Origin of the sequence: Glycocaulis abyssi, assembly GCF_041429775.1 — a bacterium.
Classification (GTDB): domain Bacteria; phylum Pseudomonadota; class Alphaproteobacteria; order Caulobacterales; family Maricaulaceae; genus Glycocaulis; species Glycocaulis abyssi.
On the sequence record NZ_CP163421.1, the window covers coordinates 168,473 to 223,398 of the forward strand.

At 63.5% G+C, this 54,926-nt stretch carries 58 protein-coding genes and 2 tRNA genes (2 of these 60 running past the window's edge); 28 read left to right on the forward strand and 32 right to left on the reverse strand.

Going from position 1 to position 54,926, the window contains the following annotated elements:
• Both AB6B38_RS00810 and der read left to right on the forward strand, forming a co-directional pair.
• On the forward strand, positions 1-1,051 hold the 3' portion of the coding sequence (locus AB6B38_RS00810; RefSeq protein WP_371393745.1) for a PQQ-binding-like beta-propeller repeat protein. It extends 365 nt beyond the left edge of the window; 1,051 of the gene's 1,416 nt are visible here — the last part of the coding sequence; its start codon lies off the left edge, out of view; it ends in the stop codon at positions 1,049-1,051.
• A gap of 23 nt (positions 1,052-1,074) precedes the next feature.
• A complete protein-coding gene (gene der, locus AB6B38_RS00815; protein ID WP_371393746.1) occupies positions 1,075-2,439 on the forward strand; it encodes a ribosome biogenesis GTPase Der in 1,365 nt (454 codons plus the stop codon).
• A gap of 439 nt (positions 2,440-2,878) precedes the next feature.
• Here der and AB6B38_RS00820 read toward each other — a convergent pair whose 3' ends face one another.
• Genes AB6B38_RS00820 through AB6B38_RS00855 form a run of 8 tightly spaced genes read right to left on the reverse strand, consistent with a single transcriptional unit; the run spans position 2,879 to position 11,170 of the window.
• Entirely contained in the window at positions 2,879-3,592 is a 714-nt protein-coding gene (locus tag AB6B38_RS00820; RefSeq protein ID WP_371393747.1) for an SDR family NAD(P)-dependent oxidoreductase, read from the reverse strand.
• Positions 3,589-5,067: an amidophosphoribosyltransferase gene (gene purF, locus AB6B38_RS00825; protein ID WP_371393748.1), complete on the reverse strand. Its 1,479-nt coding sequence runs from the start codon at positions 5,065-5,067 to the stop codon at positions 3,589-3,591. Before purF ends, AB6B38_RS00820 begins: the two co-directional genes overlap by 4 nt.
• 20 nt (positions 5,068-5,087) lie before the next feature.
• Positions 5,088-5,681, reverse strand: coding sequence for a CvpA family protein (locus AB6B38_RS00830; protein ID WP_371393749.1), 594 nt, complete (start codon positions 5,679-5,681; stop codon positions 5,088-5,090).
• Between the two features lie 10 nt (positions 5,682-5,691).
• Positions 5,692-7,062 (reverse strand): DNA repair protein RadA, encoded by a 1,371-nt coding sequence (gene radA / locus AB6B38_RS00835; RefSeq protein ID WP_371393750.1) that lies wholly within the window; start codon positions 7,060-7,062, stop codon positions 5,692-5,694.
• A 30-nt stretch (positions 7,063-7,092) separates the two neighbouring features.
• The gene (locus AB6B38_RS00840; protein WP_371393751.1) at positions 7,093-7,842 is read right to left on the reverse strand and encodes an ABC transporter ATP-binding protein; all 750 of its coding nucleotides are present in this window, start codon (positions 7,840-7,842) and stop codon (positions 7,093-7,095) included.
• Positions 7,843-7,849: 7 nt separating this feature from the next.
• Positions 7,850-8,623, reverse strand: coding sequence for an MlaE family ABC transporter permease (locus AB6B38_RS00845; RefSeq protein WP_371393752.1), 774 nt, complete (start codon positions 8,621-8,623; stop codon positions 7,850-7,852).
• Positions 8,620-9,711, reverse strand: a complete 1,092-nt coding sequence (alr, locus tag AB6B38_RS00850) for an alanine racemase (RefSeq protein ID WP_371393754.1) — start codon at positions 9,709-9,711, stop codon at positions 8,620-8,622. Before alr ends, AB6B38_RS00845 begins: the two co-directional genes overlap by 4 nt.
• Positions 9,677-11,170, reverse strand: coding sequence for a replicative DNA helicase (locus AB6B38_RS00855; protein ID WP_371393755.1), 1,494 nt, complete (start codon positions 11,168-11,170; stop codon positions 9,677-9,679). The genes alr and AB6B38_RS00855 overlap by 35 nt, the downstream gene beginning before the upstream one ends.
• Before the next feature lie 154 nt (positions 11,171-11,324).
• Between AB6B38_RS00855 and AB6B38_RS00860 the strand changes: the two genes are divergently transcribed.
• Genes AB6B38_RS00860 through AB6B38_RS00870 form a run of 3 tightly spaced genes read left to right on the forward strand, consistent with a single transcriptional unit; the run spans position 11,325 to position 12,564 of the window.
• Positions 11,325-11,876 (forward strand): RNA polymerase sigma factor, encoded by a 552-nt coding sequence (locus AB6B38_RS00860; RefSeq protein WP_371393756.1) that lies wholly within the window; start codon positions 11,325-11,327, stop codon positions 11,874-11,876.
• Entirely contained in the window at positions 11,873-12,259 is a 387-nt protein-coding gene (locus tag AB6B38_RS00865) for a DUF6768 family protein (protein ID WP_371393757.1), read from the forward strand. Before AB6B38_RS00860 ends, AB6B38_RS00865 begins: the two co-directional genes overlap by 4 nt.
• A complete protein-coding gene (locus tag AB6B38_RS00870) occupies positions 12,259-12,564 on the forward strand; it encodes a hypothetical protein (protein WP_371393759.1) in 306 nt (101 codons plus the stop codon). Before AB6B38_RS00865 ends, AB6B38_RS00870 begins: the two co-directional genes overlap by 1 nt.
• A gap of 24 nt (positions 12,565-12,588) precedes the next feature.
• On the opposite strand, the gene AB6B38_RS00875 is transcribed toward AB6B38_RS00870, so the two are convergent.
• The 8 genes from AB6B38_RS00875 to AB6B38_RS00910 form a co-directional block, all read right to left on the reverse strand.
• Positions 12,589-13,056, reverse strand: coding sequence for a GNAT family N-acetyltransferase (locus AB6B38_RS00875; RefSeq protein WP_371393760.1), 468 nt, complete (start codon positions 13,054-13,056; stop codon positions 12,589-12,591).
• A gap of 91 nt (positions 13,057-13,147) precedes the next feature.
• A complete protein-coding gene (gene rplI / locus AB6B38_RS00880) occupies positions 13,148-13,741 on the reverse strand; it encodes a 50S ribosomal protein L9 (protein WP_371393761.1) in 594 nt (197 codons plus the stop codon).
• An 11-nt stretch (positions 13,742-13,752) separates the two neighbouring features.
• Positions 13,753-14,010 carry a 30S ribosomal protein S18 gene (rpsR, locus tag AB6B38_RS00885; protein WP_127565753.1) on the reverse strand — a complete coding sequence of 86 codons (258 nt, stop codon included), beginning with the start codon at positions 14,008-14,010 and terminating at the stop codon, positions 13,753-13,755.
• 12 nt (positions 14,011-14,022) lie between these two features.
• Positions 14,023-14,373, reverse strand: coding sequence for a 30S ribosomal protein S6 (gene rpsF, locus AB6B38_RS00890; protein WP_371393762.1), 351 nt, complete (start codon positions 14,371-14,373; stop codon positions 14,023-14,025).
• A gap of 148 nt (positions 14,374-14,521) precedes the next feature.
• Positions 14,522-14,683: a hypothetical protein gene (locus AB6B38_RS00895; protein WP_371393764.1), complete on the reverse strand. Its 162-nt coding sequence runs from the start codon at positions 14,681-14,683 to the stop codon at positions 14,522-14,524.
• Positions 14,683-15,111, reverse strand: a complete 429-nt coding sequence (locus AB6B38_RS00900) for a hypothetical protein (RefSeq protein ID WP_371395053.1) — start codon at positions 15,109-15,111, stop codon at positions 14,683-14,685. Before AB6B38_RS00900 ends, AB6B38_RS00895 begins: the two co-directional genes overlap by 1 nt.
• A 36-nt stretch (positions 15,112-15,147) precedes the next feature.
• The gene (locus tag AB6B38_RS00905; RefSeq protein WP_371393765.1) at positions 15,148-15,486 is read right to left on the reverse strand and encodes a hypothetical protein; all 339 of its coding nucleotides are present in this window, start codon (positions 15,484-15,486) and stop codon (positions 15,148-15,150) included.
• 13 nt (positions 15,487-15,499) lie between these two features.
• On the reverse strand, positions 15,500-16,420 hold the full coding sequence (locus tag AB6B38_RS00910; protein WP_371393766.1) for an RHS repeat-associated core domain-containing protein: 921 nt from the start codon (positions 16,418-16,420) through the stop codon (positions 15,500-15,502).
• A 92-nt stretch (positions 16,421-16,512) separates the two neighbouring features.
• Between AB6B38_RS00910 and fabD the strand changes: the two genes are divergently transcribed.
• The 7 genes from fabD (at position 16,513) to gmk (ending at position 22,594) form a co-directional block, all read left to right on the forward strand.
• Positions 16,513-17,466 carry an ACP S-malonyltransferase gene (gene fabD, locus AB6B38_RS00915; protein WP_371393767.1) on the forward strand — a complete coding sequence of 318 codons (954 nt, stop codon included), beginning with the start codon at positions 16,513-16,515 and terminating at the stop codon, positions 17,464-17,466.
• 1 nt (position 17,467) lies between these two features.
• A complete protein-coding gene (gene fabG, locus AB6B38_RS00920; RefSeq protein ID WP_371393768.1) occupies positions 17,468-18,205 on the forward strand; it encodes a 3-oxoacyl-[acyl-carrier-protein] reductase in 738 nt (245 codons plus the stop codon).
• A gap of 196 nt (positions 18,206-18,401) precedes the next feature.
• On the forward strand, positions 18,402-18,638 hold the full coding sequence (locus AB6B38_RS00925; protein WP_371393769.1) for an acyl carrier protein: 237 nt from the start codon (positions 18,402-18,404) through the stop codon (positions 18,636-18,638).
• A 15-nt stretch (positions 18,639-18,653) separates the two neighbouring features.
• Positions 18,654-19,943 carry a beta-ketoacyl-ACP synthase II gene (fabF, locus tag AB6B38_RS00930; RefSeq protein WP_371393771.1) on the forward strand — a complete coding sequence of 430 codons (1,290 nt, stop codon included), beginning with the start codon at positions 18,654-18,656 and terminating at the stop codon, positions 19,941-19,943.
• A 25-nt stretch (positions 19,944-19,968) separates the two neighbouring features.
• On the forward strand, positions 19,969-21,039 hold the full coding sequence (mltG, locus tag AB6B38_RS00935) for an endolytic transglycosylase MltG (protein WP_371393772.1): 1,071 nt from the start codon (positions 19,969-19,971) through the stop codon (positions 21,037-21,039).
• Positions 21,040-21,930 carry a YicC/YloC family endoribonuclease gene (locus AB6B38_RS00940; RefSeq protein WP_371393773.1) on the forward strand — a complete coding sequence of 297 codons (891 nt, stop codon included), beginning with the start codon at positions 21,040-21,042 and terminating at the stop codon, positions 21,928-21,930. It abuts the gene before it with no gap.
• 4 nt (positions 21,931-21,934) lie between these two features.
• Positions 21,935-22,594 (forward strand): guanylate kinase, encoded by a 660-nt coding sequence (gene gmk, locus AB6B38_RS00945; protein WP_371393774.1) that lies wholly within the window; start codon positions 21,935-21,937, stop codon positions 22,592-22,594.
• Here gmk and rsmA read toward each other — a convergent pair.
• The 5 genes from rsmA to AB6B38_RS00970 form a co-directional block, all read right to left on the reverse strand.
• The gene (rsmA, locus tag AB6B38_RS00950) at positions 22,591-23,451 is read right to left on the reverse strand and encodes a 16S rRNA (adenine(1518)-N(6)/adenine(1519)-N(6))-dimethyltransferase RsmA (protein WP_371393775.1); all 861 of its coding nucleotides are present in this window, start codon (positions 23,449-23,451) and stop codon (positions 22,591-22,593) included. The genes gmk and rsmA overlap by 4 nt on opposite strands.
• Positions 23,448-24,434, reverse strand: a complete 987-nt coding sequence (pdxA, locus tag AB6B38_RS00955) for a 4-hydroxythreonine-4-phosphate dehydrogenase PdxA (RefSeq protein ID WP_371393776.1) — start codon at positions 24,432-24,434, stop codon at positions 23,448-23,450. Before pdxA ends, rsmA begins: the two co-directional genes overlap by 4 nt.
• A complete protein-coding gene (locus tag AB6B38_RS00960; protein ID WP_371393777.1) occupies positions 24,434-25,687 on the reverse strand; it encodes a peptidylprolyl isomerase in 1,254 nt (417 codons plus the stop codon). The genes pdxA and AB6B38_RS00960 overlap by 1 nt, the downstream gene beginning before the upstream one ends.
• A gap of 84 nt (positions 25,688-25,771) precedes the next feature.
• Positions 25,772-26,866, reverse strand: a complete 1,095-nt coding sequence (locus tag AB6B38_RS00965) for an LptF/LptG family permease (protein ID WP_371393779.1) — start codon at positions 26,864-26,866, stop codon at positions 25,772-25,774.
• On the reverse strand, positions 26,863-27,987 hold the full coding sequence (locus AB6B38_RS00970; protein ID WP_371393781.1) for an LptF/LptG family permease: 1,125 nt from the start codon (positions 27,985-27,987) through the stop codon (positions 26,863-26,865). Before AB6B38_RS00970 ends, AB6B38_RS00965 begins: the two co-directional genes overlap by 4 nt.
• A gap of 165 nt (positions 27,988-28,152) precedes the next feature.
• Between AB6B38_RS00970 and AB6B38_RS00975 the strand changes: the two genes are divergently transcribed.
• The 3 genes from AB6B38_RS00975 to AB6B38_RS00985 are packed head-to-tail and all read left to right on the forward strand — an operon-like array spanning position 28,153 to position 30,374.
• Positions 28,153-29,625 (forward strand): leucyl aminopeptidase, encoded by a 1,473-nt coding sequence (locus AB6B38_RS00975; RefSeq protein WP_371393783.1) that lies wholly within the window; start codon positions 28,153-28,155, stop codon positions 29,623-29,625.
• A gap of 12 nt (positions 29,626-29,637) precedes the next feature.
• Positions 29,638-30,087, forward strand: a complete 450-nt coding sequence (locus AB6B38_RS00980; RefSeq protein WP_371393784.1) for a DNA polymerase III subunit chi — start codon at positions 29,638-29,640, stop codon at positions 30,085-30,087.
• Positions 30,084-30,374, forward strand: coding sequence for an I78 family peptidase inhibitor (locus AB6B38_RS00985; protein ID WP_371393785.1), 291 nt, complete (start codon positions 30,084-30,086; stop codon positions 30,372-30,374). Before AB6B38_RS00980 ends, AB6B38_RS00985 begins: the two co-directional genes overlap by 4 nt.
• Before the next feature lie 4 nt (positions 30,375-30,378).
• On the opposite strand, the gene AB6B38_RS00990 is transcribed toward AB6B38_RS00985, so the two are convergent.
• Positions 30,379-32,265, reverse strand: a complete 1,887-nt coding sequence (locus AB6B38_RS00990) for an ABC-F family ATP-binding cassette domain-containing protein (RefSeq protein WP_371393786.1) — start codon at positions 32,263-32,265, stop codon at positions 30,379-30,381.
• A gap of 97 nt (positions 32,266-32,362) precedes the next feature.
• Here AB6B38_RS00990 and ndk point away from each other — a divergent pair, with 97 nt between their 5' ends.
• Together ndk and AB6B38_RS01000 are read left to right on the forward strand one after the other, a co-directional pair.
• Positions 32,363-32,785: a nucleoside-diphosphate kinase gene (gene ndk, locus AB6B38_RS00995; RefSeq protein WP_371393787.1), complete on the forward strand. Its 423-nt coding sequence runs from the start codon at positions 32,363-32,365 to the stop codon at positions 32,783-32,785.
• Positions 32,786-32,818: 33 nt separating this feature from the next.
• Entirely contained in the window at positions 32,819-33,655 is an 837-nt protein-coding gene (locus tag AB6B38_RS01000; protein WP_371393788.1) for a pepsin/retropepsin-like aspartic protease family protein, read from the forward strand.
• 38 nt (positions 33,656-33,693) lie between these two features.
• Here the strand turns inward: AB6B38_RS01000 and AB6B38_RS01005 are convergent, their stop codons facing one another.
• A complete protein-coding gene (locus AB6B38_RS01005) occupies positions 33,694-35,547 on the reverse strand; it encodes an ABC transporter ATP-binding protein (protein ID WP_371393789.1) in 1,854 nt (617 codons plus the stop codon).
• 112 nt (positions 35,548-35,659) lie between these two features.
• Between AB6B38_RS01005 and soxR the strand changes: the two genes are divergently transcribed.
• A complete protein-coding gene (gene soxR, locus AB6B38_RS01010) occupies positions 35,660-36,118 on the forward strand; it encodes a redox-sensitive transcriptional activator SoxR (RefSeq protein ID WP_371393791.1) in 459 nt (152 codons plus the stop codon).
• A 208-nt stretch (positions 36,119-36,326) separates the two neighbouring features.
• On the opposite strand, the gene arfB is transcribed toward soxR, so the two are convergent.
• Genes arfB through purM form a run of 3 tightly spaced genes read right to left on the reverse strand, consistent with a single transcriptional unit; the run spans position 36,327 to position 38,344 of the window.
• On the reverse strand, positions 36,327-36,734 hold the full coding sequence (arfB, locus tag AB6B38_RS01015) for an alternative ribosome rescue aminoacyl-tRNA hydrolase ArfB (RefSeq protein WP_371395054.1): 408 nt from the start codon (positions 36,732-36,734) through the stop codon (positions 36,327-36,329).
• 3 nt (positions 36,735-36,737) lie between these two features.
• A complete protein-coding gene (gene purN, locus AB6B38_RS01020; protein WP_371393793.1) occupies positions 36,738-37,316 on the reverse strand; it encodes a phosphoribosylglycinamide formyltransferase in 579 nt (192 codons plus the stop codon).
• A complete protein-coding gene (purM, locus tag AB6B38_RS01025) occupies positions 37,313-38,344 on the reverse strand; it encodes a phosphoribosylformylglycinamidine cyclo-ligase (protein WP_371393795.1) in 1,032 nt (343 codons plus the stop codon). Before purM ends, purN begins: the two co-directional genes overlap by 4 nt.
• A gap of 284 nt (positions 38,345-38,628) precedes the next feature.
• Between purM and AB6B38_RS01030 the strand changes: the two genes are divergently transcribed.
• Genes AB6B38_RS01030 through AB6B38_RS01045 form a run of 4 tightly spaced genes read left to right on the forward strand, consistent with a single transcriptional unit; the run spans position 38,629 to position 44,173 of the window.
• Positions 38,629-39,738: a DUF2066 domain-containing protein gene (locus tag AB6B38_RS01030; RefSeq protein WP_371393796.1), complete on the forward strand. Its 1,110-nt coding sequence runs from the start codon at positions 38,629-38,631 to the stop codon at positions 39,736-39,738.
• 9 nt (positions 39,739-39,747) lie between these two features.
• Positions 39,748-40,452, forward strand: coding sequence for a hypothetical protein (locus AB6B38_RS01035; protein WP_371393797.1), 705 nt, complete (start codon positions 39,748-39,750; stop codon positions 40,450-40,452).
• Positions 40,449-42,662 (forward strand): RNA degradosome polyphosphate kinase, encoded by a 2,214-nt coding sequence (locus AB6B38_RS01040; RefSeq protein ID WP_371393799.1) that lies wholly within the window; start codon positions 40,449-40,451, stop codon positions 42,660-42,662. Before AB6B38_RS01035 ends, AB6B38_RS01040 begins: the two co-directional genes overlap by 4 nt.
• Positions 42,659-44,173 carry a Ppx/GppA family phosphatase gene (locus tag AB6B38_RS01045; protein ID WP_371393800.1) on the forward strand — a complete coding sequence of 505 codons (1,515 nt, stop codon included), beginning with the start codon at positions 42,659-42,661 and terminating at the stop codon, positions 44,171-44,173. Before AB6B38_RS01040 ends, AB6B38_RS01045 begins: the two co-directional genes overlap by 4 nt.
• Here AB6B38_RS01045 and rnd read toward each other — a convergent pair.
• Genes rnd through AB6B38_RS01060 form a run of 3 tightly spaced genes read right to left on the reverse strand, consistent with a single transcriptional unit; the run spans position 44,170 to position 47,405 of the window.
• A complete protein-coding gene (gene rnd / locus AB6B38_RS01050) occupies positions 44,170-45,327 on the reverse strand; it encodes a ribonuclease D (protein ID WP_371393802.1) in 1,158 nt (385 codons plus the stop codon). The genes AB6B38_RS01045 and rnd overlap by 4 nt on opposite strands.
• Positions 45,328-45,371: 44 nt before the next feature.
• Positions 45,372-46,676, reverse strand: a complete 1,305-nt coding sequence (locus AB6B38_RS01055; protein ID WP_371393803.1) for an MFS transporter — start codon at positions 46,674-46,676, stop codon at positions 45,372-45,374.
• A 3-nt stretch (positions 46,677-46,679) separates the two neighbouring features.
• Positions 46,680-47,405: a lysophospholipid acyltransferase family protein gene (locus AB6B38_RS01060; RefSeq protein WP_371393805.1), complete on the reverse strand. Its 726-nt coding sequence runs from the start codon at positions 47,403-47,405 to the stop codon at positions 46,680-46,682.
• Positions 47,406-47,476: 71 nt separating this feature from the next.
• On the opposite strand from AB6B38_RS01060, the gene AB6B38_RS01065 reads away from it, so the two are divergent.
• Both AB6B38_RS01065 and AB6B38_RS01070 read left to right on the forward strand, forming a co-directional pair.
• Entirely contained in the window at positions 47,477-47,869 is a 393-nt protein-coding gene (locus AB6B38_RS01065) for a RidA family protein (protein ID WP_371393806.1), read from the forward strand.
• A gap of 94 nt (positions 47,870-47,963) precedes the next feature.
• On the forward strand, positions 47,964-48,443 hold the full coding sequence (locus tag AB6B38_RS01070; RefSeq protein WP_371393808.1) for a hypothetical protein: 480 nt from the start codon (positions 47,964-47,966) through the stop codon (positions 48,441-48,443).
• Positions 48,444-48,773: 330 nt separating this feature from the next.
• Here AB6B38_RS01070 and AB6B38_RS01075 read toward each other — a convergent pair whose 3' ends face one another.
• From AB6B38_RS01075 to rlmB, 3 genes are all read right to left on the reverse strand, one after another.
• On the reverse strand, positions 48,774-50,150 hold the full coding sequence (locus tag AB6B38_RS01075) for a sodium:solute symporter family protein (RefSeq protein WP_371393809.1): 1,377 nt from the start codon (positions 50,148-50,150) through the stop codon (positions 48,774-48,776).
• Positions 50,151-50,195: 45 nt separating this feature from the next.
• Positions 50,196-51,854: an acyl-CoA dehydrogenase family protein gene (locus AB6B38_RS01080; protein ID WP_371393810.1), complete on the reverse strand. Its 1,659-nt coding sequence runs from the start codon at positions 51,852-51,854 to the stop codon at positions 50,196-50,198.
• A gap of 162 nt (positions 51,855-52,016) precedes the next feature.
• Positions 52,017-52,874: a 23S rRNA (guanosine(2251)-2'-O)-methyltransferase RlmB gene (gene rlmB, locus AB6B38_RS01085; protein WP_371393811.1), complete on the reverse strand. Its 858-nt coding sequence runs from the start codon at positions 52,872-52,874 to the stop codon at positions 52,017-52,019.
• A gap of 126 nt (positions 52,875-53,000) precedes the next feature.
• Between rlmB and AB6B38_RS01090 the strand changes: the two genes are divergently transcribed.
• From AB6B38_RS01090 to AB6B38_RS01105, 4 genes are all read left to right on the forward strand, one after another.
• Positions 53,001-53,086: transfer RNA gene (locus tag AB6B38_RS01090), tRNA-Tyr, on the forward strand.
• Between the two features lie 117 nt (positions 53,087-53,203).
• Positions 53,204-53,277, forward strand: a tRNA-Gly gene (locus AB6B38_RS01095).
• 150 nt (positions 53,278-53,427) lie between these two features.
• The gene (gene tuf, locus AB6B38_RS01100; RefSeq protein WP_371393812.1) at positions 53,428-54,603 is read left to right on the forward strand and encodes an elongation factor Tu; all 1,176 of its coding nucleotides are present in this window, start codon (positions 53,428-53,430) and stop codon (positions 54,601-54,603) included.
• 319 nt (positions 54,604-54,922) lie between these two features.
• Positions 54,923-54,926, forward strand: the start of a protein-coding gene (locus AB6B38_RS01105; RefSeq protein ID WP_371393813.1) for a TonB-dependent receptor domain-containing protein. 2,897 nt of this gene lie beyond the right edge of the window; only the first 4 of its 2,901 coding nucleotides appear in the window; its start codon is at positions 54,923-54,925; its stop codon lies off the right edge, out of view.

Sequence of the window (54,926 nt, forward strand, 5' to 3'; positions counted from 1 at the left end):
TGTGCTCGACGGGACCGTTTACACGGTCGACGGGGATGGCCGTGTGACGGCGACCAACGCCGAGACGGGCGCACGCCGGTGGCAGGTGCGCCTGACACCACGCGAGGAAGCCCAGGGTGGCGGCGTTTCGCTGCCCATCCCCTTCATTGGCCGCGAGGGCGGAGGCTCGGACCGGTATGCGTTCGGTGGCGGCATCGCTGTCGATGGCGGACGTGTCTATGTGCATACGGGGCGGCGCTTCATGGCGGCCCTCAACGCGTCCAATGGCGAGGAAGTCTGGCGCGAGACGGTGCTGACGCCGCTGATCGCGGCGCCAACAGTCGCCGATGGCCGCGTCTATTCGATCACCCACGAGAACGAGCTGATCGCGTTTGACGCCTCTTCGGGCAATATCCAGTGGACGCATGGTGCGATTGCGGATTCTGCACGGCTGCTCACAGCCCCCAGCGTGGCCGTACAGGGCGATGTTGTGGTGGCCCCGTTCAGCTCTGGCGAGCTGATCGCGCTGCGCGCACAAAACGGAACGGTTCTGTGGAGCGACTCGCTCACGCGTGCCGGCGGCCTGACGCCGATGTCCTCGATCAACGACATTGCCGGATCGCCGGTGATTGGCGGAGGCGAGGTTTATGCGCTGAGCCATTCGGGCGTCATGGCGTCGTTTGACATGCGCACCGGGGAACGCAACTGGACCCAGCCTGCCAGCGCGCTGCATGCCCCATGGCTTGTGGGCAATTATCTGTTTGTGGTGACGAGTGATGCCCAGGTGGTGGCGTTTGAACGCCAGACCGGGGATGTCGCCTGGATCACACAGCTGGAAGCTTTCCGCAATGAGCGCCGCCGCCGTGACCGTATTGCGTGGGCAGGCCCTGTACTCGCTGGCAACCGGCTGCTTGCGGCGTCATCGCGCGGCGATCTGGTCATCATCAACCCGGCTGATGGCACGATTCAGGAGCGCCGCAGTCTCGGCGATCCGGTGTTCATCGCCCCGGTCATCGCCAATGAGACGGTGTATATCGTGACCGATAATGGCCGCCTGATCGCGCTGCGATAGAGAAAGGTACGGGAGCCTCTCCCATGTCTCCCGAACGTATAGCCAGCCTTGCCATTGTCGGCAGACCCAATGTCGGCAAGTCGACCCTGTTCAACCGTCTGGCGGGCAAGCCGCTGGCCATGGTTGACGACCGGCCTGGCGTCACGCGTGACCGGCGCGAGGCGCGCGGGCGGCTGGGCGATCTCGATCTGCGTCTTGTCGACACGGCCGGCTATGAGGACAAGGAAACCGGCATCGAAGTGCGCATGCGCCAGCAGACCGAGATTGCGCTGGCCGAAGCCGATGTCTGCCTGTTCCTGATCGATGGGCGTGAGGGCGTTACTGCGCTCGACCAGCGCTTTGGCGAGCTTCTGCGCCGTGCCTCCAAGCCTGTGATCCTTCTGGTCAACAAGGCAGAAGGCAAGCAGGGCGATGAGGGCATTCTGGAAGCCTGGAATCTGGGTCTGGGCGAGCCCATCCCTATCTCGGCGGCCCACGGCGAGGGAATGGGTGATCTCTATCAGGCCATCCGCGCCGCGCTTGGCGAGGCGGGGATTGATGACGGGCCGACGCCCGATGCCGATGAGGAGGAAGGCGCGCCCTTGCGCATCGCCGTGGCCGGCCGGCCCAATGTCGGCAAATCCACCCTCATCAACGCGCTGATCGGTCAGGAGCGCCTGATTACCGGGCCGGAAGCGGGCCTGACGCGTGATGCCATTGCCGTGGACTGGCTGTGGGACGGCCAGCGCGTGCGCCTGCATGACACGGCGGGCCTTCGAAAGCGCGGCAAGGTGGATGACAGGCTGGAGCGTATGAGCGCGGCCGATACGCTGCGCGCCATCAAGTTTGCCGAAATCGTGCTTTTGCTGGTCGACGCCGAACATCCGCTCGAAAAGCAGGATCTCACCATTGCCGACCGCGTGGAAAGCGAGGGGCGTGGCCTGATCGTTCTTGTGACCAAATGGGATCTGGTCAAGGAGAAGCAGGCGAAACTTGCCGAGCTGCGCGAGGAGTTCGAGCGCATGCTGCCCCAGGTGCGCGGTGCGCCGCTCATTCCGGTGTCGGCGCTGACCGGCTTTGGCCTCGACAAGATCATGCCGGCGGTCGTCGCCCTGCACAAGAACTGGTCAGTGAAGGTGAAGACGCGCGACCTTAATGACTGGCTGGCCGAGATGGTGGCCCGCCACCCGCCACCCGCTGTCGATGGCAAGCGTATCCGCCCCAAATACATGGCCCAGACCAAGGCCCGCCCGCCCACCTTTGTGCTGATGGCTTCGCGTGCAGGAAAACTGCCCGACAGTTATAAGCGCTATCTGGTCAATGGCTTGCGCGAAGCGTTCGAATTGCCGGGCGTGCCGATCCGCCTGATCGTGAAGGCGGGCAAGAACCCGTATGCGGACAAGGGGTAGGGGATTTCTTAGTTCCGCAGCCCATCCGGGCTGCGATATTCCGCGAAAAGTCGCGGGCGGCCGTTCGGCCTTGCGGCGCTGCGCGCCGGGATCCATAACTATCTACATAACAAGTATTTGCGTTTCACCGGCGGACGCCGGTGTCCAGCCTTCTTCTGGCTCCCGGCTTTCGCCGGGAAAACGAAGAATGGGATACTGGACTCGCCTCTTCCTTTGAGGGCTGGGACCGGAAGTGGAAGAAGCCATGGCGACTCTTCAGACCAACTGTGCGAATGCGCGGGATGGACTGATCCCGATCCGGGCATAAGCCTGCGCCCTTCCCCGGCCAGCGGGGTCAAAGCCTGCGTCATATCAACACCATACGACGCCACACACCGCACTTATCCGGCGGGCCGGGTCTGGTGGTATATTCGTATATGGGACGGCAGAGCGCGGGTTTCTAACCCGCCCGCACCACTTCGCTATGGCGTGTCTCGGCCGGCGAGGATAATTCCACGATCAGCGGCGTGACGGTTTCCGGCAGCGGCACGCTTTGCGGGTCTTCGCCCGGCACCGCGCGGGTGCGCATGGCGGTGCGCATACGGCCCGGATCGAGCAGGTTTACGCGAACAGTGCTCTCTGCGAGCTCTGCGGCCCAGCTTTTCACCAGCGCTTCGAGGCCCGCCTTGGACGCGCCATAGGCGGCCCAGTAGGCGCGCGTCTTGGCACCGTCAGACGTGGTGACAAACACGGCGCGGCCAGCGTCTGATTTGCGCAGGAGCGGCTCGAATGCACGGATCAGGCGGGCCGGAGCGACGAGGTTCACCGCCAGCACTTCGTTCCAGGTCTTGGACGGTATCTGATGGGCGGGCATCAGCTTGCCGAGCGCGCCGGCATTGGCCACCAGAATGTCCAGCTTGCCCCAGCGCTCACCCACCGCTTCGGCCAGCTTTTCGATGCCGTCAGGCGTCATCAGGTCCATCGGCACCAGCGTGACCGAGCCGCCAGCCGCGCTGATTTCATCGTCGAGCGCTTCCAGCCCGCCGCGCGTGCGGGCGGTGGCGATGACATGGGCGCCGGCAGCGGCAAGGGCCTTGGCCGTGGCATAGCCAAGGCCGCGCGAGGCGCCGGTGACGAGTGCCACGCGCCCGGAGAGGGAGTTGTTTTCGGTCATGCGTCCACGAGCAGTGAAAGTTGCTGGTCCTTGGCGGAACTGGCCCGGTCGCGGTCTGCGAGCCGGGTGGGATACTCGCCGGTGAAGTAATGGTCGGCCAGTTGCGGCTGAGCGTCATTGCGCGGCGCGTCGCACACCGCCCAGTACAGGCCCTCGACAGACAGGAAGCCGAGCGAATCGCATTCCAGCAATGCCTGCATGCGTTCGGGGTCATGGCTTGCCGCCATCAGCTCCTCGCGCATCGGCATGTCGATGCCGTAAAAGTCCGGATGGGTGATGGGCGGGCAGGCCGAGCGGAAATGGACTTCGGTGGCACCGGCCTCGCGCACCATGCGCACGATTTTCTTCGAGGTCGTGCCGCGCACGATGGAATCGTCAATCAGCAGGACGCGCTTGCCTTTGAGCACCGAGGCGTTGGCGGCGTGCTTGCGCTTCACACCGAGATCGCGCTTGGCCTGTGTGGGCTGGATGAAGGTGCGGCCCACGAAGTGGGCGCGGATGATCCCCAGATCGAAGGGTTTGCCGATCTTTTCGGCATAGCCCAGCGCCGCGGCGATACCGCTATCGGGTACCGGGACGACCACATCGATATCGGCGGGTGTTTCTTCGGCCAGCCTGCGGCCCATGCGCTTGCGCGCTTCATAGACCGAGCGGCCGGCGATTACCGAGTCGGGGCGGGCAAAATAGATATATTCAAAGGCGCAGGGACGCGGCGGGCGCACCGGCGCGTAGCGCACGCTCTCAATGCCGTTATCGCTGATGATGACAGCTTCGCCCGGCTCGATCTCGCGGATCAGGCGCGCGCCGATCATGTCCAGCGCGCAGGTCTCGCTGGCGAGAATCACCGCCCCGTCCAGCTCGCCCATGACCAGCGGGCGGATGCCGAACGGGTCACGCGCACCGATCAGCTTGTCGTTGGAAATGGCCACCAGCGCGAACGCGCCTTCGACCTGTTTCAGGGCTTGAAGCAGACGGTCAGCCGATTTGGTCTTGCGGGAGCGGGCGGCCAGCTGCAGCACGACTTCGGTGTCGGAGGTGGACTGGAAGATGGCCCCGGCCTGCACCAGCTCCTCACGCAGTATGCGCGCATTGGTCAGATTGCCGTTATGGGCGATGGCGAGCCCGCCGCCGCGCACATCGGCATAGAGCGGCTGCACATTGCGCAGCACCGGCGCGCCGGAGGTGGAATAGCGCACATGGCCGATCGCCATTGAGCCTGCCAACTGGTCGAGCCTTACCGGATCGGTGAAATGGTCGGCGACCAGCCCCTGATGGCGCTCTGAATGGAAGCGGCCATTATCATAGCTGGTTATGCCGCACGCTTCCTGACCGCGATGCTGCAGGGCCTGCAGGCCAAAGGCGGCCAGCACGGCGGCCTTGTCTGCGCCGCGTACCCCGAACACGCCGCATTCTTCGCGCGCTCGGTCGGTTAGCGGATCATAGGTGAGGGTCGGCAAGGGGGGTAAAGCGGACATCCGAACCTCGATAGAAGCGGCTAATCGGGATTTGTGGACCGGATAAGCCTGTCCAAAGCCTCGCGGTCAAGGTCTTCATCAGTAGGCGGCGCATCTTGCGCTTCACTTTCACGTGCGCCTTCGGCCCAGGAGCCTTCCGGAGCAAGGCGTTGCAGCAGTTCTGCGGTGGCGTTGGCCAGCGGATAAACACGTGCGCCCTGCAGCCATTCGGGCTGCGCGCCGGGCAGGGTGTTGCGGAACACCAGCACGAACAGGCCCAGAAGGACGAGGCCGCGCACCAGTCCGAAAACGAATCCCAGCGAGCGGTCGATGACGTTTACGTCCTCACCTGCCTTGGCGTTGGGCTGCAGTGAGGAGGTGACGAAGCTGACCGCCAGATAGACCAGAATGAACACACCCGCGAGGGCAATGATGTTGGCGATCAGCGGCGAGCCGGTCAGCCCTTCCAGCAGGCCGGCAAAGACCGGGCGGCTCCAGAGCGCGGCCAGCGCGGCGGCGACAAAGGCGGCAATCGTCAGCGCCTCACGCACGAAGCCGCGCATGAGCGCCAGTATGCCTGACACGAAAAGCACCAGAAGTGCGAACAGGTCAAAGCCTGCAAGACCGGCTTCCATCGCAATCCCCCTATTGCGGTCCCGGGTCGAGCCGGGAGACCAGTGTATGCACTGTATCGATCCCCGTCACCTCCAGACCCGCGCCTTCAACGCCGGCCGGTACAATGGCGCGTGAGAAACCGAGCTTTGCCGCTTCCTTAAGGCGCGCTTCAGCCCGCCCTACGGTGCGTACATCGCCTGACAGCGCAATCTCGCCGAAGACGACGCCTTCGGCGGGCAGGGCGATATCGAAGGCGGAGGAGACCAGGGCGGCAGCTACAGCGAGGTCTGCAGCCGGCTCGGCGATTTTCAGACCGCCCGCCACATTCAGATAGACATCCTTGCCGCCAAAGCCGAGCCCGCAGCGCGCTTCCAGCACGGCCAGTACCATGGCGAGGCGGCCCGAATCCCAGCCCACAACCGCCCGGCGCGGCGTGCCGAAGGCGGCAGGCGCGACAAGAGCCTGTATCTCGGTAAGGACGGGGCGTGTGCCTTCCATGCCGGCAAACACAGCCGCACCCGGCGCTGCGCTGCCGCGGCCATCAAGGAAGAGGGCAGAAGGGTTGGCGACCTCGCCCAGCCCTGCATCATTCATTTCAAAGACGCCGATCTCGTCGGTCGGCCCGAAACGGTTCTTTACCGCGCGCAGGATGCGGAACTGGTGGGAGCGCTCGCCCTCGAAATAGAGCACCGCATCGACCATGTGCTCGACCACGCGCGGGCCTGCGATCTGGCCATCCTTGGTGACGTGGCCGACAAGTACCACCACGGTGCCGCGCTTTTTGGCGAAACGCACCAGCTCCTGCGCGCAGGCGCGCACCTGAGCGACCGTGCCCGGCGCGGCGGCAAGCTGGTCTGACCACAGCGTCTGGATGGAATCGAGAATGGCGATGGCGGGCGGGTCGCTTTTCAGGCCATCGAGAATGCTTTCCAGCGATGTCTCTGCCGCCAGTGCCACCGGCGCATCGGCAAGACCCAGACGGCGCGCGCGGCGGCGCACCTGGTCAGCGGCTTCCTCGCCGGAAATATAGACCGCGCTATGGCCCTTCAGGGCGAGACGCGCTGCGGCCTGAAGGAGAAGCGTGGATTTACCGATACCCGGATCGCCGCCCACCAGCACCGCAGAGCCGGGCACCAGCCCGCCACCGGCTACGCGGTCAAATTCGGCCATGCCGGTTTCAAAGCGGGGCGGGTCGTCCGTGGCGCTGCCCAGATCCACCAGTTCGAGGCGTGCGCGGCGCCCGGCAGAGCGTTTGGGGGCGCTGGCCTGCGTGCCGAGCGGTGCTGACTGGGTTTCTTCCTGCAGCGTGTTCCAGGAGCCGCAATCATCACAGCGCCCGGCCCATTTGGCATGGACCGCCCCGCAGGACTGGCAGACATAGACGGTGTCGGAACGGGCCAAATCAGGTCTCCGGCTGGCGCGTGGGGCAGTTTAATCCTCGATCGAGCGGCCTTGCACGAAGGCGCACACGGCTGGGTCGGCGCAGGAATCGATGCCATCCAGCCCGCCGCGCCAGCGTATCTTGCCATTTTCGATCATGGCCACCTCGTCGGCGATCATGCGCATGGAGGCCATGTCGTGGGTGATGGTGACGGCGGTGGCGCCCAGCGATTTCACCTGCCGCACGATCAGCCGGTTGATGACGTCTGCCGTGACCGGATCGAGGCCGGTGGTCGGCTCATCAAAGAACAATATGGCAGGGCGGGTGACGATGGCGCGCGCCAGTGATGCGCGTTTGAGCATGCCGCCTGACAGCTCGCGCGGGGCGCGGTTTGCCACATCGGGTTCAAGGTCCACCTGTTCGAGCGCCTCGATGGCGCGCGCGCGCGCTTCGGGGCGCTTCATCTTGTGGGCCTTGAGAAGCTTGAATGCGACATTTTCCCAGACGGTAAGGGAGTCAAACAGGGCGCCTGACTGAAAGAGCATGCCGATCTGGTTGAGGCCGGGATCGGACGGGTCGCCGGGGCGAACCTTCAGGCCGTCAATCGCGACATGGCCCTTGTCCGGCGCGATCAGGCCCAGTGCGGTCTTTATCGCTACCGACTTGCCGGTGCCCGATCCGCCGATGATGACCAGCGATTTGCCTTCGTAGGCGTCCAGCGAAAGGCCGTCGAGCACCACCTTGTTGCCGAAGCGCTTGCTCACATTCTTCCACGCGATTTTGACGGTGCCGCTCATCATCGCCCCCTTACACGAACATCGAGGTGAGGATGAAATTGGCGGCGAATATCAGCATGGCGGCTGATACCACGGCATGGGTGGCGGCCCGGCCGACGCCTTGCGCGCCGCCTTGCGCGTGATAGCCGTGATAGCAGCCCATCAGGGTGAGCAGAAAGCCGAATACGGCGGCCTTGATAAGGCCCGAGATCACATCCCAGCGCTCCAGAATGTCGGCCGAGTTGCGCACATAGACTGTCGGATCAAATTCCAGCGTTGTTATGCCGACCAGAAATCCGCCGAATATGCCGACCACATCGGCCACCAGCACCAGCAGGGGCAGCACGACGATACCGGCCAGCACGCGCGGCACGACGAGATAGCGCATCGGGTCGATGGTCAGCGTGTGCAGGGCGTCAATCTGCTCGGTCGCGCGCATGGCACCGATCTCGGCGGCGATGCCTGAAGAGACCCGCCCGGCCAGCATCAGTGCCGCGATGACCGGGCCCAGCTCGCGCACAATGCCCAGCGCAACGATATTGGGCACAAAGCTCTCCGCGTTGAAGCGTTCCCCGCCGACATAGATGTTCAGCGCCAGCGCCGCGCCGGTAAACAGCGCGGTCAGGCCCACCACCGGCAGGGACAGAAATCCGATACGCGCCAGCTGCTGGGTGAACTGGCCAAGGAAGAACGGGCCGATCACGGCCTGAACGGTGTGGCCGGCGAAAATCGCAATGGCGCCAATGGAGCGCAGAAGCGAAAGCACGCCGCGGCCAAGCGCTCTGACGGGATTAAACACTGTCATCGTCCGCTATACTCACGCTTCAGCCGGCTTCCGAGCCGGACCAGCAATTCATAGCCGATAGTGCCGGATGCTCCAGCCACGGGGCCAAGGTCTTCTCCGTAGAACTGCATGCGCCCGGTCTCGCGGGCAAAGGCTTCATGGCCGGTTATATCGATGGCCGTCAAATCCATCGATACCATTCCGGCGACGGGAACACAGATGCCGCCAAGCCGGGCTGTGCCTGACTGCCAAGCCGCGCGCGGCAGGCCGTCCGCATAGCCGAAACCGGCAATGGCGATGGTGCGCTCGCTCTGCGCGACATAGCGCGCGCCATAGCCGATCGTATCGCCTGCAGGGACGGAACGGATTTGCAATATGGGCGCATCAACATGCAGGACGGGCCGGAACGGTTCGGCGCTCTGGCTGGCCGGATTGATGCCGTATAGCCCGACGCCGGGGCGCACAAGATCGAAATGATAGTCCGGCCCCAGCAACACACCGCCAGTATTGGCAAGGCTGGCTGGGATGCCCGGGAAGGCTTTGAGAACATCATGGAAGCGCGCCAGCTGGCGGGCATTCATCGGATGAGGCGGGTCGTCCGAGCACGCCAGATGGCTCATCACAAGGTGCAGGCCGGCCTTGTGCGCTGCGGGCAGGGCGAGCGTTTCATCCACCGTCAATCCCAGCCGGTTCATACCGGTATCGACATGCAGGGCAAACGCTCCGCCGCCTTCCTGGTGAAAGGCCCGCAGGCTGTCCGATGAGCCAATGACCGGGATAAGGCCATGGCCTGCAAACGCAGCGTGAAGCCCTGCCTGAAAGCCGTTGAGGACGTAGATCACCGCAGCCGGACCGAGCGCCTTGCGCAGGGCAGCGCCTTCTTGCGGCGTGGCGATGAAAAACTCGGTGCAACCCGCGTCGCGCAAAACGGTCGCAATCGGCTCAGCGTCCAGCCCGTAGGCATCGGCCTTCACCACCGCCGCACAGCGCGCGTTCGGGGCAAGGGATGTCAGGACGGAATAATTATGGCGCAGCGCGGCCAGATCGACGATCAGGCGTGCCGGTTCACTGGCGCTATTCGAGGCTGGAATAGCGTCCGGAGTCTTCAAGATCGGAGAATTTGGTCCGCTCAGGGTCAAACGCCACCTTCACCGCGCCAATCGGGCCGTGGCGCTGCTTGCCAATAATCACTTCGGCGCGATTGCGAATCTCGCGCATTTCATCTTCCCAGCGAAGATGCTCCTCGGTGCCTTCTTTAGGCTCCGCGCGCTCAAGATAATAGGCCTCGCGGTAGACGAACATCACAACGTCCGCATCCTGCTCGATGGAGCCGGATTCGCGCAGGTCTGAAAGCTGGGGTTTCTTGTCGTCGCGCTGCTCGACCTGACGGGAGAGCTGGGAGAGCGCGATGACGGGAATATCCAGCTCCTTGGCGAGCGATTTGAGCGCCATGGTAATCTCGGAGATTTCCTGCACCCGGCTTTCGCTGCGCCGTGACCCGCCGGTGATGAGCTGCAGGTAGTCGATGACCAGAAGGTCAAGGCCGACCGTACGCTTCAGGCGCCGCGCGCGCGCTGCCAGCGCGCCAATGGTGATGCCGCCCGTATCGTCGATATAGAGCGGGACTTCGGATATCTCGCGCACACCGTCATTGATCTCGCCAAACTGGTTCTGATCGATACGGCCCTGCCGGATCAGATAACCGGGGATGCCGGTATAATCGGCGATCAGACGGGTCGCGAGCTGCTCTGAACTCATCTCCAGCGAGAAGAAGCCGACAACGCCGCCCTTGCCCTTGATGACGCGTTTCCTGCCGTCAGGGCCTTCCTCGAACTCGGCAGCGCGCGCCACCGCGAACGCGATATTCGTGGCGAGCGCGGTCTTACCCATGGAGGGGCGGCCGGCGAGGATGATGAGGTCAGAGCGGTGCAGCCCGCCCAGCTTGTCATCGAGTGTTTTCAGACCCGACGCGATGCCCGACAGCTTGCCGCCGCGCTTGTAGGCGGCAGCGGCCACTTCCAGCGACTGGGCCAGCGCAGCGGAGAAGGGCTGGAAGCTTTTCTGCGCCGTGCCTTTCTCGGCCAGGCTGAACAGCTCGCGCTCGGCGTTTTCGATCAGGCTGTTGGCATTGCCCTGCTCGCTGGTGTCGCGGGCCTGGGAGGAGATCGTCTCGCCAATGGTGATAAGCTCGCGGCGCAGGGCCAGCTCGTAGACAAGGCGCGCGTATTCCGGGGCGCTGACGCTGTCAGGCGCCTCGCGCATCAGGTCGACCAGATAGACCGGGCCGCCAAGCTGTTTGAGCCCGTCATCGTCGGCGAGGCGGTTTTTCAGCACGACTGCGTCGGCCAGCGCGCCTGAACCGATCAGTTCGCGGGCCTTGGCATAGAGCCGGCCGTGGAACGGATCGTAGAAATGCTCCGGCAGGAGCCAGTCTGACACCCGGTTGAAAATCTCGTTGTCGAACAGCAGACCGCCCAGAAACGCCTGCTCCGCCTCGATATTGTGGGGCGGGCTGGTCCCGTCTCCGCCATCACTGGCAAAGCTCATATCTGCGGTTTCTGCGGTCATGGGGAGAGGTGATACCGGATCGGGGCAGGCTATGCGAGCGCTCAGCGGTGCGGCGGTGTGGAACGAATCACCTGGGCTGTGGAAAACGTCACACCGATTGAACCGGATCGGCATTGCTGCGCACCTTTACCCTGAACGTGTGACAGGAAACCCGATGCGCAAGCCCGCCGATTATGCCCTGGACGCCTTTCTGGCCGCTGCTGCGCGAGCCGGAGACCGGGACGCCCTGCGCGAGCTGGCAAAGCGCTGGTATCCGCTGCTCACCGCCCATGCCTGGCGTCTGACCGGTGACAGGGATGTAGCGGAGGAGGCGGTGCAAGAAGCCTGGCTGGAGATACTGCGCGGGCTCGGCAGCTTGCGTGATGACCACGCCTTTGCCGCCTGGGCCTACCGGATCACGACGCGGCGCTGCGCCCGTCTGATCGCGCGGCACCAGTCCGACAGGCGGCTTGCGCGGGCCGTGGAGGCAGAGCCGCATGAGACGGCCATTGAGGACAGACATGATGAGGGTGATGGCGCACGCGTGAAGCGAGCGATGGCCGATTTGCCGCCCGATCAACGCGCGGCGGTGGCGCTGTTTCACCTGCAAGGATTGAGCGTGGCGGAAACCGCCATTGCTCTGGACGTGCCGGCGGGCACGGTGAAGACCCGCCTGATGCATGCGCGGCGCAAGCTGCGCGACAGTCTCGAAGGAGGCATGAAATGAGTGATGTGGACCGCCTGATCGAACAGGCACTGGACGATGAGGACCGCGCCCTTCGCGAGGTGCTGGGCAAGGAGCCGGGTGTGCTGGGCGGTTTCTGGCCGCTTCTGACCGGGCCGCGCGCGTGGGCCAACTGGGTGATGCTGATTAGCCAGGGCGTGATGTTTTTCGTTGGCGTCTGGCTGGCCTGGCAGTTCTACCAGTCCGATGATGTGCTGGAGGCGCTGCGCTACGGCCTTCCGGCTGTGACGCTGTTTGTCATGGCGATTGTCATCAAGACCAGCATGACGCCGTATATCAGCGAGAACCGCCTGCTGACCGAAATCCGGCGGCTGGAGCTGCGTATCGAGCGGATGCGGGCCGGGGACACAAAAGGGAGGGCGTGATGCGGTGGATCGCCCTTGTTGCCGTAATGGTCCTCGCGCTGGGGGCGGTTGCCGACCTTATCGTGAGCTTTCACCTCTGGCTTTTCTGGGATGACGGCCTGGTTAGCGCCGGTGACTATCTGGGCATATTGCTGGGTAGCGCGGACGCTGGCTTCCAGATGTTGGGTTCGATGCTGCAGCACAGCCTTGTACAGGCCCTGCTTGATGTGTCGGCCCACGCATATTTTCCAGTGCGTGCGCTCGTGCTGGCCGTCCTTGCATTACTGACATTGGCCCTTGCGACAGCCCTGGGGCGAAGAGCGTAGCGGGTGCCCCCTTCTTGCCCAGCATTACCGGTTGAGCTGGAGCGTCATGTAATGATGCTCCAGCGTCACGCCGTGGAGGTTTACCGTTTCGGTGCGCACGAACTGCCAGCCGCGTTTTGCAAGGAAACGCCGCGCAAGATGGCTGGCGTGAACAGACAGACCGGCATGGCCGTCTGAGGCTGCGCGCTCCAGTAGTGCGTCATGCAGCGCGCCAGCTGTACCCCGCCTGCGCTGGCCGGGCCGTACGAACAGCATGTCGAGATGGCCATTGGCCTGCAGGGCGGCAAAGCCCAAAGCGCCGCTATCGCCAATAGCAACACGGCAGGTCTGGTCCTTCAGGCGGTCATGCAGGGCAGACGGGTCTGTGATCCGCGATGCCCACGCCTTCCTTTGTCCCGCCGTATAAAGCGGCGCACTGCCTTCCAGCACGGCGCTCTGGAAGATCTCTACCAGGTCCTTGGCGTCAGTGTGAATGTAGTCTCGTATTAGCACGGATCTCCCCCTTCTCTGTCACGAAAAAGGGCGGCCCCTTTAAAAGGAGCCGCCCCAGATCTTGCAACAGGCATGGCGTGACGTGCGAGGACTATTCCTCGTCGCGGTCGCCGCCACGCTCATCGGCGCCTTCGGCAGAGGCTTCGGAAAGCTCGGCCGCCTGCGCATCGGCAAGGGCGCGGTCTTCTTCAGCCGCTGCGGCGATGACGTCTTCACCCTTGGCCTGACGCTCAGCCTCTTCAGGCGTACGGGCCACGTTGATGGTGATCTCGACGGTCACTTCCGGGTGCAGGACGAGGCGCACGGTGTGCACGCCCAGCGTCTTGATCGGGGTGTTGAGATCGACCATGGAACGGGTCACGGTCAGGCTGCCGCTGGAGGCCGCTTCCGCGATGTCACGCGAAGCAACCGATCCATAGAGCTGGCCGGATTCGGACGCCTGGCGGATCAGCACGAAGCTGGCACCATCCAGGTGCTCACCTTCGGTGCGGGCCGCTGCGGCACGTTCGGCATTGCGCTTTTCAAGGATTTCACGCTCACGCTCGAAGCGGGCCATGTTGGCCTCGGTTGCGCGCAGCGCCTTTTGCTGCGGCAGGAGGAAGTTGCGGGCAAAGCCGGGGCGGACACTGACGACATCGCCAATGGTGCCAAGCTTTTCCACGCGCTCAAGAAGAACAACTTTCATGGGTTTCTCTCCTAATCGAGCGCGTAGGGCAGAAGGCCCATATAGCGCGCGCGCTTGATGGCGCGGGCCAGCTCGCGCTGCTTCTTGGCGGAGACCGCCGTGATGCGCGAGGGGACGATCTTGCCGCGTTCGGACATGTAGCGCTGAAGCAGCTTCACGTCCTTGTAATCGATCACCGGCGCGCCTTCGCCCGAGAACGGGCAAACCTTGCGGCGGCGGGCGAACGGACGGCGCACAGGCGCGCCGATTGTGGGGATATCGCTAGCCATGGATCGTATCTCCTACTGGCGGTCGCGGCGCTTGCGCTCTTCGCTCTTGCGAAGAACGGCGGACGGCTCTTCAGAGAGCTCTTCCAGGCGCACGGTCATGTAACGGATCACGTCATCGGAATAGCGCTGACGCGAATCGATGGCTTCGAGCACGTCTGCGCCCGCTTCCATGTCGATCAGGCCGTAATGACCCTTGCGGTTCTTGTGCATGCGGTAGGCCAGGGTGCGAAGACCCCAGTACTCGGTCTTGCCGACCTTGCCGCCTTTTTCCTCGATGAGGCCCTTAAGCTCCTCAAGGAGGCTTTCCACCTGCGCCGGAGACACGTCCGGGCGGGCAACGAACACGTGTTCGTAGTATGCCATGTCAAGTCCCTGTTTTCTGTGGCTGCGGCACAAGCTCTGCCAGGGAAGGCAGACCCCGCGATGGCTCTGGTCAGGCCCGCCCCGACACCATGTCAGGAACGGTGATGCCCACCAGACCGCAGCCGGTGAAGGCGGGGGACATACGCTATCAGCGCATAAAGGGCAAGCGGGAGGGACGGGAGAGGAAGCGGTTGAGCCCATCGACCGTGATCGTGACATCCTGATTGGTGTGCCCGGTGAAGGCATAGATGTCATTGGCCATGGTGCGGCTGGCCTCGCCCGCAGGCGCGTCAGCGCCGAGGACGGGCATCAAGCAAGAAGCCCGATCTGGCCGGCGGCATTATAGGTGAAGGCGAGGGTCTGGTCGTTCGCCGTGCCCGCGAGGTCCTGCGTCAGCTCGGAGAGGCGCCCGGCCGCATCATAATCGAACCCGGTCACCACGCCATTGCCGCGCGTCAGAGACGTGACCCGGCCAAGATTGTCGTAGGCGTAACTGGCCAGCACCCCGATGCCGGATGTGGCCCCGTTCTCGCGGATATGGGTCAGCGCCCCTGCCGTATCGTAGCTGTAGGTCACATAGAGCCCGTCCGGCCAGTCCATCCGGGTCCGGCGGCCTGCGGCATCATACTGGTAGCTCACCGTGCCCTGCGGGGTGATGGCGGTCAGGTTCCGCCCTAGAGCATCATGGGTGAAGGTGAGCGTGTGGCCCCCGGTCTGGGAGAGCTGGGTAATCCAGATATTTGATTGTTCCCTTGGAGATAGCGAACATACAAATTACTCAGGTAAAATATAACATTCAATTTCAGGCCTTTGGCATTCAATAATAGCGCCCAAACGATAGGCGCCACCTGTTGGGGCGCCAAGCCCTACATAACCAATACGAATTTCATATAAATTTTCAAAATCATATATTGAAAACCTATAATCCCGGATTGTTAGGTTATCGGAATCTCGAACAGTTTTATAAATGGCCCATGATCTATTAAGTGCTAATAAGTGCTCTCCATCAATTGGATAATATATTGGATGCTGTGGGCTGGAATCTGATAATAGCGCTTGAGCGCCAAGTGTCGATGCGCTGCCGCCGATCAGAGATATTAGCAATAAAAACATACACCTAACCAATTCAGCCTCCACAATGTGATTGATATACGTGATCCGGAGGGGTGTTGCCGCCTCCGATGCCGCGATAGGGACGAGACTGACGCAATGAGCCAATTCGACCACCACTGCCAATAGCATAGAGAGTTGGACGATTCGCCACGTGATCTTGCTGGGATAGCCAGTCAATAAATGCGGTGTCGTTACCAGAAAAATTAACGCTTCCGCTTTGCTGATGTACATGCCAGGCGGCAACGATAGTGCCACCGCCTCGAGCAGCAGCCTCATAACCGTCACTCAGATAGATATGAGTTGCTTCCCCTATGACTAATCCTCTCAGAAAATAAAAATTTCTCCCGCCTGCCACCTGGCGATGAACTACATAACCACCGATCTCTTTTCCAATTGATCGCGCATAATCATACGCCGACACAGATATAGATGAAACTGCCGCTTCAGGGCTGTCGAATGGGGTATAGGTTGGTGAGCGGCCTTCGTGGTAATTTGTCTCCGGACACTCCCCCTGTTGTCCTTCTGCGTTTTGTAGGGCGATGGGTGTGAGTACGATGGCATCTGGCGGTTCTGCAAACCCGCTAAAGCCCCCTGTTCCGCCTGAGCGCATCGCACCCTTTAGACGGGTGCCGATTATAAACATAACCTCTATCGGGTTCTTCTGCAGCCCCCACGGGTCTGTGTAGTTGATCGGATCGTTTGAGACGTATGCGTAGAGGTTGATGCCTCCGCGTTGTCCGATGGGGTCGGTCTGCATGAACCGGCCGATGGCGGGATTATAGACCCGGTTGCGGTAGTGGTAGAGGCCGATTTCGGCGATCCACATCTGGCCGGTATAGCCGAACCTTGATGTGTTGCCCGATCCCGGCATGCCGTATTCGTCATAGGTGTTGATCTGGACGGCCGCGCCTGAGGCATTGGTCTCGGCTACCACAGAGCCGCGCGAGCCCTCTTGTCTTGGGCTTGCCTTCCCTATCCCTCACGGTCTATCCGGGCAGGCAATGAACCATAAGGGAGGACGCCTTCATGGCGCTTGCGTTTATATTTCCAGGGCAAGGCAGCCAGGCCGTCGGCATGGGCCGCGAGCTGGCAGAGGCCTTTCCGGCTGCCCGCGCGGTATATGAGGCCGTGGACGCGGCGCTGGGCGAAAAGCTCTCCGCGTTGATATGGGATGGGCCCATCGAAACACTGACCCTCACCCAGAACGCTCAGCCCGCTTTGATGGCCACATCGCTGGCCGTTATGGCGGCGCTTAAAGAGGGGTTCGGTATCGAGGTAACGGCGGCGAAGTTTGTCGCGGGCCATTCGCTCGGCGAATACTCCGCGCTGGCCGCTGCTGGTGCGCTGTCCATTGACGATGCGGCGAAACTCCTGCGGCTGCGCGGCCAGTCCATGCAGAAGGCCGTGCCAGTGGGACAAGGCGCGATGGCCGCCATACTTGGCGCTGAGGAAGCCCAGGTGTTGAAAGCCGTGGAGGCGGGCTCTGCGGCGGGTGTGGTACAGATCGCCAATGACAATGCGCCGGGCCAGATCGTGATCTCCGGCGCGAAGGAAGCGGTTGAGGCGGCGATCGAGGCGGCCAAGGCGGACGGTATCCGCAAGGCGATGCTGCTGCCCGTGTCCGCCCCCTTCCATTGCACGCTGATGCAGCCGGCGGCCGACGCGATGGCGCAGGTGCTGAAATCGGCCGCCATCAAGGCGCCTGCCGTGCCGGTCATCACCAATGTCACCGCAGGTCCGGTCAGCGATCCGGAAGCCATCCGTGCCCAGCTTGTCGAGCAGGTGACGGGCCGCGTGCGCTGGCGCGAGAGTGTGATCTGGATGGCGGGCGAGGGCGGGATTGATCGCTTCGCCGAGGCCGGGGCGGGCAAGGTGCTTTCGGGCATGCTCAAACGCACGGTGGACGGCGCCGAGGGTGTGGCCCTCAACTCGCCGGCTGATCTGGAAGGCTTTGCCGCCTCACTGAAAGGAAATGCGTAACATGTTCTCTCTTGAAGGAAAAAAGGCGCTGGTGACCGGCGCGACGGGCGGCCTCGGCAGTGAGATTGCCCGCGCCCTGCATGCTCAAGGGGCTTCGGTGGCCCTGTCAGGTACGCGTGCGGAAGTGCTGGAGACGCTCGCCAAGGAGCTGGGTGATCGCACGGCGGTGGTGCCGTGTAATCTCTCTGATGCCGAGGCGGTGGATAATCTGCCCAAGGCAGCTTTCGAGGCGCTGGGCGGGCTCGACATCCTGATTTCCAATGCCGGTGTGACGCGCGACCAGCTTCTCATGCGCATGAAAGATGAGGACTGGGAGACGGTCATCAAGGTCAATCTGGAGGCGCATTTCCGCCTCTGCCGGGCGGCCATGCGCGGCATGATGAAGAACCGCTGGGGCCGGATTATCGGTATCACCTCGGTGGTGGGCGTCACCGGCAATCCGGGGCAGTCCAACTATGCCGCGTCGAAAGCCGGCATGATCGGCTTTTCCAAGGCGCTGGCCCAGGAGGTCGCTTCGCGCGGCGTTACCGTGAACTGCGTGGCGCCGGGCTTCATCGCTTCGCCGATGACGGACGCGCTCAATGACGAGCAGAAATCGGCCATCCTCACCAAGATTCCGGCCGGTGATCTTGGCCAGGGCGCCGACATCGCAGCCGCCTGCGTGTATCTGGCCAGCGAAGAAGCCGGTTACGTCACAGGACAGACATTGCACGTCAATGGCGGCATGGCCATGATCTGACCGGCCATGTGAGTCGCGTTCTGCGAAAGGCGTCTTCGCGCTGGCATCAAGCCGCTGAGGTTGCTAGCCTTGTCCGAAGTGGCATGTTATCAGCCGCAACCTTCTTGGAGCCGGTGCACCCGTACCGGCCCCATCCAGTCAGGGGGCATAAGGGGTCAGATGGCCTCGCCCGGAAATTTTAGATAAAGGGTCCGTCATGTCTGACGTTTTTGATCGCGTTAAGAAGATCGTCATCGAGCATCTCGATGTGGAAGAGGACAAAGTCGTCGAGAAAGCTTCTTTCATCGATGATCTCGGCGCGGACTCGCTGGACAATGTCGAGCTGGTCATGGCTTTCGAGGAAGAGTTCGACATCGAGATTCCCGACGATGCCGCCGAGCACATCCAGACGGTTGGTGACGCGGTGAAGTTCATCTCCGAGAAAGTCGGCTAGGCCGGCGACCGGGCCATGTCCAAACGTCGTGTAGTCGTCACCGGCCTCGGCATTGTCTCCCCGCTGGGATGCGGGGTGGAGCATGTCTGGTCGAAGCTGCTCGCAGGGGAATCCGGGCTTGCCCGGGTTACCCATTTCGAGACCGAGGATCTCCCCTGCCAGATTGCGGGGGGGATACCACGGGTGGACGGCCGCTATGGTGGCGGGCCTGACATCGCCGGATCATTTGATCCCGATGCCGTAATGCCCGCCCGCGACGCCAAGCGCATTGACGACTTCATTCTCTACGGTATCGCCGCTGCGGATGAGGCGATTGCCCATTCGGGCTGGCAGCCTGCAGACGATGCCGCGCGCGAGCGTGCCGGTGTCCTGATCGGTTCAGGCATTGGCGGTCTGCAGACGATTTACGACGCCTCGATCACGCTGGTGGAAAAGGGGCCGCGTAAGCTCTCTCCTTTTGTCATTCCCGGCATGCTGATTAACCTCGCTTCTGGCCAGGTTTCGATCCGCCACGGGCTGAAAGGTCCGAACCACTCGGTGGTGACGGCCTGCTCCACCGGTGCGCACGCCATTGGTGATGCGGCGCGGCTGATCGCCTATGGCGATGCCGATGTCATGGTGGCGGGCGGCGCGGAGAGCGCGATTACCCGGCTTGGCTTTGGCGGTTTCTGTGCCGCACGCGCCATGTCCACCGGGTTCAATGATAATCCCAAGGCGGGCTCGCGCCCCTATGACACTGACCGAGATGGCTTTGTCATGGGCGAAGGCGCAGGCGTGGTCGTGCTTGAAGAATACGAGGCGGCCAAGGCCCGCGGCGCGACGATTTATGCCGAAGTGGTCGGCTATGGCCTGTCAGGCGATGCCTATCACATCACGGCGCCTGCCGATGACGGCGATGGCGGTTTCCGCTCCATGAGCGCCGCGCTGAAGAGCGCCGGACTGTCGGCCACTGACATTGACTATGTGAACGCGCATGGCACCTCGACACCCAAGGGCGACGAGATCGAGCTGAAAGCCGTCGAGCGGCTGCTGGGCGATCACGCGGGCAATGTGGTCATGTCGTCGACCAAGTCGGCAACGGGACATCTTCTGGGGGCTGCGGGCGCTGTCGAGGCGATCTTCTCGATCCTGGCCATCCGCGATGGCATCTGCCCGCCTACACTCAATCTTGACAATCCGTCGGTGGAAAGCCCGATCAATCTGGCTCCCCACAAGGCGGTGAAGAAAGAGGTCAAGGTGGCGCTGTCGAACTCGTTCGGCTTTGGCGGCACGAACGCTTCGGTCGTTTTCAAGGCTGCCGGCTAAAGCCCTCTTTGCAGGTGAGGGGCCCATGAGCACGGATAGCGCGCCTTCCGGCAGACAGGTCAGCAAGGGGCTAGGGGCGTTGCGTCTTTTTGTCATTGGCCTTTTCCTGATCTTCGCGCTGGCCCTGCTGGCGGGGGCGGCGGTTGTCGGCGGCTATGCCTGGCTGGGCTACCAGTTCAACGCCGAAGGCCCGCATGAGGAGGATACGATCATCCTTCTGGAACGCGGCTCCAGCGTACGCGCGATTGCGGCACGGCTGGAAGCCGACGGGCTGATCTCCGACCAGCGGATATTCCTGGCTCAGCTGCGCATTGATGAAGAGCTTGGCCGGGCGCGCGCGCCCATGCGCGCAGGAGAGTTCGCCATTCCGGCCCGTGCCTCCATGGCTGAGATCCATGATGTGCTGGCCCATGGCGACTTCATCCAGCATCCGGTGCGCGTGCCTGAAGGGCTCACCACGGCGATGGTCGTTCGCATTGTCGAAGCTGCTGACGTGTTGACCGGCGAGATCGAGCGTATTCCGCCGGAAGGCTCACTCCTTCCTGACACCTATCTGGTTGACCGCGGGACCAGCCGCCAGGCCGTGCTGGACCGCATGGCGGCAGCGCAAACGCGCCTTCTCGACCAGCTCTGGGAGACGCGTGATCCGGACCTGCCCTTCTCGACCCGCGAGGAGGCGGTGAACCTGGCTTCCATCGTGGAGAAGGAAACCGGCATCGCCCATGAGCGCCCCATGGTGGCGGCGGTGTTTGTAAACCGGCTGCGCCGGGGCATGCGCCTGCAGAGCGATCCTACGATCATTTACGGGATTACCGGCGGTGAGCCGCTAGGCCGGGGTATTCGCCGCTCCGAGCTGGATGACACTACCAACCCCTATCATACCTATCATATTGACGGTCTGCCGCCGACGCCGATTGCCAATCCGGGCCGGGAGTCGATTGCTGCGGTGCTGAACCCGCCGCAGAGCGAGTACATCTTCTTTGTTGCTGATGGCACAGGGGGCCATGCCTTTGCCCGTACGCTGGCCGAGCACAATCGCAATGTTGCCCGCTGGCGCCAGATTGAACGCGAGCGCGCCCGCTCGGGAGGGCGCTAGGTGGCCGTCCTTTCCGGCATGACGGGCTTTGCCCGTGCCGCAACCAGCGGTGATTTCGGGACGCTGAACGCCGAGGCGCGCTCGGTGAACGGGCGCGGGCTGGATATCCGCCTGCGCTTGCCCGACGGAACCGGTCATCTCGAAGCAGAGGCGCGCAACCGGATCAAGGCTGCGTTCGAGCGCGGTTCGGTCTCGATCAATATCAGCCTTGAAAAGCCAGTGGACATTGAGGGCGCTGTTCATATCGATGAGGCGCGCCTGCGCACACTGGCGCTTGCCGGGCGTGATCTGGTCGACGAGGGACTGGCTGCGCCGCCGCGCATTGACGGATTGCTGGCCCTACGCGGCGTGATTGTCAGCGAGGACCAGTCGGAGCGCCAGGAGGCCGATACGGCACAGTCCGACGCGGCTGTGCTCAGCGTCCTCGACGAGGCCGTCGCCGCTCTCAAATCTGCCCGGCAGGATGAGGGCGCCCAGCTGAAGACTGTTCTTGAAGCCCAGATCAACGAGATTGAAGCCCTCAAGCAGCAGGCCGCCAGTCATCCGGCGGCCAGCGCCGAGGCCATTCGCGAGCGGTTGAAGCAGAAAATCGACGATCTTCTCCCCTCAGGCATCGACCCTGAGCGGCTGGCACAGGAAGCCGCGATGCTGGCGGTGAAAGCCGATGTGCGCGAGGAGATCGACCGGCTGACCGGCCATGTCGAGGCCGCGCGCGGTCTTCTGGCAGGCGGCTCGCCGTGCGGGCGCAAGCTGGATTTTCTGGCGCAGGAGTTCAACCGCGAGGTGAACACGCTGTGTTCCAAATCATCCGATCGCGGGCTGACGGAGATCGGGCTTGCCATGAAGCATGTTGTCGATCAGTTCCGTGAGCAGGTTCAGAATCTGGAGTAGCCCCATGCCTGTCGGATCGCTTTCAGGGCCGGTTTTCCGCGGACAGCGGCGTGGCCTGATGCTCGTCCTGTCCAGCCCCTCCGGCGCGGGCAAGACAACGCTGTCGCGCCGCCTGATCGCTTCCAATCCCGATCTGGTGCTGTCGGTTTCGGCCACCACGCGCGCTCCGCGTCCCGGCGAGGTGGACGGGCAGGACTATATCTTCCTCACCGAAAAAGAGTTCGAGCGCCAGGCGGAGAACGATGAGTTCTACGAGTATGCGCGCGTGTTCGGCCATTATTACGGGACACCCAAAGGGCCGGTGGAGGAAGCGCTGGAAGAGGGCCGCGATGTCGTATTCGACGTGGACTGGCAAGGCGGGCGGGCGCTCGCTGCCGGTGCGCCGCAGGACTGTGTGAAGGTTTTCATCCTGCCGCCCTCGCTCAGCCTGTTGCGCGACCGGCTGACCAAGCGCGCGCAGGACTCAGACGAGGTCATCAATGGCCGCATGGCCAGAGCCAAGGCCGAGATCGAACACTGGGACGAGTATGATTACGTCATCCTCAATGATGACTTTTCAGAAGCGCTCGAACGCCTCTCGCTGATCCTGCACGCAGAGCGTCTGCGCCGTGTCCGCCATCCCTGGCTCAGCGGTTTTGTCAGCGCCCTGATGGAAGAAGGCTAGCCCCGCGCCGCCCGCCACGCTGTTGCCAGCGCCATGAAGCCTTCTGGCGGTATGGTTTCTGCGCGGGCACCCGGATCAATATCACAGGACACAAGCAGCTCTTCGGCGCTGGCACGCGTCTGCGAGGCGGCCTGCCCCAGCGATTTGCGCAATGTCTTGCGCCGTTGGCCGAATGCGCTCGCCGTCACTACCGACAATGCCTCAACATCGGCAAAGCGTTCCCCGTTGGGCAGGGGGTCTATGACCACCACGGCACTATCGACCTTGGGCGGGGGCGTGAAAGCGCGGGCAGGCAGGGTAAAGGCGTATTTCGCTTTCGCCCGCGCGGCGGTGAGGATGGCGAGGCGCCCGTAGGCGTCCTCGCCGGTGCGCGCCACGATCCGCTCGGCGACTTCCTTCTGGAACATCAGAACGGCGCGCGACCACCAGAGAGGTTCAGCCTCCAGCCAGCCCGTGAAGAGAGCGGTGCCGACATTATAGGGCAGGTTGGCGGCAATGACGGCGCGTTCGTCTGCCTTCAGGCCCAGCGCATCACGTCCCACTTTCAACGCATCTGCCTCGATGACGCTCAGCCTTCCATCAAAGGCGCTGTTGATGTCATCAAGGGCGGGAATGAAGCGGGGATCCTTCTCGATGGCGATCACGCGCCTTGCCCCTTCGCCAAGAAGGGCGCGCGTCAGCCCGCCAGGGCCGGGACCCACCTCTATAACCGTGCTTTGCGGCAGTTCCCCGCACAGGCGCGCAATCTTGGCGGTCAGGTTGAGGTCGAGCAGGAAGTGCTGGCCGAAGCGCTTGTCCGCTGCCAGTCCGTGGCTTGCGATCACTTCGCGCAAGGGTGGCAGGGTATCGGCGCTCATGCGCGCACGCCCCGGCGGTTGGCGGCAATGGTGTCGGCCAGCCGGATGGCGGCGATAAGGCTGTCAGGCCGGGCGATTCCCCTGCCGGCAATGTCCTTTGCTGTGCCGTGATCGGGCGAGGTGCGCACGATGGGCAGGCCGAGCGTGACGTTCACCCCGCCATGAAAGTCCAGCGTCTTGACCGGAATCAGGCCCTGATCGTGGTAGAGGCATACTGCGGCGTCATAGCGCTCGCGCGCTTCGGCGTGAAACATCGTGTCGGGCGGCAATGGCCCGCTGATATCGATGCCTTCGCTGCGCAACTGCGCCAGAGCGGGTGCCAGAACATCGATCTCCTCGCATCCCATACTGCCGCCCTCGCCCGCATGCGGGTTCAGCCCGGCCAGGGCGAGGCGCGGACTGGCAATGGCGAAATCGCGCCGTAGAGCCTGATGCGTGACGCGGGCGGTGTGAACGATTTTCTCAGGCGTCAGCGAAGCGATCGCGTCCCGCAATGCCTGATGGATCGTCACCAGCACCGTTTTCAGCTGCGGCGCGGCCAGCATCATCACCGGTCCGCGCTCGCCCGCCAAAGCCATGTCGTGTGTCAGGTGGGCGAGAAACTCGGTGTGACCGGGAAAAGCGAAGCCTTCGGCATAAAGCGCGGCTTTGGAGACCGGATTGGTCACGAGGCCGGCCGCATCTCCGGCCCGAATGCGCGACACCGCGTCCTCAATCGAGGCGAGGGCAGGAGAACCCGGACGATCCGGCAGGACCGGCAGGCTCGCCGCGAATGCGTGGTGCGCATCAGCGCAAGCGGCAATGGCGGCAGGCGGTGCAAGTTTGAGCAAGCGGGCTGTGCGCGAGAGGATGTCCAGCCCGCCTGTTACGGCAAATACCGGCCCGTCGGGCTTGAGTGCGGCCCACGCTTTCAGCGCGATCTCAGGGCCTATGCCTTCTGGGTCTCCCAGCGTCAGGACCAGAGGCGCCTGCGGTCCCGGCATCAGAAATCGCCGACCATCTCCACCGTGGCGTCATTGCGCAGATCGCGGAGCCAGCGTCGCGCCAGCAGGGACAGCTGCTGGTTGACGATCTGGTTCTCGATTTCCGCCGAGCCGGGAAAACCCGGTCCGCCAAGCCTGCGTTCGCACACAATGAAGACCTGAAGCCCCGCCGCCGTTTCGAGAACAGAGCTCGCCTGGCCGTTCTGAAGGCCCGACAGCGCCGTACGAATATTCGGAACAAGGGCATTGGCCCCGACCGTCCCGATATCGGTGATTATGGCTTGCGGCACACTTTCAAAGGCCGCCTGGACATTGCTGCACCCTTGTACCCGGCCGGCCGCCCGTTCCAGAGCCTGACGGCGTTCCGGCGTGACTTGCGATGTCACCAGCGTAACCTGCTGCAGGGTGAACTGCTCGGTAACCTGTCCCTCGCGCCGGTCTGCAAGCGCAACGATCATGTATCCGCCCGGCACGCGGATGGGATTGGAAATACTGCCGACCGGCATTTGCTGCACTACCTGTGCGATCTGCGGGCGCAATTGCGCGGAGCTCAGCCAGCCCGCATCTCCTCCGGAGGCCGCCGTTGGCGCATCGGACATTTGCTCGGCGACGGCCGGAAACGGCGCGCCCTGCTCAAGCGCCCGGTAAATGGTGGTGATGCGGCGCTCTGCGTCTGTTTCATCCCCGCTTGAGGGCAGGTTCACCATGATTTCGGCAACGCGGTACTGGGTCTGGGACGCGCTTTCCGCCAGCCGCTCAAGCGCGCCTTCGATCTGGGCATCGGATACACGGATACGGCTGCGATAGCGGCCACTGACCAGATAGGACCAGGCGATTTCCGCCCGCAGCTGCTGACGCATGGTATCGATGCTGGAGCCGGCGTTTTCAAGGTCGGCCTGAATTTCGTCTACGGTCACGTTATTGCGCGCAGCGATGTCCGCGATGGCTTCGTCGACTTCCTCTTCGGTGATCGGTACCTCGAAGCGGCGGGCGGTTTGCAGCTGCAGCGTTTCCTCGACAAGGGAGCGCATGGCCTGCTCCTGAACCTGCACGAGGACGTCTTCGGTTGGCTGAATCCCGGAGGTCGTCAGGATGAAGCGCATGCGATCACGCACTTCATACGTGGTTATCGGCTGATCGTTGACGATCGCCGCAATGCCCTCGACCTGCTGTGCGTGCGCATCAGCTGCGAGCACAAGACCGAACGGAGCGGCCAGGCACAGCATCAGACGCTTCAGGGACGAAATCGGCATGAGTGTAGTTTCCTGGTTGTAGACCTGCAGACCATACTGATCACGAGCCTCTAGGCAATCATCACGGCAGCTTCATGACAGTTTTCAGCCGTCTTCGGTCACGGCGATATACAGCAGCGCGCCGAGTGCGAACAGGGCCGGTGCCGACCAGGCTGCGCTAACCACGTCCAGACCACCAGCGCTGCCCAGCCCGGCGAGCATGCGCTGGAGGAAGTACAAAAGAAAGCCGCCCGCTCCGCCAGCCAGCGCAAAGCCGGCAGCGCCGCCCAGCCGGGTGAGGCGGAGTGTTGCGGCAATGCCCATCAGGGCAGCGGCAATCAGAAGAAGCGGTTGCGCCAGCAGGGATTGCCAGCGCAGTTCATAAGCGCGGGTCGAAAGACCGGCTTCGCGTGCGGACACAATGACTTCAGGCAGGCGCCAGAAAGACACGCCCTGCGCAGAGCGTGTGCGTTCAAACAGGGCTTCCGGTCCGGTGCTGGTCGGAATGGAAATGTCGCCGAGCTCCGCCGCGCCGGCTTCCGGCCGGTATTCCACCGCGTCGCTGAGCAGCCAGAAACCGCCGGCAAGGCTTGCCTGGCGGGCATGCACCTGCTGCTCAAGCTGCGGCGGGCCGCCATCAGCGCCTTCCGGGTTGTAAATCCTGAATACCGGAGAGATGAGCCGCGCGTTATCTATGCCCTGAGCGGCGATCACGACGAACTGACTTTCGCGCACTTCGCGCAGCCAGACACGCGCACCGCTGACCTCCTCCACGGGGCGTCCCTCAAAGAGCGCCGCACGTCTGGCCTCGAACTGGGCGCTGGTTGCCGCGCCGAGCGGGTTCAGGAGAAAGCTGCCCGCAAGCCCTGTTGCAAGCGCCAGCGCCGCCACCGGGGCCATGATCCGCCATACGGACACACCCGAAGCGCGCATCACGATGAGCTCGCTGCGCCGGTTAAGCCGGAAGAATGTCCACAGCACGCCGAACAACACGATGAAGGGCAGGGTGTCCTGCAGGAGCAGGGGCAGTTTCAGCAGGCTGAAAAGGGCGGTGTCGGCTGGCGAAATATCCACCCGCGTCGCGATATCACGTGACGTTTCGACAAAGTCGATGAGCAAGATGACCGCGACAATGACAGTGGCGGCGCCCAGCAGGCCCAGAAAGGTTTGCCAGAGCAGATAGCGTGTCAGCACCCTCATGGCACGGCTCCGTCAGAACGGGGCGAGAGCCATCGTACGGCAAAGCGAACAGGGCGGTGAATCACGATGTAGGCTGCTGCAATGGCGGCCAGCGGAATCGCGTACTGCATCCAGTTCAGCTCCGGTGAGCTTTCTGCGCCGGCCTGAACGGCAAAGCCCGTCAGCCGGACGATCAGCGCGCATGCGCCGGCCAGGGCTATGGCCCTGGCATAGCCTGTCCGCCTTGGTGGACCGCTCAGGAAGGCGGCCAGCGCAATCATGGCAAAGGCGAGATTGTAGAGGGGCGCCGACAGCCGGTAATGCCCTTCTGCGAGAAGATTGGCGCGTCCGCGCGCGCGGGCTGCTTCACCGGGGCTGGGGTTGAACAGTTCGGGCAGGTATCGATCACTTTCCTTGAAGAAGAAGGCGTCGGTCGGATCGATGAAGGCGGTTAGGTCAAACTCGTAGCTGTCAAAGGTGAGGCTGGAGAGCGTGCCGGACTCATCTATCTGCGAGACGACACCATTGCTCAGCAGCATGACGGGTCCGCGTTCCGCGCGCACAATCTGGCCCTGCCGGGCCGAATAGGCGGTGCTGGATGCGCCGCGTCCATCCTCGATGAAGACCTCGCTCATCATCCCGCCATCACCCAGCGTGCGCGCGTAGAAGGTGACGTCCACCCCCATCGAGACGAACTCGCCCGGCCGCATGACGCTGGCGGCGATGTCGGTGCGCACGTCGTAGATGGCTTGGCGCATCTCGCGATAGGCAGCAGGTTGGACGAAGAGGTTCACCCCCAGATTGATGAGCATGGCATAGACCGCTACCCGCAAGAACGGAGAGAGCCTCTCGCGCCGGCTGAGCCCGGCGGCAGCCGCTACAGTCAGTTCGGACTCGCTCATCATCCGGTTCAGCGCACCGGCGCAGGCGATGAAGACGGCGATCGGCATCAGGAGGGCGACAATCTGGGGTACAGCCAGAATGGTCACCCACAGGAAAACCAGCAGCGTTTCGCCCCGGTCTGCGACCAGATTCAGATTGGACAGTGACTGCGTAAGAATCGCGAGCCCCGTCAGCGCAGCAAGCGCTATCAGGAAAGGCAGCATGGCCTGCCGGAAGGCGTAACGCTGAAACAGCTTCATTGGGATGCTTTGCGGTCTTCTGTGTGACGACAGACTTCTACCCCGGCTTCATATCGGATACCACTAAAGCCAGCCAAATTCCCGCAGTTCGGCCACCCGGCGCTCATATGAGGCTCCGGGGCGGCTGGCAACCCTGCCGGGACGTGTCGTTCAGAAAGGAATTCCATGCATATCAAGTTCTCGTCGAAACCCACCGGCGATGCTCTGGCCGTCGCCGTTTACGAGAAGGCGAGCCTGTCGCCATCGGCCAAGGCGCTGGAGGAGGCAAGCGGCGGCAGCGTTACCCGCGCCATCAAGGCTTCGCGCTTTACCGGTGATGCCGGCCAGGTGCTGGAAATTGCAGCTCCCTCCGGCGTCAAGGCCGCGCGGGTTGTCCTGTTCGGGCTGGGTTCAAAAAAGTCTGCGAACGGCAATGTGTACGAGAAAGCTGTTGCGGCAGCGGTCAAGCAGCTTCTGCTGGGCGGCACGCAGACCCTGTCGGTTCATATCGATGCCGAGGATGGTGAGCTTTCTTCGCGCGCTGCGCTGGGTGCGACGATGGCTGCTTACCGGTTCGACCAGTACCGCACCAAGCTGAAGGCGGACAAAAAGCCGTCCCTGACGACGGTCGAGATTGTTGCGGCAGACGACAAGGCCGCCAAGAAGGCATGGAAGAGCTGGGAATCGGTGGCTGAAGGCGTGAAGCTGGCCCGCGATCTCGTCATGGAGCCGGCCAACATCCTGCACCCGGAAGAGTACGCCAAGCGTATTGCCAAGCTGGAGAAGGAAGGTCTGGAAGTTGAAATACTGGGCGAAGCCCAGATGAAGAAGCTCGGCATGGGCGCGCTTCTGGGTGTCAGCCAGGGTTCGGTACGCGAAGCGAAGCTCGCCATCATGCGCTGGAATGGCGGCAAGGAGGGTGACAAGCCGCTCGCCTTTGTCGGCAAGGGCCTGACCTTCGATACGGGCGGCATCTCACTCAAGCCCGGAGCCGGCATGGAAGACATGAAGGGCGATATGGGCGGCTCTGCTGCCGTGGTCGGCCTGATGCGCGCGCTGGCGGGCCGCAAGGCGAAAGTCAATGTGGTCGGCGTCGTCGCTCTGGTGGAAAACATGCCTGACGGTAATGCCCAGCGCCCCGGCGATGTGGTCACCTCCATGTCCGGCCAGACCATCGAGATCCTGAACACCGATGCCGAAGGCCGCCTCGTGCTCGCCGATGCGCTCTGGTACACGCAGGAGACGTTTGATCCGGCTTTCATTGTCGATCTGGCAACGCTGACCGGCGCGGTGCTGATTGCGCTCGGCCATGAGCACGCCGCCATTTTCTCCAATGATGACAAGCTGGCTGACCGGCTTTACGCGGCAGGCAAGGCATCCGACGAGGGCGTGTGGCGCCTGCCCATCGGGCCGGAATATGACCGTCATATCGACAGCGATATCGCCGACATGAAAAATCTGGGGCAGGGCCGCAATGCCGGCTCGATTGCTGGCGCGGTGTTCCTGCAGCGCTATGTCAACGGCAAGCCGTGGGTCCACATGGATATCGCCGGAACGGCCATGTATGCGGGATCCAAGGACCCACGCCTGCCAGCCTTCGGGACGGGTTATGGCGTGCGTGTGCTCGACCGTTTCGTCCGCGATTTCTACGAGAACTGATAACGCGCGCTGATGGCCGAGCTCTGGTTCTATCATCTGGAGAAGGCCGGTGTGGGCGATGTCCTGCCCGGTCTTCTCCAGAAGGTGCTGGAGCGCGGCTCGCGCGCGCTTGTGGTCGCGCCCGATGACGAAACGGCCGCCAGTCTGGACACGCAGCTCTGGACATTTCGTGATGAAAGCTTCCTGCCGCACGGGCGCGATAACGAGCCCCATGCGCCTCGTCAGCCGGTGCTGATCTCCACCGAAACCCGCAATGTGAACCAGGCAGACATGCTGTTCTGTCTTGGCGGCGTTGATCCGGGCAACCTTGAGGAGTGGAATCGCGTTATCGTGCTGTTCGAGGATAGCGATGACGCGGCCAAGCAGGGCGCGCGGTCTTTGTGGTCCGCCATGAAAAAGTCGGGAACGACGGTATCCTACTGGAAACAGTCCGATCAGGGACGCTGGGAGAAACAGGGATGATCAGGCACTTTGCCGCTTTTGCTTCGCTGGCCATGCTGGCCGCCTGCGCCACCGCCGATGGTGCGACCGAGAATGATGTGGTTGACCTCTCCGAGGGGCGCGAGTGTCCTGCCCAGCAGTTCCAGCTGCTTGTCGGCCAGCTGCGTGACGAGGTCGATACCTCGACCCTGCCGGTGCCCTACCGCATGTATGGCCGCGGCGACGCCGTGACGATGGATTATCGGCCCGACCGGCTGAATGTTGTCATTGGCGATGATGGCCGCGTGGAGCGCGTTGCCTGCGGGTAGGCACCTACACGCCCGCCGCCTCGCGCGCCTGCTCGTAGGCTTCGTCGGCCTCCAGCCATTTCATCTCGGCCGCGTCGATAAGCTCTTCGGCGCGGGCGCGCTTCTTCGTCAGCTCGGCGGCAAGGCCGGGGTCTTTCTCCCACAGGCCCGGCACAGACAGCCCCTTGTCGATAGTGGCCAGCACACCTTTGAGGCGTTCTGCCTCGCGCTCCCATTTCAGCGCTTCGGCTTTCAGCGGTTTGAGCTTTGAGCGCGCTTCAGCCGCATCGCGGCGGCGCTCCAGCTTGGCATCAGGTTTGACTTTCCCGCGCCCATTGCCCTCGGTTTCAGGGCGCAGGAGCTGCTTGCGGTACTCGTCCATATCGCCCTCATAGGGCTTTACGGTGCCGCCTTCGGCTATCCACAGCCGGTCCACACACGCCTCGATCAGATGGCGGTCATGGCTGATCAGGATCACCGCGCCCTCATAAGTGTTGATGGCGTCCATCAGGGCGGCGCGGCTATCCATATCCAGATGGTTGGTCGGTTCGTCCAGGATCAGCAGATGCGCGCCGTGAAAGCTGATGAGGTTCATCAAGAGGCGCGCCTTCTCACCGCCTGAAAGGTCTTTGGCGGGCGTTTCCTGCCGGTCGCCCGGCAGACCGAATCGGGCGAGGCGCGCGCGGCGCTGGGCCTCGGTCGCGTCCGGCATCAGTTCGAGAATGTGCTGGTAGGCAGACGTGTTGGGATGCAGCGCGTCGATCTGGTGCTGCGCGAAATGGGCGATCTCCAGTTTCTTGTGCATGCGCATCGCGCCGGACAGCACCGGTATCTGCCCGGTCAGCAACTTGGCGAAGGTGGATTTGCCCGCGCCATTGCGGCCCAGAAGGCCGATCCGGTCATCGACATCGATGCGCAGATCCATGTTTTTGAGGATGATCGTATCCTCATCATAGCCGGTCGCGGCGCCGTCCAGACGCACCAGCGGATTGGCCATGCGGCGCGGGGCAATCGGCAGGTCGAAAGGGGCCACCGGATCAGCCACCGAGGTTGCCACGGGCTGCATCTTCTCCAGCCGCTTCACGCGCGACTGGGCCTGTCTGGCCTTTGTGGCCTTGGCCTTGAAGCGGTCGACAAAGGCTTGCAGGCGGCGGCGCTCATCCTCCTGCTTTTCAACCAGCTTCATGGTCAGGCGCTGGCGCTCGGCGAGCTGCTTTTCAAACTGGTCGTACCCGCCATCCCAGACGGTAAGCCGGGCGTCTTTGAGATGCGCGATCATGTCGATGGAGGCATTCAGGAGTCCCCGGTCGTGCGAGATCAGCAGCACCGAGCCGGGAAATTTCTGCAGATAGTTTTCCAGCCATACCGCGCCTTCCAGGTCCAGATAGTTGGTCGGCTCGTCGAGCAGCAGAAGATCAGGCCGGGCAAAGAGCGTCGCGGCCAGCGCCGCGCGCATGCGCCAGCCGCCGGAGAAGGCCGAGCAGGGGCGCTGCTGTTCCTCGTTGGAAAAGCCGAGGCCATGCAGGATCGCGCCCGCGCGCGCCTCGGCTGAATGCGCATCGATATCGGCCAGCCGCGTCTGGATGTCGGCGATGCGATTGGGATCGGTGGCGGTTTCGGCTTCGGCCAGAAGACTTGCGCGCTCTGTGTCGGCGGCCAGCACGAAATCGATAATGGATACAGGGCCGCCCGGTGCTTCCTGCTCCACGCTTCCCATGCGCATGCCCGGCTGGATGCGGATATCGCCGCTCTCCGGGCTGGCCTCGCCGCGGATCAGCCGGAACAGGGTCGATTTGCCGGTGCCATTGCGCCCGACAAGGCCCATCTTTGTTTTGGCCGGCAGGAAGAGCGTTGCCTGCTCGAACAGGATGCGCCCTTCAATGCGGTAGGTGAGATCGTTGATATGCAGCATGAAGTGCCGCGTAGCATGCCTTGTTACCGGGTAAAAGCGCCGCTATAAGCCGCGCCAAACCCCACCTCCCCAACCATCACCCAAGGGACAACACACCATGGCGCTGCAACGCACCTTCTCCATCATCAAGCCCGACGCCACCAAGCGTAACCTCACCGGCAAGATCAACGCCATGATCGAGGATGCGGGCCTTCGCATCATCGCACAGAAGCGCATCCACATGACCAAGGCGCAGGCCGAGACCTTCTACGGCGTGCACCGTGAACGCCCCTTCTTCAACGATCTGGTGTCCTTCATGACCTCCGGCCCGGTTGTCGTGCAGGTGCTGGAAGGCGAAGACGCCATTGCCAAATACCGCACCGTCATGGGCGCCACCAACCCGGCCAATGCCGATGAAGGCACGATCCGCAAGATGTTCGCCGAATCCATCGAAGCCAATTCCGTGCACGGCTCCGACGCCCCGGAAACGGCCGCCGAAGAGATTGCCTACTTCTTCGCCGGTCTGGAGCTGGTGGGGTAAACAGCCACCACATAAAGGGAAAGGCGGATCGCCATGCTTACCGCGTTTGTACTCGGCCTTTCCCTCCAGCTCTCCGCAGGGACGTGCAGCGATCTGCGCGTCATTGACGGCCGGGTCTGGACGGACATCACCATCAATGGCGCCGCCACCGAGGCACTGTTTGATTCCGGCTCGGAAATCACTGTCGTCGATCTCGCCTTAGCTGCGCAGGCCATTCACGGCGAAGCCGAGACGGTCGAGGCCCGTGGCACCGGCGCGGCGACCGTAAGCGCCGGTCTGGTGCAGGGCGTCACTATCGGCGCGGCGGGGCTCGAGCTGGCTGACTCCGTCATTGCCGTCATGGACCTGGCGGATATTTCACAGCGCCTTGTCGGGCGTCCGGTCCCTGCGATACTTGGCCGGGAAGTGTTTGACGCCTCCCGCCTCGCCATTGATTTCGACGCTGGCCAGGTGTGCCGGATGGACCGGGCCGCAGAGCCGGACGGGGCGCGCCGCGCCCTGGTGTCCCGCGACGGCATTATGGCTTTCGAGATCACTATCGAGGGCCAGACGGTTCTGGCTGATTTCGATACCGGAAACAGAGGCGCGCTGCTGCTCGACACGACAGCCGCAGAGGCGGCTGGCCTGCTTGACGGTCGGGCGGAGACACTCCGCTCTGGCGGTGGCATTGGCGGGGCCGTTGACCGGCGCGTGCTGGAAGTGCGCAGCGTGGACGTGGCCGGCGCTGTATTCGACACGGTGGACGCCGAAATTGACCCCCGCGAGAGCGAGGCGGGCAGCGCCAATATCGGCCTTGGCCTGTTGACGCGGTTTCACCTGATTGTCGACTTCGCCGAGAGCGCCATCTGGCTCTCCCCCCGGGAGAACTGAAAAAGCCCGGCAGCGATGCCGGGCTTTTTTTCATTCTCCTACTTCGCCGCGACCGCCCAATCCGCATCCACGTTGAGGAAGCCGCCGGACTGGCGCTTCCAGAGCTGGGCGTAGACGCCGTTTCTCGCCAGCAACTCGTCATGGCTGCCCTGTTCGATGATGCGGCCACCTTCCATCACCACCAGCCGGTCCAGCATGGCAATGGTGGAGAGGCGGTGCGCGATGGCGATCACGGTCTTGCCCTCCATCAGCTGGTAGAGCTGGTCCTGAATCGCGGCCTCGATTTCGGAATCGAGCGCCGAGGTGGCCTCGTCCAGCACCAGGATCGGCGCGTTCTTGAGCAATATGCGCGCAATCGCGATGCGCTGGCGCTGACCGCCGGAGAGCTTCACGCCGCGCTCGCCGACATGGGCGTCATAGCCGGTTCGGCCGTCAATGTCGGAAAGGTCCGGGATGAAGGCGTCGGCCTGCGCCCGGCGGGCCGCCTCCATCACAGCATCGTCGCCGGCGTCAGCCGAGCCATAGGCGATATTGTCCCTTATGGAGCGGTGCAGAAGCGAGGTATCCTGCGTCACCATGCCGATCTGGCGGCGCAGCGAATCTTGCGTGACCTGCGAAATATCCTGCCCGTCAATCGTGATGCGTCCGCCTTCGAGTTCGTAAAAGCGCAGGAGCAGGTTGACGAGGGTGGACTTGCCAACGCCCGACCGGCCCACAAGGCCCACCTTCTCGCCGGGCGCGATATCAAGGTTCAGCCCCTCGATGACGCCGCTCTCCTTGCCATAGTGGAAGGTGATGTTTTCAAAGCGGATCGCGCCTTGCGAGACGACAAGCGGTTTCGCGCCCGGAACGTCCCGAATCGCCTGTTCCTGCGCGATGGTGTTGATGCCGTCCTGAATGGTGCCGACCGCTTCGAACAGGCCCGCCGTCTCCCACAAGATCCAGTCGGACATGGCCCGGATGCGCATGACAATGGCGACCGCTACGGCGACGACGCCAAGACCCACCAGCCCCATCTGCCAGGCGATGATGGTGGAGGCTGTCACGGCCACCAGCAGCACCGCGTTCAGTGTCTGCAGCAGCGTGTAGAGCCCGGTAACCAGGCGCATCTGCTTGTAGACCGTGCCCATGAAGCCGCTCATCGCCTCGCGGGCATAGCCTTCCTCGCGGCGGGCATGGGCGAAGAGCTTGATGGTCTGGATATTGGTGTAGCTGTCGACGACGCGGCCGGTCATCTCCGCGCGCGCATCGGCCTGTTTCATGGAGATGTCGCGCAGGCGCGGAATGAAGTGGAAGAGGAGCCACAGATAGCCTGCCAGCCACAGCACGAGCGGGATCATCAGGAAGGGTTCGGCTCCGCCGACCAGCACCAGCGCGCCGACGAAATAGACGGCCACATAGACGAAGATGTCGAGCACCTTCATCACCGTCTCGCGCACGGCGAGCGCGGTCTGCATCACCTTCTGGCTGACCCGGCCGGCGAACTCGTCCTGAAAGAAGCTCATCGACTGGCCAAGGATGTAGCGGTGGGTCAGCCAGCGCGCGAGCATCGGGAAATTGCCGAAAATCGTCTGGTGGGTGATGAGCGAGTTGAACAGCACCAGCAGCGGGAAGCCGATCAGGATGAAGGCCGCCATGGCGATAAGGCCGGCGCCGTGCTCCTCAAACAATGTCTCGCGGTCAGCCGCCGCCAGCCAGTCCACCAGCGTGCCGAGAAAGCCCAGGAAAACCACCTCGAACACCGAAAGGATCGCGGTCAGCACCGATAGCGTGATCAGCCACGGCCAGACGGGCCGTGTGTAGTGGGCCACAAAGCCAAGAAGGGTTTTGGGCGGCGCTTCCGGCTCGGTGGCGGGGAAGGGGTCAATGCGGGATTCAAAAAAACGGAACATCAAAAAAAACCTTGTGGGCGAGCCCGGTTGAGCGGGGTTTAGGGGACGATTTGCCGTGTCGGCCCGAAGCGGTCTAAAATCTCAACTTAAGTTGAGGTCAAAGGCAAATGACATGTCGTCCATGAAGAAGGTCAGGCCGGTGCGCGGCTTGAGCGTTGGTGAACTGGCCGCTCGCGCCGGTGTCAACGTCTCCACTTTGCACTTTTACGAGACAAAGGGCTTGATCGCCAGCAGCCGGACGAGCGGAAACCAGCGCCGCTATGGCCGCGACATGCTGCGCCGGGTCGCCGTGATCCGCGTGGCCCAGCGCGCCGGTGTGCCGCTGGCGGAAATCGCGGCGGCGCTCGATGCCCTGCCGTCCCGGCGCACGCCCAATGCGGTGGACTGGGCAAAGCTCTCGGCGGTGTGGAAAGACGCGCTGGAGGCGCGCATCAATGCGCTCGCCCAGCTCAAAGACGAGCTGGAGGGCTGTATTGGCTGCGGGTGCCTGTCCATGACGGACTGCCCCTTGCGCAATCCGGGCGATGCGTTGGCCAAGGACGGGCCGGGCGCGAGATTGCTGGAGGGGTAATTTTCCCTCGTCCTTCGAGACGCTCATTTCATTCGCCCTCAGGATGAGGGAAAAGAACGAGGACTGTCATCCTCGCGCGCCTCCCGTGTTATCACCCGCGCATGCGGGTGATCCATGCCTCAGAAGGTTGCTCATGCTCGAAGGCCAGAGGCATGGGTGGCCCGGATAAACCGGGCCATGACAATGTTTGAGCACCAGCGCTCGCCCCCTAATCCAGCCCCGGTTTTTTCCGGAGCGCCTTGGTCTGGCCCTTCTTCGCCTTGGCGTCTTTCCGGCGCTTGATCGAGCTCAGGGACGGCCGGGATTTGATGCGCGGTTTCGGCTTGCGGCTGGCCTGCCGGATCAGGCGTATCAGCCGCGTGCGGGCCTCCGCGCGATTGCGCTCCTGGGAGCGGTGATCCTCCACATGCAGTATCAGCACGCCGTCCTGCGTCATGCGGCTTCCGGCGAGGCGGATGAGCCGCTGCTTGATGGCGGGGGCGAGGGCGCTGGCATGGACGTCGTAGCGAAGCTGCACCGCGCTGGCGGTCTTGTTCACATGCTGACCACCCGGCCCGGAGGCTTTCACGAAGCGCTCGGTTATCAGGCTCTCATCAAGGATGATGTCGTTGGTGATGGTCTACGCCTTTTCCAAAGCCACCCTTAGCGCTTCCGGATAAAGCCGGTGTTCTTCCACCAGCACGCGCGCAGCGAGCGTCTCGGGCGTATCACCGGGGAGAACTGGCACGCGGGCCTGCGCGATTACTGGGCCTTCATCCATCCCGGGCGTTACCCAGTGGACGGTGCAGCCATGTTCGGTCTCGCCTGCCTCGATGGCGCGGGCATGGGTATCCACGCCCTTGAATTTCGGCAGCAGGGAGGGGTGGATATTGATCATCCGGCCTTCCCAGCGGTTCACGAAGCTTTCCGTCAGGATGCGCATGAAGCCAGCCAGGCAGACGAACTCTGCGCCCGCTTCACGCAAGGCGGCATCGAGCGCGGCTTCGAAGCTCTCGCGCGTGTCAAAGGCCTTGTGGTCGATGGCGATGGCCGCGATGTCCGCCTCTCGCGCGCGCTCCAGCCCATAGGCGTCCGGCCGGTTGGAGATCACGGCGACGATGCGGGCGGGATAGTCTTCGCCCATGCAGGCATCGATCAGGCATTGCAGGTTCGATCCGCGCCCGGAGATGAGGACGGCAATCGGTGTCTTGCCGCTCATTTCGCGGTCAGATGGCCGATGATGGCGGCTGTCTCGCCTGCGTCTTTCAGCGCTGCCAGCACGGCCTCGGCGTCTTCGGCGGCGACAGCGGCGATCATGCCGATCCCGCAATTGAAGGTGCGGCGCATTTCGCTTTCCGCAATCCCGCCCGCGTTCTCCAGCCAGCGGAAGACGGCGGGGCGTTCAAAGCTGTCGTAATCCACCTCGAAGCCAAGGTGACCGGGCAGCATGCGCGGCGTGTTCTCGGTGATCCCGCCGCCCGTAATATGGGCAAGGCCCTTGATCTTGCCGGCGCGCACCAGCGGCATCAGGGATTTCACATAGATGCGGGTGGGCTCCAGCAGGGCTTCGCCGAGCTTGCGGCCCGGCGCGAAGGGCGCCTCGCTGTCGAATTTCAGGCCTGCATGATCGATCACGCGGCGCACAAGCGAATAGCCGTTCGAATGCGGGCCGGAGGAGGCCAGCCCGATCAGCACATCACCGGCAACCATATCCGCTTCGCGGGGCAATAGATGGCCGCGTTCAGCCGCACCGACGACAAAGCCCGCGAGATCGAAATCCTCGCCCTCATACATGCCCGGCATTTCGGCCGTTTCCCCGCCAATCAGCGCGCAGCCGGCAAGACGGCACCCCTGCGCGATGCCTTTCACGATCTCCGCGCCGCGCGCCGGGTCCAGCTTGCCGGTGGCGAAATAGTCGAGGAAGAACAAGGGTTCCGCGCCCTGCGCCAGCACGTCATTGACGCACATGGCAACGAGATCGATGCCGACCGTGTCGACGATGCCGGTATCGATGGCCAGACGCAGCTTGGTGCCGACCCCATCCGTGCCGGAGACAAGAATCGGGTCCTTGAAGCCAGCGGCTTTGAGATCAAACGCGCCGCCAAACCCGCCAAGGTCTGCCGCCGCGCCGGGCCGGGCGGTGGATTTTGCCAGCGGCTTGATGGCCTCTACGAGGGCGTCACCAGCGTCGATGTCGACACCGGCAGAGGCATAGGTGAGGCCTTGTGAGGGCGGGTTGCTGGCCACGGCTGATTGCTCCGGCAAGGGGTCGAATATGGCGCGCAAACAACTGCAAGGGGGGCGGCTTGGCAAGAGGGCGGGTCTGTAAATCGCGCCTGTCCGCGTCTGGCTGTCACAACAGGTGCGTGAAATCAGGCGCTTGCAGGCAGGGGTGAGTTACTTACCCCGACGCGGCGGATCGGATGTATTATGGCGGGAGATCGCGGCTCTACAGCCTGCAAACCCTTCACGCGATGGCCAGTGCGGGTATAGTCAGGATCAACGCTTCACTTTCAGGCAGGATCGCCACCATGACCCATCTCATTTCCCGGACGCGGGCCGCAATTGGCGCACTGCTTACGGCCATTTTGTGCGTGGCGTTTCTGGCCGCTCCCGCCAGCACGCAGGACGTGTTCACCGTGTCAGGCATTGGCGTGGATGAACGCGCCGGCACGACCACAGAGGCGCAGGCAGCGGCCTTCCGCGCCGGGCAGATTGCGGCAGCACAAGCGCTTCTGGAGCGTCTGACGCTGGGTGAGGACCGTATCAGTGCCGGTCTGACATCCATTCCTGCCGATGCGGCGCAGGAAATGGTTGCGGGCCTTGAGGTCTCTGGCGAGCGGCGCTCGGCCAATCGCTATATCGCCACCCTGACGGTGAATTTTGATGCCCGTTCGGTGCGCAACTATCTGCGCGGACAGAACATCGCGTTTGTGGAATCGCAGGCGGCGCGCACGCTGGTCGTTCCGGTGATTGAGCGCGACGGGAATGTGGGCCTGTGGGGCGGTGCCTGGTACGAGGCGTGGCGCTCCGGCCCACATGCCAACGCCCTGACCCCTCATATCGGCCTTGGCTCGCTAATGTCCGGTGAGGGTGATGATGCCGTGCCCGTGGGGCGCAACGTCATCAGCGCGTCAGCGGCGCAATCGGGCGATGAGTTTGCCTTGCGTGAGCTGGCCGCTCTTTATGGCGTCTCACGCGTTGCGGTCATCACGGCGCGCGAAGGCGAGGGCATTATCCGCGCCAGCGGCACGGTGTACGATTTTTCCGGCCCAGATACCGCCGTCTCGGATTTGGCATCTGCAGCCAGCCAGAGCGGCTATGACGAGCTCGCCCGGCGCATCGTGCAGACAGCGCAGGAAGCCTGGAAGCGCGAAGTGGTCGTGCGTGGCGGTGAGGCCAGCGAAGTCACGGTGTCGGTGCTCTACAGCTCAATGGCGCAGTGGCGGTCCCTGCAACGGGCCATTACCGGCGCATCACTCATTTCCAATGCAAGGCTCGACGCGGTCACGACGACAGGCGCCGTGATGACGATCACCCATCGCGGCGAGCGCGATCAGCTGGTGCGTGAACTGGCCCAGCGCGGAGCGCGGCTGGAAGAAGAGCGCGGGCTTGGCTGGGTAGCGCGCCCGCGCAACTGACAGAGCATTATGGCAACTCCCCAGCTTGCCCTCGATCTTGCCCTTGAGCCGGACTACCGCCCGGAAAGCTTTGCTGTAAGCGAAGCCAATGCGGCTGCGCTGGCGCTGGTGAACCGCTGGCCGCGCTGGCGGATGGGCCATCTGGTGCTGACCGGCCCGGCGGGAGCCGGCAAGACCCATCTGGCGCATATGTGGCAGCAGCGCACGGGCGCCGCCTGGGTGGGCCGGATGGATGTGTCATCCGCGCTCAAATCAATCCAGCGTGGCGCCAGCGTCGTCATTGAAGACGGCGATCAGGGCGTGGACGAGGAAGGCCTGTTCCACCTGCTCAACCGCGCGGCGGGCGATTCCGGCATCAGCGTGCTGCTGACGGGCCGTCTGCACCCGCGCAGCTGGCAGATTGCCCTGCCGGATCTCGCTTCACGGCTCAGCGCGGCCGAGGCCGCGGTTCTGGACGAACCCGATGACGCCCTGCTTCGCCAGGTGCTTGAAAAGCTCTTCCGCGACCGGCGCACGCCGCTCAGCCCCGGTGTTCTCGACTATTTGCTGACGCGCATGGAGCGCTCGGTGGATTTTGCCCGCCTTCTTGTGGCACGGCTCGACAATGCGGCATTGGCAGGCAAGAGCAGCGTCACGCGTGCGCTTGCGCGCGATGTGCTGGCTGGATTATCAGCAGACAACAACCCCAACGAGGAGCCTGGTGCACGGCCATGACCGATATTGTGGAAGGCATGTCCGCCAGCGCCTCTGCCGAACCGGCCCGTCACGATAGCGGCGGCGATCTCATGCAATCGCCTGAACGGTTTTTGAACCGGGAACTGTCCTGGCTGCAGTTCAACCAGCGTGTGCTGGAGGAGGCGGAGAACCCCGCGCACCCCGTGCTGGAGCGCCTGCGCTTCCTGTCGATCTCTGCCAGCAATCTTGATGAGTTCTACATGGTGCGCGTCGCGGGCCTGCGCGCGCAGCTGCGCAATGGCGTGGACCGTGCGGGTCAGGACGGCCTCACCGTCACCGAGCAACTGGAGCGCATCAACGAGGCGGCTTCCCGGCTCATGCTCACCCAGCAGGAACGCTGGCAGGAATTGCGTGTGCTGATGGGCAAGGAAGGCGTGCAGCTGCTCAACCCGGATGAGCTTACCCGCGCCGAGCGGGCCTGGCTGCGCGACGATTTTCTGGCGCACACACTGCCGGTCATTACACCGCTGGCCATTGATCCGGCGCACCCCTTCCCGTTCATCCCCAATCTGGGCTTTGCCATCGTGCTGAAGCTGAAGCGCCAGCGCGACGGCAAGGTGATGAACGCGCTGTTGCCGCTGCCTGCGGGGGTGAAGCGGTTCGTAGACATTCCCTGCACACGCAAGGACCGGCGCGGCCGGCCCGTCAGGCGCTATATCGCGCTGGAAGACGTGCTGATCGTCTTCGTGGATGCGCTCTTCCCCGGCTATGAGCTGCTCGGCAAGGGCGCGTTCCGCATCATCCGCGACAGCGATATCGAGATCGAGGAAGAGGCCGAAGATCTGGTGCGCGAGTTCGAGGCGCGCCTGAAGCAGCGGCGGCGCGGCGTGCTGGTCCGGCTGAAGCTGGAAGCCTCCATGCCGGAGGAACTGCGCCGTTTCATCATCCAGCAATTGCACGCAGAATCGCGTGATGTGGTGCTGGTGGACGGCAATCTGGGGCTGGCCCAGCTTTCCCAGCTCATCCCCGATGACCGGCCCGAGCTGAAATTCGAACCCTATGAGCCGCGCTTTCCCGAACGCATCAAGGATCATGGCGGGGACTGTTTTGCGGCCATCCGCGCCAAGGATCTGATCGTCCACCACCCCTATGAGAGCTTTGACGTGGTGGTGCAGTTCCTGCGCCAGGCGGCGAACGACCCTGATGTCATCGCCATCAAGCAGACGCTTTACCGGACCTCGAAAAACTCCCCCATCGTGGCGGCGCTCATCGAGGCGGCGGAAGCTGGCAAGAACGTTACCGCGCTGGTGGAGCTGAAAGCCCGGTTTGACGAGGAAGCCAATCTGAAGTGGGCGCGCGATCTGGAACGGGCTGGCGTGCAGGTCGTCTATGGCTTTGTCGAGTACAAGACCCACGCCAAGATATCGCTCGTCGTGCGGCGCGAGGGCGCGACCTTGCGGACCTATGCCCATTTCGGGACCGGCAATTACCACCCCATCACCGCGCGTATCTACACAGACCTGTCCCTGTTTACCGCTGACCCGGCCTTTGGCCGCGATGCGGGCCGGATTTTCAACTATGTCACCGGCTATGCCCGTCCTACGGGGCTGGAGCGCCTGTCGATCTCGCCGCTGGGCATGAAGGAATTGCTGGTGGAGAAAATCCGCCGCGAGGCGGACAACGCGCGCGTCGGCAAACCGGCAGCCGTGTGGGCGAAGATGAATTCCGTGGTCCACCCCGAGATCATCGATGCGCTTTACGAGGCCAGTCAGGCGGGGGTACGCGTCGATCTGATCGTGCGCGGTATCTGCTGCCTGCGCCCCGGCGTGCCGGGCCTGTCGGAAAACATCCGGGTCAAATCCATTGTTGGCCGCTTTCTGGAGCACTCGCGCATTGTGTGCTTTGCCAATGGCGAGATCATGCCGTCGGCCAGGGCGGAGGTGTGGATGTCCTCGGCGGACTGGATGCCGCGCAATCTGGACCGGCGCATCGAGACGCTGTTTCCGGTGGTCAACCCGACCGTTCACCGGCAGGTGCTCGACCAGATCATGGTCGCCAATCTCAATGACGAGGCGCAAAGCTGGTACATGAACCCGGATGGCAGCTATACGCGCGTCAACACGCAAGGCATTTCCATGCCCTTCAGCGCCCATGATTATTTCATGACCAATCCCTCGCTCTCCGGGCGCGGCGAAGCGCTGCGCAACGATCAGCCGCCTTCGGTTCCGCAGCTGGCGCGGCGTCCATGAGGCTGGGCCTTGGCAAAAAACCCGGCCCGGCGGGCCGGGATCTCGCCGTCATTGATATCGGGTCCAACTCGGTGCGGCTGGTCCAGTACCGGCTGGAGGATGGCGCGCTATGGCCGGTCTTCAACGAGAAGACGATGGCCGGGCTGGGCAAGGGAGCGGCCTCGCGCGGCACGCTGAACCCTGATGGTGTGAAGACCGCACTCGTCACGCTGCGCCGCTTTGCCAGCCTGCTGGAGGCCAAGGGCGTCACGGACTGTCATGCCGTTGCAACGGCGGCGGTGCGCGAGTGCTCGGATGGCCCGCAATTCGTGGCCGAGGCTGAAAAGCTGACCGGGCTGAAGATCGAGGTGCTGTCCGGCGAGGAGGAAGGGCGGCTTTCGGCGCTGGGCGTGGTTGCCGGTATCGGCGCGGGCAATGGTGTGGCCGGTGATCTTGGCGGGGCCAGTCTGGAGATAGCGCGCCTGACGGGCAGGGAAGTCGGGCCGGTCTTCTCCCTGCCGCTTGGACCTCTATCGGTTCTCAATGGCGGATCTGATGACGCCAAGCGCATTCGCAGCGAGATTGATGAGGGGCTGAACGCGGCCGCTGGCGCGCTGGACGGGTCGGGGCCGGATTTCTATGCGGTCGGCGGCGCGTGGCGTGCCTTTGCCAATCTGGCGATGGCGCTGGACCGTTATCCGCTGATCCTGCTCCACCAGTATGCGTTGAGCGCCCAGCAGGTCGTGCGCGCAGCAGATTTCGCCATGGCCCAGAGCGAGGCTTCGCTGGCCGCCACGCCGGGTGTCTCCCAGAAGCGTGCCGCCATGCTGCCCTATGCCGCCCAGCTGCTCAAACGCATCGTCAAGCGCGGCAAGTTCAAGCGCGTGATCTTCTCGGCCAATGGCCTGCGCGAGGGGGTTGCCTTCAGCCGCAGCGCCGCGCTGGAGCAACGCTCAGATCCGCTGCTGGCAGGGGCCGAAGCCATGGCCCGGCATGCTGCCAGTGATCCGGAGTTTGGCCCGGCGCTGGCGGGCTGGCTGGAGCCTGTTTTTGCGGCCAATGCCGCCACCTTTGATGCCGAGCGCGACCATGTCCTGCGCGGGGCGGCTGCGCGCCTGTCCCAGCTGGGCGCGCGCATGCATCCCGATCACCGCGCAGAGCTGGCCGCGACCGAAGTGCTCTATGCGCCCTTTGGCGGTATCTCGCACCCGGAGCGGGCCTTTCTGGCGCTCGCCATGCACCACCGCTATGCGGGAAAGCGGCCAAGGCCGGAGGACTGCCCGTCGCGGCGCCTTCTGGACGATGCGCAGGAGGACGCCGCATTGCTACTTGGCCACGGCATCAGGCTGGGCGCAGCGCTGTCCGGCGGCTCGGCAGGGGTGTTGAAACTCTTTACGCTCACGCGCACAGGCGATGAGCTGGTGCTTGCCATGGAGGCGGGCCGTGAGGATCTGGTGGTCGAGCGTGCCTATTCGCGCTTTGAAACGCTGGCAAGCCTTCTGGGGCTGAAAGCGGTGCTCAGTACGGCCTAGTCTTCCAGCTCTATCGCAACGACCTTGCCGTTCTCCAGAATGAGTGCCAGCTCGCCGCGCTTGAGCTTCAGGGCCGCTTCGCCGAACACCTTGTAGCGCCAGCCTGTCAGGGCAGGCACGTCGGCCTTGTCGCTGGCGGCAATCTGTTCGAGGTCCGGCACGGTGGCGATCAGGCGCGGCGCAACGCCCTCTTCCTCGGCAACAACCCGCAGGAAGACTTTCAGCAGCTCCACTACCGGCCCGATATTGTTGGGCAGATGGGTCTGGCGGGCGAGCTTGGGCGCGTGTTTTTCCGGAGCAGCCATCGCCTCGCGCATCATCTCGATCAGGCGCTCGGCAGGCTTGGAGCGTTCAAACCCCTTGGGCACAGCGCGCAGCGCGGCAAGTTGTTCTTGCGAGACCGGCGCAGACTGGGCCAGTTCGTATATGCCGTCATCCTTCATCACCCGGCTGCGCGGCACGTCGCGTGTCTGCGCCTCTATCTCGCGCCAGCGCGCCGCCGCCTTCATGGCCGCAAGCCATTTGGTGGAGGTCTTGCGCGGTTTTAGCCGTTTCCAGGCATTTTCCGGGTCCATCCGGTAGGTCTCCGGATTGGTCAGGAGGCGCATCTCCTCGTTCAGCCATTCCTCTCGACCCGACTGCTCCAGCTTTTCCTGCAGGATCGGGTAGATCTTGTGAAGATGGGTCACGTCGGCGAGGGCGTACTCGGCCTGCTTGTCCGAAAGCGGGCGGCGTGACCAGTCGGTAAAGCGCGATCCCTTGTCGATCTGCTCGCCCAGCAGTTCGCGCACCAGATTGTCGTAGGAGATGGAATCGCCAAGGCCGACCGCAGCAGCAGCGATCTGGCTGTCAAACAGTGGTTCGGGGATCAGCTCGCCGCCCTTGTGGAAGAAGATTTCGAGATCCTGACGGCAGGCATGGAATACCTTTACCGTGTCCTTCCGGCGCAGCAGGTCCAGGAAGGGAGCCAGATCGATATCGTCCGCCAGCGGGTCGATGAGCAGTTCGTGCTTGGAACCGGCCGCCTGTATCAGGCATAGCTGCGGCCAGAACGTGCTCTCACGCATGAATTCGGTGTCCACCGCGACAAAGCGGTCCTTGCCCAGCGCCTTGCAGGCATTGGCCAGTGCATCGGTCGTTTGAATCAGCTCCATGAATCCAACGCTTAGCGTGCCGATAGCGGTTTGGCGAGAGCGCTTTACTCTGTGTAGCGGCCCGGCCGCATCATGCGCCACAGCGCGAACAGGCCGGCAAGTCCCGATACCACGGCGATATAGCCAAAGGCGGCCTGCAGGGGCAGGGTGAGCAGGGCAATGGCAAACAGGGTGAACTGGCCAAGGCTGGCCGTGGCGGCGTTCATAATGCCGCCCGCAGCCAGGATGCGCCCGCGCACTTCCGGCTTGGCCCGCCTCTGCGCCATGGCCTGCAATGGCACCACGAACAGGCCCGCACTGACGGCAGACAGGGCCAGGGCAGCCAGAATCGGCCAGTTGTCAGGGTCAGCGAGGAAGACATCGGCACTGGCAAGGTCTGAAGGGTCAGGTTCCGGCCAGCCCAGCGTCGTCAGGGCAACGAAGCTGGGGAAGATGACAAGGCCGAACGCGCCGATGACGGTGAAGATCAGCGCGTCCTTGCCGCGTGTGAACACGCCGCACATTACGGCGCCCACTGCCGCCCCGACGGTGAAGAGGGCCGTGAGTGCAAGCCCTACCGTCTCGTCCCCGCCCAGTACGGCGGCGGTGAAGAGCGGCATCAGGGTGAGGACGGATGCCGCCAGCATCCAGAACCAGGCCGCGCCGAGCAGGGGGCGCAGCACGTCCGGCGCGCGAAAGGCAAAGCCCAGCACCTTCCCGGTCTGCGCGACGATGTTCCAGCTGATCTTGAGGTCCGGCGAATCGGCAGGTGCCGGCTTGTTCAGGCACATGATGAGCCAGCCCGTGACAGCAACCCCGATCAGCGTGGCCGACAAAACGAAGGCAGCGTCCTCGCGCACCACGAAGACAACCGCGAGCGCCGCACCGGCCAGAATGGCCACATTGAGCGAGCCGGAGACCAGAGCGTTGCCGGTCACCAGCTCCTTGCCCTCCAGCAGGGTTGGCAGGGCGGAGTTTCGCGCTGGCGCAAAGAAGGCCGATTGCATGCCCATGAAGAACAGCACGATCACCAGCAACAGCCCGCTATTGAGGAAGAATCCGATAGCCGCCGCGATCATCAGCAGGATTTCGACAAACTTGGTGCGCCGCATGATCCAGGCGCGGTCATACTTGTCGGCCACCTGACCGGCCACGGACGAGAACAGGAATATCGGCAGGGTCAAAGCGGTCGCGGCGATGGGCACCATCAGCTCGCGTTCCAGCCCGAATATGGTCAGGCCCTGAAACGTGGCGAGATTGACCAGCGCAAAGCGGAAAAGATTGTCGTTGAAGGCCCCCATGGCCTGAGCCACCATTAGCGGAGCAAAACGCCTCTGCACCATGAGGCGCGCGGCTACACCAAGGCTCATCTGCTATCCTTCCCCGTTTGCGGCGCGTATCAGCTCGGCTGTGCGCCTTTCTATTGTTTCTTCAAGGTGGCGCATGAAGGCGTCCTTGTCTTCTCCCGGTGTTATCGGTTCGAGGAACTCCACAACCACGGTACGCGGACGCTTGATGAAGGACTTCCTGTCCCAGGCGAGGCCAAGGCTGGTGGCAACCGGCACGACGGGGCGGTCCAGATCATGGGCCAGGTGAAACACGCCCTTCTTGTAGCGGTGCTTTTCGCCCGGTGCTGACAGATGGCCTTCGGGATAGATCAGGACGTGGCGCCTGTCGGCTTGCAGGCGCGTCATGCCCTCGTCAATGCGCGCGCGGGCCGCCGCTCCGCCTTCGTTGGACAGCACCACCGCGCCAGCCTTGTTCAGGATGAAGCCGATCAGCGGGAACTTCACCAGATGGTCACCTGCGACAAAGGCCAGCGGGCGCACGGTCGCCACCATGATGAGCGGATCACCCCAGCTTTGATGCTTGGCGGCGATCACGCTGGGGGTGCGGCTCAGATGCTGCGTGCCGCGCAGATCAATACGGATGCCCGCGACGAAGCGCATAACGAAAGCCATGGTCCGTCCGTAGCTGAAAATGCCGAAGCTGAGCGGGCGCTTGCCGGGAAGAATTGCCAGCACGGTGCAGATCACGCCAAAACCGATGGCAATCAGCCAGTAGGCGATTTCAAACAGCAGGCTTCGGATGAGTTTCATGGTTTGTGGTTCCGGGCTGTGCCGGACTCAGCCTAACGGTTCAACGCGCACACACAATGAGAGGCTCCTCCATGACCCGTACCCGCATCCATACTGGCGCGCCGTGGGAGGCACGCTATGGCTATTGCCGCGCCGTGCGGGCGGGCAACCAGGTTTTCGTGACAGGCACGGTAGCGCTCAATGCCGATGGCAGCCCTCATGCGCCGGGCGATCATGGCGCGCAAGCCGCCCGCGCTCTGGAGATCATCGAACGCGCGTTGAAAGAGGCGGGCGCGCAGATTTCCGACGTGGTGCGCACGCGCATGTTCGTGGTGGGTATGACGCCGGAAGCGCAGGACGCGATTGGCGCAGCGCACCGCGCGGTATTTGCCGATTGTCCGCCTGCCACCAGCATGATCGGAGTTGCGGCTTTCGTGGATCCCGCCTTCGTGGTGGAGATCGAGGCCGACGCGGTGGTGGAGTGACCGGTTCGCGCCGTATTCAGACGATTAGCGCTTCATCAAGCATGAGCGGGCAGGGTGTGTGCTTCAGGTTTTCCAGCTGACAGGCGCGTAGCCCATGAGTTTGACGGCCGAGATGCCGGCGCCCGATGCGCTCCGGGCCGCCAATATCCATCCCGAGACCGGGCTGGCGACCGACTATCTCAACCATTTCAATGAAGTGGTGATGTTGCTCGACATGCTGCCCGGCATGCCCGATTGCGCGGAAGACGTGCTGGGCTGGGAGCCGTGCAGCTATGAGGCCCATTTCGAGCGCACCGGCTATAGCGGACGCGAGACGGTGATCGCCGCCTGGCATGCGGCGCCGCGTGCGGTGCGCGCCCATTTCGAGACTCTGGTCTCGGCGCTGGACGACATCATTGCCGACCTGCAGGAGCGCGTGCGCGAAGGTGACCTCAGCGGCGCGGCCGAGGCTGCGCGCAGCGAGGCAGAGCCCCTGCTGGCGGCGGCGCGTGCGGCGGTCCACGGCCATGTGACGGGCGAGATTGATCCTGATCAGAATGCGGGCCAGGCGAGCGTGGATGCCCTGTTTGGTTAGGGCCTGTCCTCATAAAGGTTTCGGGCCCCGGAGCGAACTTTGGTTCGCTCCGACTCTTTGCTTAGTGAGGCAAGCGGCTTGCAGCCGCTTGCCGGGGCGTAGCGGATTTGGTTCCTGACAAGGAGAGACGTCCGCCGTGGAGCACCCCTCCACAAGGACGGTTCGACGCCGTCGGGGGATAAATCCGCCGCGCTCCGCAGGAGTATGGCGAAAATCGCCCACTCTTGCGTCGCAGTCCCTCGAAAGGGGAATGCCCTTCCATCGGGCCTGCTCCTGATATTGATCGATTTTCGCGCATATCACGCTCCAAATCCTTTATGAGGACAGGCCCTAGGCTCGGGAGTGACGCTGGGCTGCCATGCCGGCCAGCCCCACGAGTACATAACCCGCCAGTGCGGCGAGGATCGAGAACAGGAAGGCGCCGGGTATCTCGAATACGAAATCACCCAGCCAGATGGCCACCAGCCCGCTGGCAAGGGCGGCAAGCGCCGACCATTCACCGCCAAACCGGCTGCGTATCCCTATCAGCAGGGAGACCAGCAGGCCCGCCGATCCCAGCGAGGAGGCCAGTTCCACCAGCCCGTAAATCGTCTCGCCCGTGGTAGCGACAACGTAGGCCATCACGCCCGCCACGACTGTAAAGCCGCGCGCGGCCAGCAGCTTTTCTTCTGGCGAGGCTTTGGTGCGCACCCGGCTGTAAAGATTTTCCGTTGCCAGGCCGGAGACGGCCAGAAGCGCGGAATCCACCGTCGATAGCACGGCAGAGAACAGCGCGCCGGCAAACACCACAAAGAGGGCGCTGGGCAGAAGGTCCATGGCAAGGTTGGGCAGGAAAAGATCGCCTGCTTCGGGATCAAAGCCGAGGCCGGGGCCGACAAGCCCGAACAGGACCGGGAAGAAGCCCACAACGAGATAGAGCCCGCCCGCCATCAGCCCGCCGCGCACGGCGATCTTTGCTGACTTTGAGCCGAGGAAGCGCGCAATCATCTCCTGCGCCACGATGGAGCCGAGAATCGGAATGGCGAAGGCATCAAGGCGCTCCAGCCAGCTTTCACCCGGCGCGATGAGGACAAGCTGTGACGGGTCGATCAGCGCCATGGCTTCGTCAAAGCCGCCGGCACGCCCGAACAGAGCGAAGGTGAGAACGATGAGGCCAACCAGCACGATCGCGCTCTGGAGAATGTCGGTCACCACATCGCCCAGCAGGCCGCCCAGCAGCGTGTAGCAGATGACGAGCAGGCTCGCCCCCACCAGCGCCCATTCCACCGGCAAATCGCTGGCCACCGCAATGATGGAGGCCAGCGCCAGCAATTGCGCGGCCGCCCAGATGATGGAGGTGGGGATGGAGACGCAGGCAGAGGCGATTTCCGCGCGCGGACCGAACCGGTCCCGGAAGAAATCAGCCAGCGTCAGATAGCCTTTTGCGCGCAACTGCCCGGCCACGAACAGTGCCGCCACGATCAGGCAGATGGCATAGCCCACAGGCTCTGCGCGCGCGCCGCCCAGCCCCTCATCGGCGATGGTGGCGGTGGAGCCCATAATGGTCTCGCCGCCAAACCAGGTGGCAAATACCGAAATGCCCACCGCCCAGAAGCCCAGCCTGCGGCCCGCCACCAGATAGTCGGTATGCGTGCTCATCCTGCGCGATGCCCACAGGGCAATGCCAAGCTGGATCACGATGTAGAGGATGAGCGCGGCGAGAATCATGGGCGTCCCCCGAAGCCTGTCTGCACCTTGCAGATCAGCTCCGCACTAGACCGCCAGCCGTCCGCGCTCAATCAGTTTTTCGGTGTCGATCTGTCCGTGGCCCGCGCCCAGCGTGGTCGACTGGCTGGCAATGCGCCGGGCGAGGAAGGCGTCTGATGCCGCATCGAGCCCCGCATCCATCAGGGCAAGGGCTGAGAGAGCCAGCGCCGCCTCCTCGCTGAACCGGCGCGCATCGGCCTCCCCGATACCGCCCGCCAGTGACGCCTCTATGCGGCCAATGAGGGCATCGAGCGCCGCGTTCTGCCCCTTGCCACGTGCCATATAGGCCAGCAGCGCCTCGCGGCTCTCAGGGTCGCGGGAAAGGGCGCGCAGCGTATCAAGGGCGATGACATTGCCGGAGCCCTCCCAGATGGCGTTGAGCGGGCTCTGGCGGAACATGCGGGGCAGGGGCGATTCTTCCACAAAGCCCGCCCCGCCATGGGCCTCCATCGCCTCATAGACGAGGTAGGGCGCGCGCTTGCAGATCCAGTATTTGGCGATGGGGGTGAGGATGCGAGCCAGCGCTGCCTCGTTCGGATCGCTGGCCATCGTGTCGAAGGCGTGCGCCACGCGAAAAGCCAGCGCCATCGCCGCTTCGGCTTCCATGACGAGCTCTGCCAGCACTTCGCGCATCAGGGGCTGGTCGATCAGGCGGCGCTGGAAGGCGGCGCGCCGGTCAGCGTGCCAGATGGCGTGAAAGCTCGCGGTACGAATGAGGCCCGCTGACCCTGCCAGGCAGTCAAGGCGCGTGTGGTTGACCATGTCGATAATGGTGCGAACCCCGCGTCCCGGCTCGCCTACGCGGCGCGCATAAGCGCCGTGATATTCGATCTCGGAGGAGGCGTTGGAACGGTCGCCGAGCTTGTCCTTCAGGCGCTGTATCTCGATGGCATTGCGTGTGCCGTCCGGGCGCCAGCGCGGCACCAGGAAGCAGGAAAGGGCAGCGCTTTCGCCCTCGCCCTCATAGGCAAGGGTGAGGAAGCCATCGCTCATGGGCGCCGAGCAGAACCATTTATGCCCCGTAAGCTCCACCTCGTCCCCGCCAATGCTGACCGCTCGGGTCTCGTTGGCGCGCACATCCGATCCGCCCTGCTTTTCGGTCATCGCCATGCCGATGGTCAGGCCGGTCTTCTCTGCCATCGGCTTCATGGCCGGGTCATAGGCGCTGGCGGTTGCGCCCCTGATCCAGTCGCCCGCCCAGCCGGCATGGCGCAGGGCGGGCACGCAGGCATAGGTCATCGACATCGGGCAGCACACGCCCGCATCGGTATGGCCCATCAGCATCAGCAGGGCCGAATGCAGCGTATGCGGCGCGGTGTCTGTGGTCCACGCCGCTGCCGAGACACCCGCCTCCAGCCCGGCGCGCATCAGCTGGTGATAGGCGGGGTGGAACTCCACCTCGTCAATGCGGTGGCCAAAGCGGTCAAAGGGTTTGAATTTCGGCGGGTTTTCATTCGCCTGCCGCCCCCATTCCTGCACCTCGGCTGAACCCACGCGCGCGCCGAAGGCCGAGAGATGGTCCTGGTGGGCATCGCCGCCATTGCGGCTGACGGCATCTCTCAGCACGCGGTCGGCGCTGAACAGATTGATCCCGCTCAACGGTTCGGACTGGTTGAAAACATTATGGGTGCGCAACTCGCTGCGCGGCGCGTGGGGCTGTGTCATGGCTTCAGTTTTGCGCGAGGGAGGGGTTGGCGTAAAGCGGGGAGGCGCTTTTCCCTGATCCTTCGAGACGTTCGCTTCGCTCACCCTCAGGATGAGGGAAAAGCGCAACCACACCCTCATCCTGAGGAGGCCGGAGGCCGCCTCGAAGGACGAGGGTGTAGATCACGCCGGGTTGATCCTGGGATCGTGCCGCGATGCTTCATAGAGCGCGACCGCTGCGGCATTGGACACGTTCAGGCTCTCTGCCTTCGGTCCCATCGGGATGCGCGCCAGCACATCGCAATGATCGGCCACGCGCGGGCGCAGCCCCTTGTCTTCCGATCCCAGCACCAGAACCAGGCCTGTCGTGCGGCCCATCGTGTCAGCGCCGGTCTGCACGGCGGCTGCGAGCGCCATGTCCGCTTCGCCCGCCAGCCCGATTACGAAGCGTCCCTCATCGCGGAAGCTTTTGAGCGTATCGGCGATATTGGTGACTTCCACATGGCCGACTTTCTCCGCGCACCCGACCGCGCTCTTGCAGACGGTGCCGAAGATCGGCGGAGACTTGCGGTCCTGCATGATGATGGCGCGCGCACCAAAAGCGGCCGCCGAGCGGAAAATCGCGCCGACATTGTGCGGATCGGTGATCTGGTCAAGCACCACAAGAAGCCCGTGGGTCGGGTCCAGAACGCCCTGTACGGGCTCGGCGTCCAGCGCTTTGGCCTTCAGTGCGAAACCCTGATGTACGGCGGTGTCCGGCAGGCGTGCGCTGATGTCAGCCGGGTCCTCGATCTTTGCCTCGATGCGTGCGCGCATCGCCTCGTCGAGATCTTTCACGCTATTGCGCGTGACATGCAGCGATAGCGGCGTGCGTCTGGGGTTGGCAAGGGCTGCCAGTACTGCATGGCGGCCCCATATCCACCCCTCGCCGGGGGGCAAGGCATCGCCGCGCTGTCGGGCGGGTTTGCGCCCCTGCCCGCGGGTCTGTGCACGGGCGTGTGCGAAAGCCGGTTTCGAGGTGTTGCGCTGGTCAGGGGCCATAAGTATAAGTCGCGTCCCGGCTTTACGAGGCAGCCTCGTTAGGACGCCCGGCGCATCCGCGCAAGAGCGTTTCTGACAAGGCCCAATCGCAAGGCCCGGCCGGTCCGCCCGGATAGCTGGCGACCCGGAGGGGTGGGAGAGTGGTTAAATCCAGCAGACTGTAAATCTGCCCGCGCAAGCGTACGCTGGTTCGAATCCAGCCCCCTCCACCAGCCTTGGCCGCCGCGAAGCGGGCTCTGGCTGGACAGGCCACAGGCACGATCCGCGGGATTTTCTCTCGCCTTTGCTCTGGCCTGCCGCTAGCATTGCTGAAGCGTAGCGCGCCAGGCGCGGGTGTAATTCAATGGTAGAATGTCAGCCTTCCAAGCTGAATATGTCGGTTCGATCCCGTCCACCCGCTCCACCTTCCGCTTCCTGCCCTGAACCTCTTTCATGCCGAGGCGCGCAAACCCCTTGCCATAGCCCGATCCGGACGCTATCCCGCCCCGTCAGTTAACCCGGCAGGGCGCACCAGTCCTGCCTATCCAGCAAGTTGCGACGAGGACAAGGCGCGATGGCCAAGGCAAAGTTTGAGCGTAACAAGCCGCATGCGAATGTTGGCACGATTGGTCACGTTGACCACGGCAAGACGACGTTGACGGCGGCGATTACGAAGTATTTCGGTGAGTTTCGTGCGTATGACCAGATTGATGGTGCGCCCGAGGAGAAGGCTCGCGGGATCACGATTTCGACGGCTCACGTTGAGTATGAGACGGATAACCGTCACTACGCGCACGTGGACTGCCCTGGCCACGCTGACTATGTGAAGAACATGATCACGGGCGCGGCGCAGATGGACGGCGCGATTCTGGTTGTGAACGCGGCTGACGGCCCGATGCCGCAGACGCGCGAGCACATTCTGCTGGCCCGTCAGGTCGGCGTGCCGGCCCTGGTCGTGTTCATGAACAAGGTTGACCAGGTTGACGATCCTGAGCTGCTTGAGCTGGTCGAGATGGAAATCCGCGAGCTTCTGAGCTCTTACGACTTCCCGGGCGACGATATTCCGATCATTGCCGGTTCGGCTCTGGCCGCGATGGAGGGTAACAACCCTGAAATCGGCGAGAACAAGATCCGTGAGCTGATGGCGGCTGTGGACGAGTACATCCCGACGCCGGAGCGTCCGGTTGACATGCCGTTCCTGATGCCGATCGAGGACGTGTTCTCGATTTCGGGCCGGGGTACGGTTGTGACGGGGCGTATCGAGCGCGGCATCCTGAAAGTGGGTGACGAGATCGAGATTGTGGGTATCCGCGACACGACGAAGACGACGTGCACGGGCGTGGAGATGTTCCGCAAGCTGCTTGACCAGGGTCAGGCGGGCGACAATGTGGGCGCGCTGCTGCGCGGTGTCGAGCGTGACGGTGTCGAGCGTGGCCAGGTTCTGGCCAAGCCGGGTTCTGTGAAGCCGCACAAGAAGTTCGAGGCGGAAGCCTATATCCTGACGAAGGAAGAGGGCGGGCGCCACACGCCGTTCTTCACCAATTACCGCCCGCAATTCTACTTCCGCACGACGGACGTGACCGGGATCGTGACCCTTAAAGAGGGCACCGAGATGGTGATGCCGGGCGATAATGTGGAAGTGACGGTCGACCTGATCCAGCCGATCGCGATGGAAGAGAAGCTGCGCTTCGCCATCCGTGAAGGCGGACGTACCGTCGGCGCCGGCGTCGTCTCCAAAATCCTCGATTAAAAGAGGCGTTCTGCCTTCGCGCCAGCGAATCGGAGCGAAAAGCAGGACATGCATTCGAGGCCGGCCCGGAGCACCGCTCCGGGCCGGCTCTTTTTGGCCGGAACGGAAAATTGCGTCCGCCACACCCCGGTTTGATGACCTTTTTGCAACAGGTTGTCGGCGAACATGTGTCAGGGCCGCACCAAGCGCTTGGCGCAGTATGAAGTTTCCGCAATGGTAGCCCCAAGCGAGGCTGTGAAAGGCCCGCTGACTCGCATTTGCGGGTTCGTGGCCTTGAGCCTCGTTGAATTTGACTGCCTTAAACCAAAGGGGAAACATCGTGA

Coding starts and splice junctions, on each gene's coding strand:
- der (WP_371393746.1), top strand. CDS start 1,075: ATGTCTCCCGAACGTATAGCCAGCCTTGCCATTGTCGGCAGACCCAAT.
- AB6B38_RS00820 (WP_371393747.1), bottom strand. CDS start 3,592: ATGACCGAAAACAACTCCCTCTCCGGGCGCGTGGCACTCGTCACCGGC.
- purF (WP_371393748.1), bottom strand. CDS start 5,067: ATGTCCGCTTTACCCCCCTTGCCGACCCTCACCTATGATCCGCTAACC.
- AB6B38_RS00830 (WP_371393749.1), bottom strand. CDS start 5,681: ATGGAAGCCGGTCTTGCAGGCTTTGACCTGTTCGCACTTCTGGTGCTT.
- AB6B38_RS00840 (WP_371393751.1), bottom strand. CDS start 7,842: ATGATGAGCGGCACCGTCAAAATCGCGTGGAAGAATGTGAGCAAGCGC.
- AB6B38_RS00845 (WP_371393752.1), bottom strand. CDS start 8,623: ATGACAGTGTTTAATCCCGTCAGAGCGCTTGGCCGCGGCGTGCTTTCG.
- AB6B38_RS00855 (WP_371393755.1), bottom strand. CDS start 11,170: ATGACCGCAGAAACCGCAGATATGAGCTTTGCCAGTGATGGCGGAGAC.
- AB6B38_RS00860 (WP_371393756.1), top strand. CDS start 11,325: ATGCGCAAGCCCGCCGATTATGCCCTGGACGCCTTTCTGGCCGCTGCT.
- AB6B38_RS00865 (WP_371393757.1), top strand. CDS start 11,873: ATGAGTGATGTGGACCGCCTGATCGAACAGGCACTGGACGATGAGGAC.
- AB6B38_RS00870 (WP_371393759.1), top strand. CDS start 12,259: ATGCGGTGGATCGCCCTTGTTGCCGTAATGGTCCTCGCGCTGGGGGCG.
- rplI (WP_371393761.1), bottom strand. CDS start 13,741: ATGAAAGTTGTTCTTCTTGAGCGCGTGGAAAAGCTTGGCACCATTGGC.
- rpsR (WP_127565753.1), bottom strand. CDS start 14,010: ATGGCTAGCGATATCCCCACAATCGGCGCGCCTGTGCGCCGTCCGTTC.
- rpsF (WP_371393762.1), bottom strand. CDS start 14,373: ATGGCATACTACGAACACGTGTTCGTTGCCCGCCCGGACGTGTCTCCG.
- AB6B38_RS00895 (WP_371393764.1), bottom strand. CDS start 14,683: ATGCCCGTCCTCGGCGCTGACGCGCCTGCGGGCGAGGCCAGCCGCACC.
- AB6B38_RS00905 (WP_371393765.1), bottom strand. CDS start 15,486: ATGTTTTTATTGCTAATATCTCTGATCGGCGGCAGCGCATCGACACTT.
- fabD (WP_371393767.1), top strand. CDS start 16,513: ATGGCGCTTGCGTTTATATTTCCAGGGCAAGGCAGCCAGGCCGTCGGC.
- fabG (WP_371393768.1), top strand. CDS start 17,468: ATGTTCTCTCTTGAAGGAAAAAAGGCGCTGGTGACCGGCGCGACGGGC.
- AB6B38_RS00925 (WP_371393769.1), top strand. CDS start 18,402: ATGTCTGACGTTTTTGATCGCGTTAAGAAGATCGTCATCGAGCATCTC.
- fabF (WP_371393771.1), top strand. CDS start 18,654: ATGTCCAAACGTCGTGTAGTCGTCACCGGCCTCGGCATTGTCTCCCCG.
- mltG (WP_371393772.1), top strand. CDS start 19,969: ATGAGCACGGATAGCGCGCCTTCCGGCAGACAGGTCAGCAAGGGGCTA.
- gmk (WP_371393774.1), top strand. CDS start 21,935: ATGCCTGTCGGATCGCTTTCAGGGCCGGTTTTCCGCGGACAGCGGCGT.
- rsmA (WP_371393775.1), bottom strand. CDS start 23,451: ATGAGCGCCGATACCCTGCCACCCTTGCGCGAAGTGATCGCAAGCCAC.
- pdxA (WP_371393776.1), bottom strand. CDS start 24,434: ATGCCGGGACCGCAGGCGCCTCTGGTCCTGACGCTGGGAGACCCAGAA.
- AB6B38_RS00960 (WP_371393777.1), bottom strand. CDS start 25,687: ATGCCGATTTCGTCCCTGAAGCGTCTGATGCTGTGCCTGGCCGCTCCG.
- AB6B38_RS00965 (WP_371393779.1), bottom strand. CDS start 26,866: ATGAGGGTGCTGACACGCTATCTGCTCTGGCAAACCTTTCTGGGCCTG.
- AB6B38_RS00970 (WP_371393781.1), bottom strand. CDS start 27,987: ATGAAGCTGTTTCAGCGTTACGCCTTCCGGCAGGCCATGCTGCCTTTC.
- AB6B38_RS00975 (WP_371393783.1), top strand. CDS start 28,153: ATGCATATCAAGTTCTCGTCGAAACCCACCGGCGATGCTCTGGCCGTC.
- AB6B38_RS00980 (WP_371393784.1), top strand. CDS start 29,638: ATGGCCGAGCTCTGGTTCTATCATCTGGAGAAGGCCGGTGTGGGCGAT.
- AB6B38_RS00985 (WP_371393785.1), top strand. CDS start 30,084: ATGATCAGGCACTTTGCCGCTTTTGCTTCGCTGGCCATGCTGGCCGCC.
- AB6B38_RS00990 (WP_371393786.1), bottom strand. CDS start 32,265: ATGCTGCATATCAACGATCTCACCTACCGCATTGAAGGGCGCATCCTG.
- ndk (WP_371393787.1), top strand. CDS start 32,363: ATGGCGCTGCAACGCACCTTCTCCATCATCAAGCCCGACGCCACCAAG.
- AB6B38_RS01000 (WP_371393788.1), top strand. CDS start 32,819: ATGCTTACCGCGTTTGTACTCGGCCTTTCCCTCCAGCTCTCCGCAGGG.
- AB6B38_RS01005 (WP_371393789.1), bottom strand. CDS start 35,547: ATGTTCCGTTTTTTTGAATCCCGCATTGACCCCTTCCCCGCCACCGAG.
- soxR (WP_371393791.1), top strand. CDS start 35,660: ATGTCGTCCATGAAGAAGGTCAGGCCGGTGCGCGGCTTGAGCGTTGGT.
- purN (WP_371393793.1), bottom strand. CDS start 37,316: ATGAGCGGCAAGACACCGATTGCCGTCCTCATCTCCGGGCGCGGATCG.
- AB6B38_RS01030 (WP_371393796.1), top strand. CDS start 38,629: ATGACCCATCTCATTTCCCGGACGCGGGCCGCAATTGGCGCACTGCTT.
- AB6B38_RS01035 (WP_371393797.1), top strand. CDS start 39,748: ATGGCAACTCCCCAGCTTGCCCTCGATCTTGCCCTTGAGCCGGACTAC.
- AB6B38_RS01040 (WP_371393799.1), top strand. CDS start 40,449: ATGACCGATATTGTGGAAGGCATGTCCGCCAGCGCCTCTGCCGAACCG.
- AB6B38_RS01045 (WP_371393800.1), top strand. CDS start 42,659: ATGAGGCTGGGCCTTGGCAAAAAACCCGGCCCGGCGGGCCGGGATCTC.
- rnd (WP_371393802.1), bottom strand. CDS start 45,327: ATGGAGCTGATTCAAACGACCGATGCACTGGCCAATGCCTGCAAGGCG.
- AB6B38_RS01055 (WP_371393803.1), bottom strand. CDS start 46,676: ATGAGCCTTGGTGTAGCCGCGCGCCTCATGGTGCAGAGGCGTTTTGCT.
- AB6B38_RS01060 (WP_371393805.1), bottom strand. CDS start 47,405: ATGAAACTCATCCGAAGCCTGCTGTTTGAAATCGCCTACTGGCTGATT.
- AB6B38_RS01065 (WP_371393806.1), top strand. CDS start 47,477: ATGACCCGTACCCGCATCCATACTGGCGCGCCGTGGGAGGCACGCTAT.
- AB6B38_RS01070 (WP_371393808.1), top strand. CDS start 47,964: ATGAGTTTGACGGCCGAGATGCCGGCGCCCGATGCGCTCCGGGCCGCC.
- AB6B38_RS01075 (WP_371393809.1), bottom strand. CDS start 50,150: ATGATTCTCGCCGCGCTCATCCTCTACATCGTGATCCAGCTTGGCATT.
- AB6B38_RS01080 (WP_371393810.1), bottom strand. CDS start 51,854: ATGACACAGCCCCACGCGCCGCGCAGCGAGTTGCGCACCCATAATGTT.
- rlmB (WP_371393811.1), bottom strand. CDS start 52,874: ATGGCCCCTGACCAGCGCAACACCTCGAAACCGGCTTTCGCACACGCC.
- tuf (WP_371393812.1), top strand. CDS start 53,428: ATGGCCAAGGCAAAGTTTGAGCGTAACAAGCCGCATGCGAATGTTGGC.